Annotated in this window: 43 protein-coding genes, 4 tRNA genes and 1 pseudogene (1 of these 48 running past the window's edge); 16 read left to right on the top strand and 32 right to left on the bottom strand. The window is 61.1% G+C overall.

The genetic code is table 11. The features are described 5' to 3' along the window. Positions 1–8,789 carry the 5' portion of a peroxidase family protein gene (locus KGB29_RS12530; protein WP_223616442.1) on the bottom strand. 1,630 nt of this gene lie to the left of the window's left edge, so only the first 8,789 of its 10,419 coding nucleotides appear in the window; its start codon is at positions 8,787–8,789; the stop codon falls past the left edge of the window. Positions 8,790–9,464: 675 nt separating this feature from the next. On the opposite strand from KGB29_RS12530, the gene KGB29_RS12525 reads away from it, so the two are divergent. From KGB29_RS12525 to KGB29_RS12505, 5 genes are all read left to right on the top strand, one after another. Continuing rightward, positions 9,465–11,201, top strand: a complete 1,737-nt coding sequence (locus KGB29_RS12525; RefSeq protein WP_150812576.1) for a type I secretion system permease/ATPase — start codon at positions 9,465–9,467, stop codon at positions 11,199–11,201. Between the two features lie 6 nt (positions 11,202–11,207). Then, positions 11,208–12,548, top strand: coding sequence for an HlyD family type I secretion periplasmic adaptor subunit (locus KGB29_RS12520; RefSeq protein WP_057714099.1), 1,341 nt, complete (start codon positions 11,208–11,210; stop codon positions 12,546–12,548). Position 12,549: 1 nt separating this feature from the next. After that, positions 12,550–13,878: a TolC family outer membrane protein gene (locus KGB29_RS12515; protein ID WP_057714098.1), complete on the top strand. Its 1,329-nt coding sequence runs from the start codon at positions 12,550–12,552 to the stop codon at positions 13,876–13,878. Between the two features lie 201 nt (positions 13,879–14,079). Next, positions 14,080–15,210 carry a carbon-nitrogen hydrolase family protein gene (locus KGB29_RS12510; RefSeq protein WP_150812575.1) on the top strand — a complete coding sequence of 377 codons (1,131 nt, stop codon included), beginning with the start codon at positions 14,080–14,082 and terminating at the stop codon, positions 15,208–15,210. Between the two features lie 2 nt (positions 15,211–15,212). Further along, the gene (locus KGB29_RS12505; RefSeq protein ID WP_057714096.1) at positions 15,213–16,253 is read left to right on the top strand and encodes an AraC family transcriptional regulator; all 1,041 of its coding nucleotides are present in this window, start codon (positions 15,213–15,215) and stop codon (positions 16,251–16,253) included. A gap of 344 nt (positions 16,254–16,597) precedes the next feature. Here the strand turns inward: KGB29_RS12505 and KGB29_RS12500 are convergent, their stop codons facing one another. The 11 genes from KGB29_RS12500 to KGB29_RS12450 all read right to left on the bottom strand — a co-directional run bounded on the left by KGB29_RS12500 (position 16,598) and on the right by KGB29_RS12450 (position 27,140). After that, positions 16,598–17,461, bottom strand: a complete 864-nt coding sequence (locus KGB29_RS12500; RefSeq protein ID WP_150812574.1) for a DUF2242 domain-containing protein — start codon at positions 17,459–17,461, stop codon at positions 16,598–16,600. A 203-nt stretch (positions 17,462–17,664) separates the two neighbouring features. Continuing rightward, entirely contained in the window at positions 17,665–19,536 is a 1,872-nt protein-coding gene (locus KGB29_RS12495; protein ID WP_150812573.1) for a SurA N-terminal domain-containing protein, read from the bottom strand. 235 nt (positions 19,537–19,771) lie between these two features. Beyond that, on the bottom strand, positions 19,772–20,044 hold the full coding sequence (locus tag KGB29_RS12490) for an HU family DNA-binding protein (RefSeq protein WP_002552737.1): 273 nt from the start codon (positions 20,042–20,044) through the stop codon (positions 19,772–19,774). A gap of 149 nt (positions 20,045–20,193) precedes the next feature. Beyond that, the gene (gene lon, locus KGB29_RS12485; protein ID WP_056722330.1) at positions 20,194–22,590 is read right to left on the bottom strand and encodes an endopeptidase La; all 2,397 of its coding nucleotides are present in this window, start codon (positions 22,588–22,590) and stop codon (positions 20,194–20,196) included. 250 nt (positions 22,591–22,840) lie between these two features. Then, positions 22,841–24,124 carry an ATP-dependent Clp protease ATP-binding subunit ClpX gene (clpX, locus tag KGB29_RS12480; RefSeq protein WP_008048848.1) on the bottom strand — a complete coding sequence of 428 codons (1,284 nt, stop codon included), beginning with the start codon at positions 24,122–24,124 and terminating at the stop codon, positions 22,841–22,843. Positions 24,125–24,236: 112 nt separating this feature from the next. Beyond that, the gene (gene clpP / locus KGB29_RS12475; protein ID WP_090456702.1) at positions 24,237–24,872 is read right to left on the bottom strand and encodes an ATP-dependent Clp endopeptidase proteolytic subunit ClpP; all 636 of its coding nucleotides are present in this window, start codon (positions 24,870–24,872) and stop codon (positions 24,237–24,239) included. A gap of 93 nt (positions 24,873–24,965) precedes the next feature. Then, on the bottom strand, positions 24,966–26,276 hold the full coding sequence (tig, locus tag KGB29_RS12470; protein WP_057714092.1) for a trigger factor: 1,311 nt from the start codon (positions 26,274–26,276) through the stop codon (positions 24,966–24,968). Between the two features lie 385 nt (positions 26,277–26,661). Next, a tRNA-His gene (locus tag KGB29_RS12465) sits at positions 26,662–26,737 on the bottom strand. A gap of 77 nt (positions 26,738–26,814) precedes the next feature. Continuing rightward, positions 26,815–26,899: transfer RNA gene (locus tag KGB29_RS12460), tRNA-Leu, on the bottom strand. A gap of 56 nt (positions 26,900–26,955) precedes the next feature. Further along, positions 26,956–27,031 (bottom strand) — tRNA-His (locus KGB29_RS12455). Positions 27,032–27,063: 32 nt separating this feature from the next. Next, positions 27,064–27,140 (bottom strand) — tRNA-Arg (locus KGB29_RS12450). Positions 27,141–27,414: 274 nt separating this feature from the next. On the opposite strand from KGB29_RS12450, the gene folD reads away from it, so the two are divergent. Both folD and pbpG read left to right on the top strand, forming a co-directional pair. After that, complete coding sequence (gene folD / locus KGB29_RS12445; protein WP_046043051.1) at positions 27,415–28,269, top strand: bifunctional methylenetetrahydrofolate dehydrogenase/methenyltetrahydrofolate cyclohydrolase FolD; 855 nt, start codon at positions 27,415–27,417, stop codon at positions 28,267–28,269. Positions 28,270–28,504: 235 nt separating this feature from the next. Then, positions 28,505–29,443 carry a D-alanyl-D-alanine endopeptidase gene (gene pbpG / locus KGB29_RS12440; RefSeq protein WP_150812572.1) on the top strand — a complete coding sequence of 313 codons (939 nt, stop codon included), beginning with the start codon at positions 28,505–28,507 and terminating at the stop codon, positions 29,441–29,443. A 58-nt stretch (positions 29,444–29,501) separates the two neighbouring features. On the opposite strand, the gene KGB29_RS12435 is transcribed toward pbpG, so the two are convergent. The 3 genes from KGB29_RS12435 to KGB29_RS12425 form a co-directional block, all read right to left on the bottom strand. Continuing rightward, positions 29,502–29,717, bottom strand: a complete 216-nt coding sequence (locus KGB29_RS12435) for a hypothetical protein (protein WP_007977127.1) — start codon at positions 29,715–29,717, stop codon at positions 29,502–29,504. Between the two features lie 17 nt (positions 29,718–29,734). Continuing rightward, positions 29,735–29,941 (bottom strand): DUF6021 family protein, encoded by a 207-nt coding sequence (locus tag KGB29_RS12430; RefSeq protein ID WP_057714089.1) that lies wholly within the window; start codon positions 29,939–29,941, stop codon positions 29,735–29,737. Positions 29,942–30,034: 93 nt separating this feature from the next. Continuing rightward, positions 30,035–30,763 carry a peptidase C39 family protein gene (locus KGB29_RS12425; RefSeq protein ID WP_150812571.1) on the bottom strand — a complete coding sequence of 243 codons (729 nt, stop codon included), beginning with the start codon at positions 30,761–30,763 and terminating at the stop codon, positions 30,035–30,037. Between the two features lie 179 nt (positions 30,764–30,942). Between KGB29_RS12425 and KGB29_RS12420 the strand changes: the two genes are divergently transcribed. After that, the gene (locus KGB29_RS12420; protein ID WP_167362872.1) at positions 30,943–31,110 is read left to right on the top strand and encodes a hypothetical protein; all 168 of its coding nucleotides are present in this window, start codon (positions 30,943–30,945) and stop codon (positions 31,108–31,110) included. 78 nt (positions 31,111–31,188) lie between these two features. Here KGB29_RS12420 and KGB29_RS12415 read toward each other — a convergent pair whose 3' ends face one another. Continuing rightward, entirely contained in the window at positions 31,189–31,938 is a 750-nt protein-coding gene (locus tag KGB29_RS12415) for a TerC family protein (protein WP_150812570.1), read from the bottom strand. Between the two features lie 29 nt (positions 31,939–31,967). Further along, positions 31,968–32,210, bottom strand: a complete 243-nt coding sequence (locus KGB29_RS12410; RefSeq protein WP_150812569.1) for a hypothetical protein — start codon at positions 32,208–32,210, stop codon at positions 31,968–31,970. Between the two features lie 135 nt (positions 32,211–32,345). On the opposite strand from KGB29_RS12410, the gene nhaR reads away from it, so the two are divergent. After that, positions 32,346–33,245, top strand: coding sequence for a transcriptional activator NhaR (gene nhaR / locus KGB29_RS12405; RefSeq protein WP_150812568.1), 900 nt, complete (start codon positions 32,346–32,348; stop codon positions 33,243–33,245). Between the two features lie 5 nt (positions 33,246–33,250). Here the strand turns inward: nhaR and KGB29_RS12400 are convergent, their stop codons facing one another. Next, the gene (locus tag KGB29_RS12400; RefSeq protein ID WP_090456711.1) at positions 33,251–34,405 is read right to left on the bottom strand and encodes an MFS transporter; all 1,155 of its coding nucleotides are present in this window, start codon (positions 34,403–34,405) and stop codon (positions 33,251–33,253) included. 452 nt (positions 34,406–34,857) lie between these two features. On the opposite strand from KGB29_RS12400, the gene sstT reads away from it, so the two are divergent. Then, positions 34,858–36,090 (top strand): serine/threonine transporter SstT, encoded by a 1,233-nt coding sequence (gene sstT, locus KGB29_RS12395; protein ID WP_150812566.1) that lies wholly within the window; start codon positions 34,858–34,860, stop codon positions 36,088–36,090. A gap of 189 nt (positions 36,091–36,279) precedes the next feature. Here the strand turns inward: sstT and KGB29_RS12390 are convergent, their stop codons facing one another. The 13 genes from KGB29_RS12390 to KGB29_RS12330 form a co-directional block, all read right to left on the bottom strand. Continuing rightward, complete coding sequence (locus KGB29_RS12390; protein WP_057714082.1) at positions 36,280–36,789, bottom strand: DUF1993 family protein; 510 nt, start codon at positions 36,787–36,789, stop codon at positions 36,280–36,282. Between the two features lie 204 nt (positions 36,790–36,993). After that, positions 36,994–37,869 carry an SDR family oxidoreductase gene (locus tag KGB29_RS12385; RefSeq protein WP_150812565.1) on the bottom strand — a complete coding sequence of 292 codons (876 nt, stop codon included), beginning with the start codon at positions 37,867–37,869 and terminating at the stop codon, positions 36,994–36,996. Between the two features lie 162 nt (positions 37,870–38,031). Then, on the bottom strand, positions 38,032–39,180 hold the full coding sequence (locus KGB29_RS12380) for an acetyl-CoA C-acetyltransferase (RefSeq protein WP_057714080.1): 1,149 nt from the start codon (positions 39,178–39,180) through the stop codon (positions 38,032–38,034). Between the two features lie 202 nt (positions 39,181–39,382). Next, positions 39,383–40,438: an acyl-CoA dehydrogenase family protein gene (locus KGB29_RS12375; RefSeq protein ID WP_150812563.1), complete on the bottom strand. Its 1,056-nt coding sequence runs from the start codon at positions 40,436–40,438 to the stop codon at positions 39,383–39,385. A 10-nt stretch (positions 40,439–40,448) separates the two neighbouring features. After that, positions 40,449–41,615 (bottom strand): acyl-CoA dehydrogenase family protein, encoded by a 1,167-nt coding sequence (locus KGB29_RS12370; protein ID WP_150812624.1) that lies wholly within the window; start codon positions 41,613–41,615, stop codon positions 40,449–40,451. Between the two features lie 10 nt (positions 41,616–41,625). Beyond that, on the bottom strand, positions 41,626–42,381 hold the full coding sequence (locus tag KGB29_RS12365; RefSeq protein ID WP_090456721.1) for an enoyl-CoA hydratase family protein: 756 nt from the start codon (positions 42,379–42,381) through the stop codon (positions 41,626–41,628). 9 nt (positions 42,382–42,390) lie between these two features. Continuing rightward, positions 42,391–43,458 (bottom strand): NAD(P)H-dependent flavin oxidoreductase, encoded by a 1,068-nt coding sequence (locus KGB29_RS12360; RefSeq protein ID WP_150812562.1) that lies wholly within the window; start codon positions 43,456–43,458, stop codon positions 42,391–42,393. Between the two features lie 2 nt (positions 43,459–43,460). After that, complete coding sequence (locus tag KGB29_RS12355; RefSeq protein ID WP_150812561.1) at positions 43,461–44,333, bottom strand: enoyl-CoA hydratase; 873 nt, start codon at positions 44,331–44,333, stop codon at positions 43,461–43,463. Between the two features lie 23 nt (positions 44,334–44,356). Next, positions 44,357–45,145 carry a CoA-transferase subunit beta gene (locus KGB29_RS12350; protein ID WP_090456726.1) on the bottom strand — a complete coding sequence of 263 codons (789 nt, stop codon included), beginning with the start codon at positions 45,143–45,145 and terminating at the stop codon, positions 44,357–44,359. A gap of 12 nt (positions 45,146–45,157) precedes the next feature. Then, on the bottom strand, positions 45,158–46,039 hold the full coding sequence (locus KGB29_RS12345; RefSeq protein ID WP_150812560.1) for a CoA transferase subunit A: 882 nt from the start codon (positions 46,037–46,039) through the stop codon (positions 45,158–45,160). An 11-nt stretch (positions 46,040–46,050) separates the two neighbouring features. Then, a complete protein-coding gene (locus KGB29_RS12340; RefSeq protein WP_150812559.1) occupies positions 46,051–46,947 on the bottom strand; it encodes a VOC family protein in 897 nt (298 codons plus the stop codon). Positions 46,948–47,418: 471 nt separating this feature from the next. Next, on the bottom strand, positions 47,419–48,540 hold the full coding sequence (locus KGB29_RS12335) for an LLM class flavin-dependent oxidoreductase (protein WP_090456732.1): 1,122 nt from the start codon (positions 48,538–48,540) through the stop codon (positions 47,419–47,421). Positions 48,541–48,678: 138 nt separating this feature from the next. Further along, complete coding sequence (locus tag KGB29_RS12330; protein WP_150812557.1) at positions 48,679–49,863, bottom strand: flavin-dependent monooxygenase; 1,185 nt, start codon at positions 49,861–49,863, stop codon at positions 48,679–48,681. Positions 49,864–50,727: 864 nt separating this feature from the next. On the opposite strand from KGB29_RS12330, the gene KGB29_RS12325 reads away from it, so the two are divergent. From KGB29_RS12325 to KGB29_RS12300, 6 genes are all read left to right on the top strand, one after another. Next, positions 50,728–51,243 (top strand): flavin reductase family protein, encoded by a 516-nt coding sequence (locus KGB29_RS12325; protein ID WP_057714069.1) that lies wholly within the window; start codon positions 50,728–50,730, stop codon positions 51,241–51,243. Between the two features lie 9 nt (positions 51,244–51,252). After that, positions 51,253–52,932, top strand: a complete 1,680-nt coding sequence (locus KGB29_RS12320; protein ID WP_150812556.1) for an FAD-binding protein — start codon at positions 51,253–51,255, stop codon at positions 52,930–52,932. Next, positions 52,920–53,675: a glucose 1-dehydrogenase gene (locus KGB29_RS12315; RefSeq protein WP_150812555.1), complete on the top strand. Its 756-nt coding sequence runs from the start codon at positions 52,920–52,922 to the stop codon at positions 53,673–53,675. The genes KGB29_RS12320 and KGB29_RS12315 overlap by 13 nt, the downstream gene beginning before the upstream one ends. Before the next feature lie 13 nt (positions 53,676–53,688). Further along, the gene (locus KGB29_RS12310) at positions 53,689–54,771 is read left to right on the top strand and encodes a ferredoxin--NADP reductase (RefSeq protein WP_150812554.1); all 1,083 of its coding nucleotides are present in this window, start codon (positions 53,689–53,691) and stop codon (positions 54,769–54,771) included. A 236-nt stretch (positions 54,772–55,007) separates the two neighbouring features. Then, entirely contained in the window at positions 55,008–55,754 is a 747-nt protein-coding gene (locus tag KGB29_RS12305; RefSeq protein WP_090456739.1) for an SDR family NAD(P)-dependent oxidoreductase, read from the top strand. Positions 55,755–55,826: 72 nt separating this feature from the next. Continuing rightward, entirely contained in the window at positions 55,827–57,407 is a 1,581-nt protein-coding gene (locus KGB29_RS12300; protein ID WP_150812553.1) for a FadD3 family acyl-CoA ligase, read from the top strand. Positions 57,408–57,555: 148 nt separating this feature from the next. Here KGB29_RS12300 and KGB29_RS12295 read toward each other — a convergent pair. After that, a pseudogene (locus KGB29_RS12295) lies at positions 57,556–57,671 on the bottom strand (IS110 family transposase); the annotation flags it as partial.

Here is a 57,671-nt window from a genome sequence, read left to right as displayed (position 1 = left end):
GTGAACGCATCCGTAGCGGTCAAGGCCGAGCCTTCCGTCGGGGTCGTATCGCTGATCAGCACCGTGCCAACCGGCAGGACGTTGACGGGGCTGCCGCCGAGCGGTGCAGTTGGCGCGGTCTGCGCCGAGAATATGCTTTCCAGCACGCCGTGGCCGTCCTGATAGATGGCCCTGACGCGCAGCGCCAGCCCCAGCTCAGCCGCGGTCACCGTGAAGGTCGAGCCGGTGGCGGTTCCTAGCCCCCCTCCGAGCGCAATACCAATGTCGTCGAAGATACCGGTGCCTGGGTTCGTTTCAACCTGCCATACGAAGGCGATGGGACCGGGGATCGCACCGCCTACAGTGACATTGTCCGCATCGCTGACGGTGTCGGCCAACACCGTCAACACTTGGCCAACGGCCGGCGTGCCATCGCTGATCCTCAGCAAGCCCACCGGCTCGGCATTCAAGCCCGCCACCAGGACCCGCGACTGATCGGCGAACTGCAGCCGCTCGATTCTGCTGAGCCTGTCAGTACCGTCCCGACCGACGACGCTGTCGGCCACGGTGATCGTGCCGTCGGCGTTCTCGATGACGGTGTAGTCGGCCAGAAGGCCGGTGTACAGGGCCGTGTCGAAGGCGGGGGCATCCGTCAGGATCTCACGGACGGCAACGAGTTGGCCGGGGTTGTAAGTGCCGCTGAGCATGAGCGGCTCCAACTGGAGCATGCTGTCGAACGTTGCGATCTCCGGACCTGTGCCATCAATGTTCTGCCGCACGCTGATACGTACGTTGAGCCACTTGTCACCGTCGACCAGGTCATCGCCACCACCACCTTCGATGATGTCGCTGCCGCCGCCGCCGAGGACGATGTTGCCGGCGCCGAACTGATCGTCTGCCGTGCCCACAATGCCATCCGGGCCGGCTGCTGCGGTGCCGACGAACGAGCGCAGGCCGCTGACCAGGTCGAAGTTGGTGAGCACGCTGCCCTGAGCACCGGCAGCCGCGATCACGGTGGCATCGGCATCATCGCCACGCAGGATGTCGCTGAAGTGCGATCCCGTCAGACCTTCCACCAGTTGGAACCGAGCCACGGTTGCGGCCAACTCCGGCAGTGGCGGCGCGATAGCGATCTCGGCGAGGCTCAGGTCGACGGACACGCCGAACGGGTCGTCCTTGAAGCCGGCCCAGTCGTAACCGGAGCCACCCAGGTAGCGGTCCCCCGCGCCGCCGTTGCCGAACATGATATCGTCGCCACCTTCAGCCATGAATCTGTCGGGCGCGCCGGTGCCGATGAAGATGTCGTTACCGCGTATCAAGTCGAGCCCGTTCGGGTCGAAATTGTCGCCGGGAGCACCATCGGCGGTTCCCCTCTCGATCCAGTCGTCACCTTCGTTACCCATCAGTTGTTCGTCGGCGAGACTGCCCATGATGAAGTCGTCGCCCGCGCCGCCGAAGACCTCCGAGGAGTCCTCGCCGGTGACGATGAAGTCCTTGCCTAAGCCGCCAAGGTTCAGATTCACGCCGCTGCCACTGTGGATGACGTCGTTGCCGTCGCCGCCATGAATGGTGTCGTCGCCGCCCATGTCGGTGATGATGTCATCGCCGTCGCCCCCGACCATGAAGTCGTTGCCGTAGCCACCTTCGAGGCGGTCATTGGCACCGTCGCCATAGAGCGTGTCGTCGCCGTCGCCGGAAACGAGAATGTCATTGACGGCCGAGCCACCGAGCACCACATGGTCTTCGCCGGTGTACTGCAGGTAGTTGGTATCAGGGCCGACCGTCGCAGGGTTGTCCCGAATGACCAGCGGCGTGAGGAGGATGCCGCCGACAGGATCGGTATTACCGGGCAGGTCGTCGATGGTGCCCACGATGCCGTCCGGACCGGCAATCACACTCTCGTTGAACTGCCTGGCCGGGTCGACCTCCAGGGTAAAGGCCGGAGTCAAGAACATGACAGCTGGGAGGTGGGTCGCATCGGTGTTGGCCATCACCAGTCTCGCGAACGAGTTGTTCTCCAACTCGGTGACGAAGTTCAGCCCCGCATTGCGTTCCAGGTAGTAGAAGCGGTCGGCGTTCTGCAGCTTCTCCATCTGGGTCTCGAACACGAAGTTGAAGGTCGAGCCGAGCATGCCGCCAAACGGCATTTTTTCCTCGGCGAGGCCGCCGATCCAGAGGTCGATGTTGTCCAGACCGGTAATGGTGACGCCGGTCGGGCCACTCGCCCAGGCGCCGGTGCTATTGAGGAAGTCCAGCCGGTCCGCCGGCTCGCCGGCGCCGCCCAACACCAGGAGCGAGGCCGCGGCGCGCTTCCCGTCGAGCGTGGTGGCGCTGGTAATGGAGGCGTGCGTGCCATAGGCGGCGATGAAGTTGATCAGCGATTCCGGGTGCTTCAGGTGTTGCACCAAATCGGCCCAGCTGATGTAGGGCTTCAGGTTGCTGTCGCCGGTCGCGGTGTAGAACTCACGACGCGCCTCGTTCAGGGTCGGAATCCCGGTATCACGGCCGCGCGCGATGTTGATGGCGGGCAGGTCGAGCGGCAGGCCCAGCAAGTTGTTGCGCACCGCTTCAGTGACGAACTCATCGATCTCGTTGCCGACCTGGCGCGTCAAGCCGCGGACGATGGCACCGGCCGCCTGCTCCGGGGTCGGGCCGCTGGCCGCAAACGCCAGCGGATTGAGGAAGGCCTGAATCAGGCCGATCTCGCTCGAGGCGAAGTTGGGGTCCAGCCGGTCAATGGTCTCGGTCAGCATCGAGTGGCCGAGGCGGTAGACCGCGTGCGCGAACTCGGCGACGATCGCCGGGTCGATCTCGGTTTGATAATTCTGGTGTTCGCCAAGGAAGGGATCGATGTTCGGCTGAATGGTACGCGCGAACTCTTCGAACACCAGGTGCTGGTACTGCATCTCGGTACCGAATCTCGCCGCCTGGAACAGGCGCTCTCCGTTCCAGTGCAGGGCAGCGATCTCAGCCGCGGTTGTTGGCAACACCAACAATTGGGCATCAGGCATCAGCCACTGGTTCAGGAAGTTGACATCGTTGGAGGCGATGGCCACATCCTTGGTGTGCTGGACCAGACGGTTGTGCTCCGAGTGGAAAATCGCGTGGACGGTGGTCAGGCCGATGTTCTCGTTGACCCGGCCGTCACCGGCGATGTAGTGCGCGTCGAGCAGTTCGTTGTCGTAGAAGCCTGCGGCTACCGGTCCGCCGGCAACGAGGTCGGCATCGGCCGTCAGTGGCGCACCGGTCTGGCTGTCCACCGGAACGGCGCTGTGGGCGATATCGATGAGGAACTGGTGGCCGGTGCGCACGGCATTGACCAGGCTGATCGGCGCAGCAGGATTACCCTCGACGAGAACATCATCGGCGGTATCAGCAATACCATCCGGGCCCCTCATCATGACCATCGGGAAGCCGTTCGGTCCCTTGATGAAATTGCCGTAGGCGTCGGTGGCGAGCAGCGGCACGTTGTCGAAGTCGGCATCGGTAAGATTAATGCCAAGCAGATCGCGCGCCTGCGCCTTCACCACTTTCCAGGTGGCCATCCCACCGATTTCGACGTCGTCCGCAGTGCCGAACAGGCCATCGGCGCCCAGGTCACGATTGGTGATCAGCCTGCCGGTCGCCACCGGATCGCCGGCGGCATTGAACTCGTAGGCGCGCAGGAACACCTGGTGCGAAGGGTGCGAGGTATAGGTCTGGTTCTGGTCGACGAACGGCGTGGTGGTGTTTGAAGCCTCGTGGATGTCGTCGGCGGTGCCGAGGATGCCATCAGGCCCTGGCAGGTTGGTGGCCCGCGTCAGCACCATGAAGTTGGTCGGGCTGCCCGGAACGAACAGCGGATCGTCCGGCTGCAACGGGATGAACACCGTGCCGCTGCCGCCCTTGGTCACCAGGTCGAGGCCGTGGTCGAAGAACTGACCGAAGAAGGTCATCCACGGGTTGAACGGCGCGGACAGACCCACGTCCGGCGACTGGTTAGGCATGAAAAAGGTCTGGAAGGTCGTGCCGTCGGTACGGGTTCCAGTAATGACCTGCGCACCGTCCTTCAAGACATCGTCAACCGTGCCGAGGATGCCATCCAGACCGGGATCGAACGTGGCCGCGACCGCTGCCGGGTTGCTGGCGGTGTTGTCGGCGATCAGATTGCTGATGGTCCGTGGCTGCGAGTCAGTCACCAGGCCGCTGGTCTGAGCGTAAGAGGTTCCCGCTTCCGCCGTATCGAACTGCGCCGGAACCAGTCGCGGGAAGACCGTGTTGGCTGCACCGAACTCGTTCTGACCCGCCACCAGGTTGTTGAACGACCCGTCGACCGTGCGCAGGCCCAAAGGCAACCGTGCATTCGGCAGCATGCTGAGGAGATCCTCACCGGCTGCATTCCTTTCCGAGATCAGAATCTGGTCGAGAATGAACTGCAGATCGGCCCGGATATAGTGCACACCCGTGCTGGCGACCGGAGTCTCGGCCGGCAGCGGGGCTGCCGGTGGCGGAGCAACGCCGGCTACGACCGCTGCGGTTGGAGCAGAGAACGCAGTCTCAAGCACACCATTTTGATCCTTGTAGACGGCCCTGACGCGCAATTCCAGCCCGGCGAGATCCGGGGTCACCCTGAAGGTCGGCCCGGTTACGTGCGCCAATGCTGCGCCCCCGTCCGCAAGACGGGTGATGTCCTGAAAGACGCCCGTACCCGGGACTGCTTCGAACTGCCAGTAGAAGGCGATCGGTCCAGTGATGGCACCGCCGGCGTTGTCGGCATCGGTCACGTCGGCAGCCGATACCCTCAGCAGTTGACCCGTGGTCGGCGTAGCGTCCGGGGTGTTGCTGGCAGCGTCGAGGATGGTCAGCAAGCCCAGCGGGTCGTTGTTAAGCCCGACCCCGCCAGGCAGGGTGAGCGACTGATCGTTGAACTGCAGCCGCTCGATATTGGTCAGGCGGTCGGTGCCGTCGCGACCGACGACGCTGTCGACCACGGTGGTCACGCCGCCCACAGTGGTGACGGTATAGTCGAGCTGGTTGCCAGTGAACAAGGCCGTATCGAAGGCGGGGGCATCCGTCAGGATCTCGCGGACGATGACCAACTGACCGGGGTTGAAGGTGCCATCGAGCATGAACGGGATCATGGGCTCCATGCTGTCGAAGGTGGCAATCTCCGGCCCGGTTCCGTCAAGGTTCTGGCGCACGCTGATGCGCACATTCAGCCACATGTCGCCGTCGACCAGGTCGTCACCGCCGCGGCCTTCGATGATGTCGCTGCCACCACCGCCGAGGAGGATGTTGCCCGCGCCGAACTGATCGTCTGCCGTGCCCACGATACCGTCCGGGCCGGCTGCAGCCGCGCCAAGAAACGCCCGCAGACCGTTGACGAGGTCGATGTTGGTGAGCACGCTGCCTGGGACACCGGCAGCGGCGATCGCGAGCGCGTCGGCATCATCGCCGGTCAGCATGTCGCTGAACGCCGACCCCGACAGTCCTTCCACCTCGGGGAACTTGGTATGCACGCCTGCAACCGAGGGCGACAGGGCCGATTGTTCGAAGGCGATGCGGGTCATGTCCACAGTCACGCCGAAACGATCATCCTTGTAGGTGGCCCAGTCGAAACCGGACATGCCCAACATCTTGTCCGGGCCCTCACTGCCGATGAAGATGTCATCGCCGCCTTCACCGATCATTTCATCGAAGCCGCCGTCACCGCTGAAGACGTCGTTGCCGCCGGTCAACTCTTCCAGCAAAGCCAGTGGCAGGTTACCGGCGAAATTGTCGCCGGGGGAGCCGTCCTGGGTCCCGACCTCGATCCAGTCGTCGCCATCGCCGCCCATCATTTGTCCGTTCAGCCGGCTGCCGAGCATGAAGTCATCGCCGGCGGCGCCGAAGACCTCCGAAAAGTCCTCGCCGGTGACGATGAAATCGTTGCCGGCGCCGCCGAGGATGATATTGATGCCGTTGCCGCCGTGGATGACGTCGTTGCCGGCCCCGCCGTGGATGACGTCGTCGCCGCCCATGTCGGTGATGATGTCATCGCCATCGCCACCCTCGATCTCGTCATTGCCGTAGCCGCCTTCGAGGCGATCATTACCGGCGTCGCCCCAGAGCGTGTCGTCGCCGTCGCCAGAGACGAGAATGTCATTGCCGGCGGTACCGCCGAGCACGACATGGTCTTCGCCGGTGTACTGCAGGTAGTTGGTATCGGGACCGATCGTCGCGGGGTTGTCGCGAATGACAAGCGGTGTGATCTCGACCCCGTTGATCATCATGCCGCCAGTGGGATCGGCACGGCCATCGACGCCGAGCCCCGTGTGCTGCAGGGTCGGATCGACCTCGAGCGTCCAGGTCGGGGTCGAGAAGATTAGGCCCGGGAGATGGGTCGCGTCGGTGTTGAGCATCACCATCTTGGCGAACGAGTTGTTCTCGAGCTCGCTCAGGAAGTTGAGTCCCTGGGTGCGGTGCAGGTAGTAGAGCCGGTCGCCGTTTTGCAGCTTCTCGAGCTGGTCCTCGAAGACGAAGTTGAAAGTCGAGCCGAGCATGCCGCCGAACGGCATTTTTTCCTCGGCCAGGCCGCCGATCCAGAAGTCGATGTCATCAACGCCGGAGATGGTGAAGTCGTCTGCGGTGTTCGGAATACCGTCCGCCCCGGCGTTGTTCGCCCAGACACCGGTGCTGTGGAGGAAGTCCAGGCGATCCACCGGCTCACCGACGCCGCCCAACACCAGGAGCGTGGCCGCTGCGCGTTTCGCGTCGAGCGTGGTGGCGCTGGTAATGGAGGCGTGCGTGCCGTAGGCGGCGATGAAGTTGATCAGCGATTCCGGGTGCTTCAGGTGTTGCACCAAATCGACCCAGCTGGTGTAGGGCTTCAGCTGGCTGTCGCCGGTGCCGGCGTAGAATTCACGGCGCGCCTCGTTCAAGGACGGGATGCCGGTATCGCGGCCGCGCGCGATGTTGAGGGCGGGCAGGTCGAGCGGCAGGCCCAGCAAGTTGTTGCGCACCGCTTCGGTGACGAACTCATCGATCTCGTTGCCGACCTGGCGCGTCAAACCGCGGACGATGGCACCGGCCGCCTGTTCCGGGGTCGGGCCGCTGGCCGCAAACGCCAGCGGATTGAGGAAGGCCTGAATCAGGCCGATCTCGCTCGAGGTGAAGTTGGGGTCCAACCGGTCAATGGTCTCGGTCAGCATCGAGTGGCCGAAGCGAAAGACCGTGTGTGCGAACTCGGCGACGATCGACGGATTGATTGTGTCATCGAAGTCAAGGAAGGCATCGACCTGCGGTTGAATGGTGCGCGCGAACTCTTCGAACACCAGGTGCTGATACTGCATTTCGGTGCCGAATTTCGCCGCCTGGAACAGGCGCTCACCGTTCCAGTTCAAGGTAGACAGATCAGCAGGAACAGCCGTGACGGGCGTCAGCAGCCACTGGTTCAGGAACGTCAGGTCGCCGGCGGCCGCTGAGGCGAGGACCGTGTCCTTGGTCTGCTGGACCAGCCGGTTGTGCTCCGAGTGGAAAATCGCGTGGACGGTGGTCAGGCCGATGTTCTCGTTGACCCGACCGTCGCCGGCGATGTAGTGCGCGTCGAGCAGCTCGTTGTCGTAGGAGCCTGCGGCCACCGGGCCGCCGGCAACGAGGTCAGCATCGGCCGTCAGTGGCGCACCGGTCTGGCTGTCCACCGGGCTGGCATTGTGCGCGATGTCGATGAGGAACTGGTGACCGGTGCGGATCGCCAGCGATGCGTCGATCGGCGCCAGCGGATTGCCCTCAACCAGGCCGGTCGCGGTCACGATCTGCGCAAAGCCGTTCGCCCCCCGAATGAAGTTGCCGTACGCGTCGGTCGCCAACAGCGGCAGGTCGAGGACGTCGAGATCGTCGAGATCAATGCCAAGCATGTCGCGCGCCTGCGCCTTCACCACTTTCCAGGTGGCCATGCCGCCGATTTCGACGTCGTCGGCAGTACCGAACAGGCCATCGGCGCCCAGGTCACGATTGGTGATCAGCTTGCCGGTTGCCACCGGCCTGCCGGCGGCATCGAGTTCATAGGCACGCAGGAACACCTGGTGCGAGGGATGCGAGCTGTAGGTCTGGTTCTGATCGACGAATGGCGTGGTGGTGTTTGAAGCCTCGTGGATGTCGTCGGCGGTGCCCAGGATGCCATCGGGCCCGGGCAGGTTGGTGGCCCGCGTCAACACCATGAAGTTGGTCGGGCTGCCCGGGACGAACAGCGGATCGTCCGGCTGCAGCGGGATGAACACCGTGCCGCTGCCGCCCTTGGTCACCAGATCGAGGCCATGATCGAAGAACTGACCGAAGAAGGTCATCCAGGGATTGAATGGTGCAGACAGACCCACGTCCGGCGACTGGTTAGGAATGAAAAAGGTCTGGAAGATCGTGCCGTCGGTACGGGTCCCAGTAACGACCTGCGCACCGTCCTTCAAGACATCGTCAACCGTGCCGAGGATGCCATCCAGACCGGGATCGAACGCGGCCGCGACCGCCGCCGGGTTGTTGGCGGTATTGTCGACGATCAGGTTGCTGATGGTGCGTGGCTGCGAGTCGATCACCAGGCCGCTGGTCTGGGTGTAAGAGGTGCCCGCCTCAGCCGGGCGGAAGACTGGAGTGGTCATGCGCGGGAAAATGTTGTCGGCTGCGCCGAACTCGCTCTGACCGAATCTCAGGTTGTTAAACGTCCCGTCGACCGTGCGCAGACCAAAAGCAAATTCCGGGTTCGGTATCAGGCTGGCGAGCGACTGGCCGGCAGTATCCGCTTCCGCGATGAAAATCTGCTGGAGAATGAACTCCAGGTCCGACTTGTTGAAATTGGCCATTTTGGATTGCCCTCGATCTGTCTGGGTAAAGGCACGGGACGAGAAAATCCTCCCGCGCCCAGTCAAGTGCTGGCTTGCGCAGCTTGTTAGTCATGTTTTTTTGCGAGAGCTCTGGCGTTACCCCGGACCCGGGATACGCGCCTGGAATTCGCGTAGTGAATTGCTCGCCGGTCGATCAGGCAGAGCGAATACGAGCCATGGGCGGGCCATGGAATCTGGAAGTGAAGGCGAACGTCCTGGACAGCCCCATCCCTCTGAAAAAGCACGAAATGAGCGACATGATTCTGCTCCTCTCGGGAGAACCACCGCGCCTTGCGTTGCCAAAGCGATGGCAAGCTTCAGGCGGGCGCCCCCCCCCGATAACTAAAACTAAAGTTCCATAGCAAATCTTTGTCAATATTACGTCGCTAAAACAGACGACCGGTGTTTTTTCCTCACAACTAGCTGTTTTTAAAAGACATATAGGCAGTTGAGTGCAGGTATAGAGCGAAATGTTATTTCGATTTGTTTCTCCGCCACCTACGCTGCTGCATAAGGGAGCAACGCAGCGATTTCGGAAGACTCGCCATCCATAGAGCGACCAGCCTGCGTGTCCATAAGCTGTTTACGGGACTACATTTACTGTTAGCTGTTGCGCTCCAAGGGCAATCGGCTTTTCGCAGTGGGAGGATCAAAATGCCCAAGCAGTCGAGCATCCGTTCAGAACTGGCCGACGCGCTCTTTCGCCTGCGCCGCAGTTTTTATTCGCTGGCTGCGTTCAGCGGTGTCATAAACGTCATGATGTTGACGCCAGCTATTTATATGCTGCAGGTTTACGATCGAGCCCTGGTCAGTCGCAACGTCACGACGCTGACGATGCTGACTGTCCTGGTAGTAGGTCTGTTCTTGCTGATGTCCACGCTGGAAATGGTCCGCACCCGCGTACTGATCCGGGTCGGCAACTGCCTCGACATGGACCTCAACCGACGCATTTTCACTGCTGCATTCGAGCGCAACCTGAACCGCGCCGGAGGTAACCCGGCCCAGGCCCTGCAGGACCTCGCGCAGGTTCGTCAGTTCGTCACCGGCAACTCCCTGTTCGCTTTCTTCGATGCACCCTGGACGCCTATCTACCTGCTGGTCGCCTATTTGATTCACCCGATACTCGGACTGATCACGCTGATCGGCTCGCTGATTCTGGTGGCCCTGGCCTGGCTCACTGAAAAGGCGACGCAGAAGCCGCTGGCCGAAGCCAATCAGGCCGCCCTCTCCTCCGGCCAGTACGCCAACAACAACCTGCGCAACGCCGAGGTCATCGAGGCCATGGGCATGCTGCCGTCGATCAGCAAGCGCTGGTACCAAAGCCATTTGCGCATTCTGGAAATGCAAACCCTGGCCTCCGATCGTGCCGCCTTGATCAGCAGCACCGGGCGCTTCGTGCGGATCACTTTGCAGTCGCTGATCCTCGGCGCCGGCGCGCTTCTGGCGATCGAAGGCAAGATCACCCCGGGGATGATGATTGCCTGCTCGATCCTCACCGGCCGCGCACTGGGTCCGGTGGAACAGGTCATCGCGTCGTGGAAGCAATTGCTCGGCTGCCGCTCGGCCTGGGGCCGTCTCAACGAGATGCTGCAAGACTTTCCGCGCCGGCCACCGAGCATGTCACTGCAGCGGCCAATGGGCATGCTGGCGGTGGAGAATGTGTATGCCGGTGCCCCAGGGACCACCAACACGATTCTGCGCGGTGTGAGCTTCAGCCTTGTCCCCGGCGAAAGCCTTGGCATTATCGGTCCGTCCGCCTCGGGCAAATCCACCCTCGCCCGCTTGCTGGTTGGCGTCTGGCCGACGCAGGCCGGCAAGGTGCGCCTGGACGGCGCGGACATCTTCAACTGGAACAAGGGCGAACTGGGTCCCTGGCTCGGCTACCTGCCACAGGACGTGGAGCTGTTCGAGGGCACCATCGCCGACAACATTGCGCGCTTTGGCGAAGTGGACAGCGAAGCGGTCATCCGCGCCGCCAAGATCACTGGCGTGCACGAGATGATCCTGCGTTTTCCGCAGGGTTATGACACCCGCCTGGGCACCGATGGCAGCCCGCTATCCGGCGGCCAGAAGCAGCGCATCGCCTTGGCCCGCGCGCTGTATGGCGAGCCCAATCTGATCGTGCTGGACGAGCCGAACGCCAACCTCGACGACGTCGGCGAAAAGGCCTTGGTCGATGCTCTGGCCGAACTCAAGGGCCGTGGCGCCACCGTCATTCTGATTTCTCACCGTCCCAACGTACTCTGTGCCGTCGATAAGGTGCTGATGCTGCGCGACGGCGGCGTGCAGATGCTAGGTACGCGCGATGAAGTATTCGCAGCGCTGCGCAAGGCCAGTGTGATCCCTGCAGGCGCATCAACTCCGCTGGCCTCCGTCAAAGCACGGGAGTGACCGATCATGCAAATGAGCCAACATACCGAGATGATTACTGCCGATCCCAGGAGCGTGGTAGACCTGGACGTCGGCAAACCCGCGCGGTGGGGCGTGTGGCTGGTGCTTGCCGGCTTCGGCGGCTTCCTCCTGTGGTCCTGGCTGGCGCCACTGGATGCCGGCGTGGTAGCGACAGGCACGGTCAAGGTCACCAGCAATCGCAAAGCCGTGCAGCATCTGAGCGGCGGTACCGTGGAGGCCATTCTCGTTCGCGAAGGCGATCTGGTGACAAAAGGCCAGGAGGTGGTCCGCCTCGATTCACTGCGTGCCGCTGCCGAACAGGGGGCGGTCAGCGCCCAGTACATCGTCAGCAAGACGGTGGAAAACCGTCTGGAAGCGGAACGTGACAACCGCGATGTGGTGAACTTCGATCCTGAACTGCTCAAGCGCTTCAAGGATGACCACCGCCTGGAAGCCGCCATGGACCTGCAACAGCGCCTGCTCGACACCCGGCGCGCCGGTCTCGCTGGCGAAATCAGCATCCTGCAGGAGAACCTGGCGGCGTCGGCAGTGCAGCTCAAGGGCCTGCAGCAGGTCTATAGCGCCCGCGCCTCTCAGATCAGTTTCCTCAACCAGGAACTGCAAGGCACCCGCGTGCTGACGGCCGAAGGCTATGTGCCGCGCAACCGCCTGCTTGAGCTGGAGCGCAGCAACGCCGACCTCGCCGCCGGCCAGGCCGAGAACCTCAACAACATCGCCAGGGTGCGTAGCCAGACCACCGAAATCAAGCTGCGCATCCTGCAGCGCCAGCACGATTACCTGAAGGAAGTCGAGTCGCAGCTGACGGAAACCGCCAAGGAAAACACTACCCTGGCCGACCGCTTGCGCGCCCTCGACTACGAAGTGACCCACACGGTGATTCGTTCGCCGATCGACGGCATGGTCCAGGCCCTGAGCATCGCCACCGTCGGCGGGATCATTCAGCCCGGCTTCAAGATCATGGAAATCGTTCCGGTCAACGAACCGTTGCAGGTCGACGCGATGATTCCCGTGCAGGCCATCGACAAGATGTTCCCCGGCCTGCCCGTGGACATTTCCTTCCCGGCTTTCAACCATGCCCAGACGCCAAACATCCCCGGCCGCGTGATGACCATCTCCGCCGACCGTCTGATGGACGAGGAAAGCAAGCAGCCGTTCTATCTGGCCCAAGTGGAAGTCACCCCCGATGGCATGAGCCTGCTTGGCACCAATCACATTCGCCCCGGCATGCCCGCCAGCGTCACCATCAAGACAGGCGAACGCAATATGTTGAGCTATCTTCTTAAACCAATGCTCGAACGTGTGGACAGCTCATTCAAGGAACAATGAAATGGACCGTCATTGCCTGCTCTTCTGCCTGATGGGGTTGGCCTTGCCGGCCGACGCGATGGACCTCAAGCAAGCCTGGGACCTGTTGCAGTTCCAGGGCCCTATCTATCAGGCCGCCGTGCATGAAAAAAAGGCCGGCGGGGAAAACCGCGCTATCGGCAAGGCCGGCCTGCTACCGCAGATCAATGCCTCGGCCTACGACAACAAGGTCAACGGCACACAACGCCAGAGCGGTATCGAAAGAGATCTCGACTACGACTCCAAGGGCGCTAACGTGCGCCTGCGCCAACCACTGTTCAACAAACAGAAAATGGCCGAATACCGCCAGGGTCAGCAGCGTGCCGACTACAGCAACGCAGTATTCGATGCCAAGAGCCAGGACGCCGCGGTGCGCCTGGCCGAAAGCTATTTCGATGTGCTCCTGGCCAGCGAAACCATCACCCTGGCCAAGTCCAAGCTGAACGCCTTCGACGAACAACTCGCCTCGGCGAAACGGCGCCTGGAACTGGGGGCCGGCACCGTCACCGACGTCGACGAGTCGACCGCTCGCCGCGACCTCGCCGAAGCCGAACTGATCGAAGCGCAAGACAACCTGGTCAACGCGCGCCGCAAGCTCGAGGAATACATCGGTGAAACCCCCGAATCGCTGACCACCTTGCGTCCGAGCTTCGATACACCACCGCTGCAGCCGAGCAACCTGCAGGATTGGCTGGTCAAAGCCCAGACCGACAGCCCCCTGCTCCATGCGCGCCGCTATAGCCGCAACCTCGCCGAGGAAGAAGTGAAGCGCGCCAGGGCCGGCCACTGGCCAACCCTGGATTTCGTTGCCGGCTACACCGCGGGTGAGAGCCAATCACTCTCCGAGCTGAATCAACGCAACCGCTACGGTTCGATCGGACTGGAAGTCAATATCCCGCTGTACAGCGGTGGCGGCGTCAGCGCGCTGACACGCCAGGCCAGCGCCAACAGCGACAAGGCCTCGGACGAGCTCGACGCTGCACGACAGGAGGTCATCACTGGAACCACCCGTGAGTATCAAGGCATTCTGAGCGGTGCCAAACGCATTCGCGCGCTGGAGAAGGCCGTAGCGTCCAACGAACGCTCACTGGCATCGTCACGCAAGGGCTTCAAGGAAGGCGGCACCAGCACCAACTCGGACGTCCTCAATGCCGAAGAGCTGCTTTTCGTTGCGCGCCACGATCTGTTCGATGCCAAGTTGCGCTATTTGATGTCGCGCCTGCGCCTGGCCTCCTCGGTGGGCAGCCTGGGCGACGACGATATCGACCAGATCAACAACTACCTCGGCCCGGAACTGCTGGTCACCAACTGACGCTCACCTGCCGGTCGGTCAAGCCGAATGATGGCAGACCGGCGCCCTTCCTCCTATGATCCCCATCCAGCCATTCATGGCCGCGTCGCGGCGCAGAAAGGCAGCCGCCAGCGAAAAAAACAGCCAACGCTTGAAATTTGCCCACTAAGGCCTTGATTCCCTTTATGCTCGAACCAGTTCCAGGCTGTAAACTGTTTCCCCATGCGCAAACTTTTGTACCTGACATTTTCCATGGCGTTGCTCGCCGCCCTCACGACCTACGCGATGTGGGCCGCAGACCGGCCGGTGGGTCATTACCTTTCGGATCTGCGGATCAACCTGGCTGTCGACCAGGGCACGCCTGCGGACCGTGGCAATCTGTTGGGCATTCAGCCCGAACTGTTTCCCACCGATTATCAAAGCCCCGAGCGTTTGCACCGCAAGCTCGCGGCCTATCTGCAAGCAGCCCGGGACCAGAGTCTGTTGAACGACAAGACCGTCGTCGTATTGCCGGAGCACGTCGGTACCTGGCTGATGGTCAGCGGCGAGAAGGATGAGTTGTACCAAGCCAGCACCCTCAAGGAGGCCATGAACTGGCTGGCGGTGAGCAATCCCCTGAAGTTCGCCAAGGCGTTGATCAGCGCCGAGGGCGGCAACCGTCTGGACGATGCCCACTTGCGTATGAAAGCCAAGGCGATGGCCAGAGACTACCAGGCATTGTTCGGAGGGCTGGCCAGGGAATTCCACGTGACGCTGGTGGCGGGTTCCATCGTACTGCCCGAACCGAGCATCATCGACGGCACCTTGAGAATCGGCCGCGGCGCGCTGTACAACAGCAGCGTGGTGTTCAACAGCGAGGGCCTGCCGATCGGCCAGCCCCAGCGCCAGATACACCCGTTCTTCGCAGAACAGAACGGGATCAAGGCGAACGGCGAGCACTCGCTCAATGTCGTTGATACCCCCGCCGGAAGGCTGGGCGTATTGATCGGTCACGACAGCTGGTACCCGGAAAACTACCTCAAGCTCAACGACCAAAGCGTACAACTGGTCGCGGTACCGGCCTTTGTTGCCGGCCGTGGCACCTGGGATCAACCGTGGCGTGGCTACAGGGGCTCGTCAGCGCCGACATCGGTCATCTTGCAGCCTGGAGAAGTCAGTGAAGGCCAGGCCTGGCAGCGCCTGAATCTCACGACCCGGACACCTGCCAGTCAAGCCGTCGCTGGCATGAGTGTGTTCCTGCGGGGTCAGTTCTGGGATCAGGGCAGCGCCGGACACAGCTTCCTCAGCAGTAACGGCCAGCATTTTGCCGACGGCAATGCCCATGGTGCGCGTTTGCTGAACCTCTGGTTGTAGCCATGAAGCCGCAGCCGATGCGCCTGGGCGATCTGTCGGTGGGCTTTGTTCATAGCCTGGCCGATGCCGTGCGCAGTCATGGCGTCGATCCTCAACCACTGCTCGATCAATACGGCCTAGATGCCGGGCGCCTGAGCGAAGCCGGTGCCCGACTGTCGATACCGCGCTACATGCGCCTGGGCCACAGCGCCATTCAACTGACCGGCAACCCGGCCCTTGGTTTGCGCATGGGCCAGCTCAGTCGCCTGAGTCAGGCTGGCCTTGCTGGCGTCACTGCGGCCCAGGCGCCGACGGTACGTGAAGCCGCCCGCTGCCTGATTCGATTCGAAGCCTTGTATGGCTCCAATTATCGGGGCCAATCAAGCTTTCACGAAGACGCCCAGGGCGCCTGGCTGCGCTTCTATTCGATCAGCCCCTATAACGCCTACAACCGCTTTGTGGTGGATTCGATCATCGCCGGCTGGTTGCAGCAATTGTCCAGTGTCAGCCCTGCCCCGCTGCGCGCCGAACGCATCGAGATCGAATTCGAGGAGCCCGGCTACCGCGCGGCCTATGACGTGTTGGGTGACTGTCCGATTCAGTTTGGCGGCGAGCGCAATCAACTGCGCTTGAGCCTGGAAAGTCTCGCCCAGCGCAACCCCGAGCATTGCCCGAGTACCTGGCGGCATTTGCTGCAACTGTGTGAGCGAGAACTGGAACAACTGACACGCACCCGCAGCCTGCGCGAACGCATCATCGCGCTGCTGGGACCCTTGCTCAATGGTGGCCGGGAACCCGACCTGCAAGAGGTGGCGGCACGCCTGAAGCTGCCCACCTGGACCCTGCGCCGCAAGCTCGCCGAAGAAGGCACGCAGTTTCGTGCAATTCTCAACGACACCCGTCGCGACCTGGCCATGACCTACATACGCGACACCGAACTGGCGTTCGGAGAGATCGCCTACCTGCTGGGTTTTGCCTCAGCCGAAGCGTTTCAACGCGCATACAAACGCTGGAACGGACAGACCCCCGGCGAATTTCGCCGCAGTCATCGCCAATCCGCCTGATGCCTACAACTCGGTAGCGTCTTCCGCCGGCTCCAGTGGGTCCAGTTCGAAAGCCTGGTACTCGAGCAGCTCTTCTTGATAATCGTCCATTTTTGAATCCCCCAACCCATGCTGAAAAACGTCTGAATAAATGACCAATTCCCTGAGCATAAAGTGCCCGCGTGAAAGAAAAATGACGCGGACACGACACTCTGTCGCTACTGAATAAAACGTAGCAGCTGGTCAGGAATTTATCATCGGATTTTTTCGCGGGAGGCCACAGAACAGTGGTCCTGGTTGACGAGGGTCAATCTTTTGGCTGGCCACGGGATCGGGTCATCCGACCCGATCCCGTGACCTCTCCATCACTGACCTGAGGCAGGCATCGCCGGGATGGGTTCGCTCGGCGCAGGCAAATCACTCGGGTTCGACGGTGGCGTGACGATTTCCTGGAACGATGCAGGCTCTACACCCTCGGTCGGCGTGATCGGTGCCGCTTCAGGAGGCGGGGCAACCGGCTCGGAGGCCGCTGGAGCCGCTTCAATGGATGCAGGTGCAGGTGCAGGTGCAGGCGCTGGTGCAGCAGGCTCTACAGCGGGAGCCACTGCCGGGGCAGGTGCCAGTGGTGCCGGCGCTGCCTGGGCTTCAGGCATGCCCAGGTCCGTTTTCGGCTTTTCGGGGATGTGCGCAGCCTTTTTCGCTTCCGGCGGCAGGAACAGTTCGACCAGTGCGAAGAAACGCTCGTAGAACTTGGCAGACGATACGGTTTCGCTGGCGACCTTGACCATCGAGTCATCGGAGGAGCCGATCGGCATCGACACCGAGCCCAACACACCCACTCCGAGACTGGCGGAGTTGTTGGTCTTCTTCAGCGCATAACGATCCTGCAGGGCGTTGGCGAATACGGTCGCGTGGTGCCCTTCGCTGCCGTCATCGGTACAGACCACGCTGAAGCTGATCTCCATGTGGTTCTCGCCGGTCTGCTGGAAGCTCTTGTGACCGCTGACCAGCTTCGAATCGTTGCTGGTGATGATGTAACCCTGGCTGAGCAAGGCACGACGAGCGGCTTCACAGCTCTGGATATCGGTGACCGGATAGTTTCGGGAAAAGGTACCGGAGTCGTCGAAATTCTCATGCTCATAGATGGCGGTCTTGTTCGATGAACAACCGGCCGCAGTGGCAAGCACGGCTGCCAGCCCGACAACCCGCATGGGAAGTGATTTAAACATTGAACATCCTGAGGAAAACGGTTCGGGGCATATTGTGCAACAGATCGATGCTTAGCGGAGCATCGATCATGTCTTAAAACGGTTACAGGCTGATTGACCCCGGTTTTGCGCAAAAGTCACCGCGGCAAGTGACGTACGGCCAAACAAAAAGACCCCGGCCTTCCGGCCGGGGTCTTTTGTGCAGCGCTAAACCTGATCAGGCATCAGTAACGCTTGATCTCCGCCTGGCTTTCCAGCTGCTTGCGGTAAGCCGCGAAGTCTTGCTGGCCAATGCGGGAAGCGAGGTAGCGACGATACTGTGCTTTCTCTTCTTCGGTCGGCGCCGCTGCTTCGTTCACGCCATTGAGGCGCACGATCATCAGGCTGCCATCCGCCAGCGTCACGCTGGTGAAGGTCGGCTTGTCCTTGGACGCAGGCTTCGCCATGCGGAACAGCGCTTGCAGCACCGCAGGATCGACCCCTTCCTGAGCGCGAGTCGCCGCTTCCGTGACTTTCCAGGCCTGGCCGTCGACCGCCTGATCCAGCGGAGTCTTGCCATCGCGCAGGCTGGCAATCAGGGCGTCAGCCTTGGTCTTGGCATCGGCGCTGGCGTGTTCCTTGGCCAATTGCACACGGATCGCAGTAGAGACGCTTTCCAGCGGCAATTGCGAAGGTTTCAGGTGCTCCTTGGCACGCAACACGACCACGGTTTCCGGATCGAGCTCGATGGCAGTGCTGTTCGCACCCTCATCCAGGACCTCCGGGCTGAACGCGGCAGTGATCACGGCACGGTTGGCTGCAATACCCTCACCGCCTTCACGGCCGAACGGCTTGGACGTGTGGACGCTCAGTTTCAGGTCTTGTGCCGGTTGCGCCAGGTCCGACGCTTCGAATGAAGCGTCTTCCAGTTGCTTGGTCGCCTCGACAAAACGCTGTTCGACCTGCTGGGTCTTCAACTCGCGGGTCAGCTTGTCTTTCAGGCTGGCGAATGTCGGAACTTCAGGCGCTTCCACGCCCAACAGCTTGATCAGGTGGAACCCGAAATCGGTGCGAACCGGCGCCGAAACCTGGTCCTTGGCCAACGAATACAGGGCTTTCTCGAACGCCGGGTCGTAGACGCCAGGACCGGCATAACCCAGGTCACCGCCGTTGTTCGCCGAACCCGGATCCTGGGAGAATTCCTTGGCCAGAGCCTCGAATTTCTCGCCCTTGGCCAGACGAGCCTGGATCTCTTCGATCTTCGCCTTGGCTTGCGCCTCGGTGGTCTTGTCATTCACTTCAATCAGAATGTGCGCCGCCTGGCGTTGCTCGGACAGGTTCGCGATTTCTTTCTGATAGGCCGCCTGCAGGTCTTCGTCATTAACGCTGACCTGATCGAAGAAGGAAGCTTTCTTCAGCTCGAGGTAATCGATGACCACCTGATCCGGCGTCATGAATTCCTTGGCGTGCTCGTCGTAGTAGGCCTTGACCTCATCGTCGGTCAGCTTCACCGCTGCCGGGTCGGCCTTGATGTTCAGCGAGGCGAAATCGCGGGTCTGTTTTTCCAGACGGGCAAACGCCAGTACCTGTGCATCGGTCACGAAACCGCTACCGGCGAGACCGGCACGCAGCTGACCAATCAGCATTTCCTGAGCCAGCATCTGGCGGAATTGCATACGGGTATAGCCGAGTTGGCGAATCACCTGGTCGAAACGCTCGGCGCTGAACTTGCCATCCACCTGAAACTCAGGCGTTTGCAGGATGACCTGATCCAGAGCTGCTTCGGAAAAGGCGAATTTCGAGTTTTCTGCGCCTTGCAGCAGCAGTTTGCGATCGATCAGACCCTTGAGAGCCGACTCGCGCAGCATTTTTTCATCGAGCAAGGAAGCATCGAAATCCTTGCCCAGCTGTTGCATGAGCTGACGGCGTTGCATATCGACCGCCTGGCTCAGTTCGTTCTGGCTGATTTCTTCGCCATTGACCTTCGCCGCTTCATTCGTGTTCGTCGTGGCCTGAAAAATGGCGTCGAAACCGGTCAAAGCCATCAGTGCAACGATGACCCCGATAATAGTCTTGGCAATCCAGCCTTGTGAATTGTCCCTGATATTCTGCAGCATGCGTCCCCCAGAAACGGTTGAACTTCAAAAATTAGGCAACCGTGGAGCGTGGGTAGAATCCGGATAGAAGAAAGGCGCATCCGAGGATGCGCCTTCTCGTAACTGGCGGAGCGGATCGAGGGGCTCGAACTGGCGACCCTCGGTGTCTTGAACCGGCGACCTGCAGTCAGGACTGCCGCTCCGCTGCCAAGTCAGGCATGACCCCGACCCGGATGGGTAAAAACCTGAATCGAACTTAGTTGACAGCTTCTTTCAGTGCTTTACCGGCTTTGAAACCTGGTTTTTTGGCTGCTGCGATTTCCAGCGTCTTACCGGTCTGTGGGTTACGACCAATGCGAGCCGGACGATCAGTTACGGAGAAGGTACCGAAACCAACCAGAACAACAGAGTCGCCAGCCTTGAGAGCGCCAGTGACGGATTCGATTACAGCGTCCAGCGCACGGCCAGCAGCAGCTTTCGGGATATCAGCGGATGCAGCGATAGCATCAATCAGTTCCGACTTGTTCACTCTAAGTCCCCTTATATCTATTTGAGTATGATTCTAAGTTTTTTTGGTGAAAGCAAAAACGAGTGCTGAATGGCCTACAGACACTTAAGAGCCGCTTTATAACAAGGGCTCTAAAAAGCTGTCAAGAAAGCCCCCCAGGCAAATACGTACTAATGCGTGCTAATTCTTTCCTTAGAATCTGCGTCGCGTTTCTCATCCTTCGCGACTATCTCCGGAGCCACGTCCGGCAAGGGCTCCGGCGCGTATTGCAACGCAATTTGCAGGACCTCGTCAATCCATTTAACCGGTTTAATCTGTAGATCCTGCTTGATATTGTCCGGAATCTCTTTGAGATCGCGCACATTCTCTTCAGGAATGATCACGGTCTTGATTCCGCCACGGTGGGCAGCCAGCAGTTTTTCTTTCAAGCCGCCAATGGCCAAGACCTGGCCACGCAACGTGATCTCGCCGGTCATGGCGACATCCGCGCGTACCGGAATGCCGGTCAATGCCGATACCAGGGCCGTGCACATGCCTACACCGGCGCTAGGGCCATCCTTTGGAGTCGCCCCTTCCGGCATATGGATGTGTGTGTCGCGCTTCTCATGGAAGTCCAGAGGGATCCCCAGGCTCTTCGCCCTGCTGCGGACAACGGTCAAGGCCGCGGTGATCGATTCGACCATCACGTCACCCAGGGAACCGGTCTTGATCAACTGGCCCTTGCCCGGTACGACGGCCGCTTCGATGGTCAGCAGTTCGCCGCCCACCTGGGTCCACGCCAACCCGGTCACCTGGCCAATCTGATCCTGCTGCTCGGCCAGGCCGTAGCGGAATTTACGCACGCCCAGGAAGTGCTCCAGCATGTCTGCGGTGACTTTCACCGAGAAGCGTTTCTCCAGCGCATGTTCCTTGACGGCCTTGCGGCAGACCTTGGCAATCTGGCGCTCCAGCCCACGCACACCGGCTTCACGGGTGTAGTAGCGGATGATGTCGCGGATCGCTTCTGCGTCAAACTCCAGCTCGCCTTTCTTCAGGCCGTTGGCCGTAATCTGCTTAGGCGAAAGGTATTTGACGGCGATGTTGATCTTCTCGTCTTCGGTGTAGCCCGGCAGACGGATCACTTCCATCCGGTCCAGCAACGCCGGCGGGATGTTCATCGAGTTCGAAGTGCACAGGAACATCACATCGGACAGGTCGTAATCGACTTCCAGATAGTGATCGTTGAAGTTGTGGTTCTGCTCGGGATCGAGCACCTCCAGCAACGCCGATGCCGGATCGCCACGCATGTCGCTGCCCATCTTGTCGATTTCATCGAGCAGGAACAGCGGGTTGCGGACACCCACTTTTGTCATCTTTTGAATCAATCTTCCTGGCATCGAACCGATGTAAGTACGGCGATGGCCACGAATTTCCGCCTCGTCACGCACGCCACCGAGGGCCATGCGCACAAATTTGCGGTTGGTGGCGTGAGCAATCGACTCCGCCAGGGACGTTTTACCCACCCCGGGAGGACCGACCAGGCACAGCACCGGACCACGAATTTTCTTCACGCGTTTTTGCACGGCGAGGTATTCGAGGATGCGTTCCTTGACCTCTTCGAGGCCATAGTGGTCGGCATCCAGAATGTCTTCTGCACGCGCCAGGTCCAGGCGCACCTTGCTCTGGGCCTTCCACGGCACTTGAACCAGCCAGTCGATGTACGAACGCACCACGGTCGCTTCAGCGGACATCGGCGACATCTGCTTGAGCTTGTTCAGCTCGGCCGTCGCCTTGGCCAGCGCGTCTTTCGGCAGGCCGGCGGCATCGATACGCTTTTTCAGCTCTTCGACTTCGTTGTGGCCTTCATCACTGTCGCCGAGCTCTTTCTGAATGGCCTTCATCTGCTCATTCAGGTAGTACTCGCGCTGACTGCGCTCCATTTGTTTCTTGACGCGGCCGCGAATGCGTTTTTCGACCTGCAGCAGATCGATCTCGGCATCCAGCAACGCCAGAACGTGCTCGACCCGGGCCGACAAATCGATGATTTCGAGGATTTCCTGCTTCTGTTCGATCTTCAGCGCCATGTGCGCGGCCATGGTGTCCACCAGGCGGCCTGGCTCATCGATGCTGTTGAGCGACGACAGGACTTCAGCCGGGACTTTCTTGCCCAACTGCACATATTGCTCGAACTGGGACAGCAAGCTGCGAACGAACACTTCCGACTCGCGCTCTGGTGCTTCAACTTCGTCGATCAGGGAGACTTCGGCACGGCAGTGACCGTCCACTTCGCTGAAGCGCTCGACAGCGCCCCGCTGCTCGCCTTCGACCAGAACCTTGACCGTTCCGTCAGGGAGCTTGAGCAGCTGCAGAACGGTGGCAATCGTACCAACGCGATACAGGGCATCTTCACCGGGATCGTCGTCAGCCGGGTTTCTCTGGGCCAGCAGAAGGATCTGCTTGTCACCCGTCATCGCAGCCTCGAGGGCTTCGATGGATTTCTCGCGCCCCACGAACAGCGGGATAACCATGTGCGGATAAACCACGACATCACGCAATGGCAGGAGAGGCAATTCGATGGTTGTCTTCATGATTTCGCCTCTACGGCGGCCATAAGGCCGTAAACAGATGGAAGTAAGCTTGAAACCAAGATGGGGGCTGCCCAGGAAAAAAACAAGCGGATAAAAGAACCACTTGAAAGATTGCAGCATACGGATGCTGCTGTGACGGGCCGGATACGCCTTCAAAGACCGCCTTCGCTGGCAAGCCGGCTCCTGCAGGCCAGACCCCGAAATAGCAAAGGGGCCCGAAGGCCCCTTCTTTATTCAAGCTGCGTGACGCTTATGCGTCTGGCGCAGCCTTGGCGGTCGGCTCACTGTTTTCATAGATATACAGTGGCTTGGACTTGCCTTCTATCACGCTTTCATCGATCACTACTTTGCTCACCTCCGATTGCGAGGGGATTTCATACATAGTGTCGAGCAATACACCTTCGAGAATCGAACGCAGGCCACGGGCACCGGTTTTACGCTCCAGGGCACGCTTGGCGACCGATTTCAGAGCGTCGGTCCGGAATTCCAGATCCACGCCTTCCATCTCGAACAGCTTGGCATACTGCTTGGTCAGAGCATTTTTCGGCTCGGTGAGGATCTGCATCAATGCAGCCTCGTCGAGCTCGTCCAGCGTGGCAAGTACCGGCAGACGACCGACGAATTCCGGGATCAGACCGAACTTGACCAGATCGTCAGGCTCGACTTCACGCAGGGACTCACCGACTTTCTTGCCTTCTTCCTTGCTGCGCACTTCTGCGTTGAAACCGATGCCACCCTTGGTGGAACGGTTTTGAATGACCTTCTCAAGACCAGAGAACGCGCCACCGCAGATGAACAGGATGTTACGGGTGTCGACCTGCAGGAATTCCTGCTGCGGATGCTTGCGACCACCTTGAGGCGGAACGGAAGCGACCGTGCCTTCGATCAACTTGAGCAGGGCCTGCTGCACGCCTTCACCGGAAACGTCCCGGGTGATCGACGGGTTGTCAGACTTGCGCGAAATCTTGTCGATTTCATCGATGTAGACAATGCCCATCTGGGCCTTTTCCACGTCGTAATCGCATTTCTGCAGCAGCTTCTGAATGATGTTCTCGACATCTTCACCCACGTAACCCGCCTCGGTGAGGGTGGTTGCGTCGGCGATGGTGAACGGAACGTTCAGCAAGCGGGCCAGTGTTTCGGCAAGCAGGGTCTTACCCGAGCCTGTCGGGCCGATCAGCAGGATGTTGCTCTTGCCGAGTTCGACGTCGTCATTCTTTTTGTCACGCTGATTCAGGCGCTTGTAGTGGTTGTAAACCGCTACGGCCAGAACCTTTTTCGCACGCTCCTGACCAATCACATACTGATCAAGGATGCCGCTGATTTCTTTAGGCGAAGGCAATTTATGCGCGCTGCTTTCGGCCTGTGCTTCCTGCACCTCCTCGCGGATGATGTCGTTGCACAGGTCGACGCACTCGTCGCAGATAAAGACCGAGGGGCCGGCAATCAATTTGCGTACTTCATGCTGGCTTTTGCCACAGAAGGAGCAATAGAGCAGCTTGCCGTTGTCCTCGCCGTTGCGGGTGTCAGTCATTCGTTCGATCCAAATCCGATAGGCTTGCAACACAAGATGAAGGCTATTGCGGGCTTTTTCAAGCCCGCCGGTGATCGGACCCGCCGACCAACCTTATTTTGAGCTGCTTATTTTAAGCGGGGCGCTGGGTGATCACTTCATCGATCAAGCCGTACTCACGCGCGGCGTCTGCACTCATGAAGTTGTCGCGATTGGTATCGCGCTCGATTTCTTCGAGAGTGCGCCCGCTGTGCTTGGCCATCAGCGTGTTGAGACGCTCACGAATGAAGAGGATTTCCTTGGCATGGATTTCGATATCCGACGCCTGGCCCTGGAAACCGCCCAGTGGCTGGTGAATCATCACACGCGAGTTTGGCAGGCAATAACGCTTGCCAGGTGCACCGGCCGTCAGCAGGAACGCGCCCATGCTGCACGCCTGACCGATACAGGTGGTCGACACGTTGGGTTTGATGAACTGCATGGTGTCGTAGATCGACATGCCCGCCGTCACCGAACCGCCCGGGGAGTTGATATAGAGATGGATGTCCTTGTCCGGGTTTTCCGCTTCAAGGAACAGCAGTTGCGCACAGATCAGGTTGGCCATGTAGTCCTCTACGGGGCCCACCAGAAAGATCACCCGCTCCTTGAGGAGACGCGAGTAGATGTCGTAGGCGCGCTCGCCACGAGCGGACTGCTCGACAACCATCGGGACCAGGCCGCCAGCGGCCTGGATATCAGAGTTCTGCTGAATATACGAATTACGGAACATGCTCTGCAGTCACTCCCAAATAGTTATGTCTTGAATACGCATAAGCCAGCTCGAAGGCTGGCTTATGGTGTTTGCTTCTTACCGCAAAAGTGATCAGTCGGCTTGTGGTGCTTCTACCGGCTTGACTGCTTCTTCGTAAGAGACCGATTTGTCGGTCACGCTAGCTTTCTGCAGAACAGTATCCACAACTTGCTCTTCCAGCACAACCGAGCGAACTTCGTTCAGTTGCTGGTCGTTCTTGTAGTACCAGGACACAACTTGCTCAGGCTCCTGGTAGGCCGAAGCCATTTCCTGAATCATCTCGCGAACGCGGGTTTCGTCAGGCTTGAGGTCGAATTGCTTGACCACTTCAGCCACGATCAGACCCAGTACTACGCGGCGCTTGGCTTGCTCTTCGAACAGCTCGGCCGGCAATTGGTCAGGCTTGATGTTGCCGCCGAACTGCTGAACAGCCTGCACGCGCAGACGGTCAACTTCGTTGGACAGCAGAGCCTTTGGCACTTCGATCGGGTTGGTGGCCAGCAGACCGTCCATTACCTGATTCTTGACCTTGGATTTGATCGCCTGACGCAGTTCACGCTCCATGTTCTTGCGAACTTCGGCGCGGAAGCCTTCCAGACCGGTTTCCTTGATGCCGAATTGAGCGAAGAATTCTTCGGTCAGCTCTGGCAGCTTTGGCTCGGAAACGGTGTTGACGGTCACGGTGAACTCGGCGGTTTTGCCAGCCAGGTCCAGGTTCTGATAGTCCTCTGGGAAAGTCAGGTTCAGAACGCGTTCTTCACCGGCTTTGGCGCCAACCAGGCCATCTTCGAAACCAGGGATCATGCGGCCGGAACCCAGAACCAGCTGGGTACCCTTGGCGGAACCGCCAGCGAACACTTCACCGTCGACCTTGCCGACGAAATCGATGTTCAGCTGGTCTTCGTTTTGAGCAGCGCGATCGGCCACTTCGAAACGGGTGTTCTGCTTGCGCAGGATGTCCAGCATCTTGTCCAGATCGGCATCAGACACGTCAGCGCTCAGGCGCTCTACGGTGATACCTTCGAAACCGGCAACGGTGAACTCAGGGAACACTTCGAATACGGCTACGTATTCCAGGTCCTTGCCCGCTTCCAGGGATTTTGGCTCGATCGAAGGCTGACCAGCCGGGTTCAGCTTCTGCTCAACCACAGCTTCGTAGAAGGAAGACTGGATCACGTCGCCTACAGCTTCCTGGCGAGCGTCAGCACCGAAACGGCGCTTGATTTCGCTCATTGGCACTTTGCCTGGACGGAAGCCAGCAATCTTGGCCTTTTGGGCGGTCTGCTGCAGACGCTTGTTGACCTGGCTCTCGATGCGCTCAGCCGGCACGGTGACGCTCATGCGGCGCTCAAGAGCAGTAGTATTTTCAACAGAAACTTGCATGGATATTCCTCGTTGCACAGACGTTAGCCGGCCGTTTCCGACCCCAGAATCAAGGGCATGCATTCTAGTGGGTCAAACTCAAGAAGTCACCCTACTGAAAACGGGTAAAAACGCAGCAGGCAATTTATAGGTGCGAATGCACGAATGCACCTCGCCCCGATGGCAAATACAACCAATCACGCCAGGGCTCTGCGCCAACCTTTCCCTATATAGAGAAGGTCGCCAATCATCTCCCTGACAGCCGATCTCGCAAGCAAGGCCGGCGGGCAGGACAGCATCATCGAGAAACATAAATACGACGAAACGCCCGCCCCTGCGACCCGGAACCTGCGGCCGCCGAAACAAAAAAGGCGCCAGACTTTTCAATCTGGCGCCTTTCGAAATATGGGGTGGACGATGGGGATCGAACCCACGACAACGGGAGTCACAATCCCGTGCTCTACCAACTGAGCTACGCCCACCATATTGCCTGTTAAAGAAGCCAAACAACTTCTTTATCAAGCTCCAGCCAGGCCAAGTGCCTGAATGAAGCTTTATTTGGTGCGGATGAAGAGACTCGAACTCTTACGCCTCGCGGCGCTGGAACCTAAATCCAGTGTGTCTACCAATTCCACCACATCCGCGGATGAAGCCTTTAAAGCAAAGGCGCCAGACTGTTAATCTGGCGCCTTTCGAAATATGGGGTGGACGATGGGGATCGAACCCACGACAACGGGAGTCACAATCCCGTGCTCTACCAACTGAGCTACGCCCACCATATCGCGCTACTTGTGCCAAAGCTGCCTAATGGCGCACCCGGCAGGACTCGAACCTGCGACCATCCGCTTAGAAGGCGGATGCTCTATCCAGCTGAGCTACGGGCGCCTTGTTAGCTGTAACCTTGGAGGACTACAAACTAAGTGCTTTCCAGTCTTGCAGAATCGTAATCCTGCTCAACCTTCCTAACCAGTGCTAGGCTGTGCCCGACAAGTGCGACGAATAGTATAGAGCCCCCCGAAGGTCGTCAAATCCTTTTTAAAAAAAATTCATTTAATTAAAGGAGTTAGGGGAATTTGCAGACCAAGCGCCTTTGCCCTCACCGCATGACATGCGAGAATGCGTTCTCTTTTTTTCCCCTCTCGATGGTTAATCACGCGCAATGACTGCACAACTTATCGACGGCAAATCGATCGCCGCCAGCCTGCGCCAGCAGATCGCCCAACGTGTCACCGAGCGTCGCCAGCAAGGCCTGCGCACGCCCGGCCTTGCGGTGATCCTGGTCGGCAGCGATCCTGCCTCTCAGGTTTATGTCTCGCACAAGCGTAAAGACTGTGAAGAGGTCGGCTTTCTATCCCAAGCCTATGACCTGCCTTCCGAAACCACTCAGGAAGCGCTGACCGAGCTGATCGATCGCCTGAACGACGACCCTGCAATCGACGGCGTTCTGCTTCAACTTCCGCTTCCCGAACACCTGGACGCCTCCAGGCTGCTGGAGCGCATTCGTCCGGATAAAGACGTCGACGGTTTCCATCCTTATAACGTCGGTCGCCTGGCCCAGCGCATTCCACTGCTGCGCCCATGCACCCCCAAAGGCATCATGACCCTGCTGGAAAGCACCGGTGTCGACCTTTACGGGATGGATGCCGTGGTCGTCGGCGCGTCCAATATCGTTGGCCGCCCGATGGCGATGGAATTGCTGCTGGCCGGCTGCACCGTGACGGTCACCCACCGCTTTACCAAGGACCTGGCCGGCCATGTCGGCCGTGCGGATCTGGTCGTCGTCGCCGCCGGCAAGCCGGGCCTGGTCAAGGGCGAATGGATCAAGGAAGGCGCGATCGTGATCGATGTCGGCATCAACCGCCAGGACGACGGCAAGCTGGTCGGTGACGTGATCTACGAAACCGCCCTGCCCCGCGCCGGCTGGATCACCCCGGTACCGGGCGGCGTAGGCCCGATGACCCGTGCCTGCCTGCTGGAAAACACCCTGTACGCCGCCGAAACCCTGCACAGCTGAGTTTCAACGCGCACGCTGTCAGCGTGACAAGGAACCCCGCCCTGGCGGGGTTTTTTTTGCCTGCGAGAAACACCGACCGCCCGCCGGAAAATGACTTTTTTTTCATGTTTCTCAGGACTTTCACCTGTTACTTGAACAACCATCGACAGTTATTCAGCCATACTCCAGAATGACGCGCTTTTCAGGAAACAGTCCGTTACAGAACGGCTTATCAACACTTTATGAGTCTGCCAGCGTGAATATCCGTCTTTCCATCCTGAGCCTATTTTTTGCAGTTGCAGGGACTTTCATCACGCCCTTCGCCAGCGCTGGCGAAACCACCGCAGCACCACGAGATACGAAGACACTCAAGCTCGCTTCCGGCAGCTCCTTGCTGCTGGACATGCAGACCAACAAAGTCATCTACGCCAGCAATCCTGACGTGGTAGTGCCGATCGCTTCCGTCAGCAAGTTGATGACTGGCCTGGTCGTGGTCGAGTCTCGGCAGAACATGGACGAATACATCAACATCAACATCAGCGACACACCGGAAATGAAAGGTGTGTACTCCCGGGTCAAGCTCAAGAGCGAACTGCCGCGCCGGGAAATGCTGCTGATTGCCCTGATGTCATCTGAAAACCGAGCCGCCGCAAGCCTGGCCCACCACTATCCGGGTGGCTATGCCGCGTTCATTGCTGCAATGAACGCCAAGGCCCGGGCCTTGGGCATGACCAATACCCATTTCGTCGAGCCGACCGGTCTCTCGCCGCGCAACGTTTCGACCGCTCGCGATTTAAGCAAACTGTTGATCGCCGCGCACAAGTACCCGCTGCTGACCGAGCTGAGTACAACCAAGGAAAAGACCGTTTCGTTTCGCAAACCGAACTACAGCCTGGGTTTCCGCAACACCGACCATTTGGTCCGCAAGCCGGATTGGGACATCCAGCTGACAAAAACCGGCTTCACCAACGAGGCCGGCCACTGCCTGGTGCTGGTGACCCGGATGGCTAACCGCCCGGTGGCCTTGGTGATCCTTGATGCCTACGGCAAGTACACCCACTTTGCCGATGCCACGCGCATGCGTAATTGGGTAGAGAGCGGAAAGAGCGCGGACGTGCCTTCCGTAGCCTTGCAGTACAAGGCAGACAAGAACCTCAAGCAGCGGCAGAGCGGCGTGGTAGAAGCGTCGAAGTAACCTTGCTGCAAACGCATGAAAAAGCCCCGGACATCCGGGGCTTTTTTTCGTCGCAAAGTCAGTCGTTAGGCAGCGGCATCTGGTCGTCATCCGGGATGCCGTCGCCGGTACTTGGATCTCTCCAACCCTTCGGCTTTTCAGTGGGCACCACCGTTGGCCGTGCCAGGGGATCCCTCAACGGGCTGTCGGGATCCATCACCGGATCGGTGCTTTGCTCGGGGGTTGTGGGGACAGTTTCCGGACGTTTGTCGTCGAAACTGGAATCGGTAGACATACACACCTCCATTGGACCTAAGGCTTCAGATCACCCAGTGGATCGTAGGGCTTGGCCGGAGCCTTGGGGTTGTCACCCGGTTTCACGTCCCTCGGTGCCTTGGCGGGCCCGATCGGGTCGACCTGAGGATCGGCAAGGTCCGGGGAGTCGGGATCGAAACCCAGCTCATTGCCAGACGAATGCTCGGATGAGTGTGGACCGACCGGCGTAGTTGAATGAGCCATGGGCGCCTCCTGTATCAAGGCCCGGAAAGATCCGGGCCTTTGCAGGTTAGAGGCTGGCATCGGGCGCTGGTGCCCGGAGGGTGACGAACGGACTTAGTGTGCGGCCAAGGCTTTTTTAGCTTTTGCTGCCGCCGGCTCCTGGCCCGCCTGAGCCAGATCATTGGCTGCCTTGAGCCAGCGTTGCTGATCGACCTGGGCGGGAATCTGCGTCGGACTCTGGATCAACACTGCCCAACCGCCGGCATCCTTGAACGCCGATTCAAAAGAACCGAAGCTCATCAACGTCCGCTGACTCATGCCTGCGCGCAGCAGCACGGTCTGCTTCTGACGGTTGTACCCGGTGAGAATCGCATAACGCGGTTCGGCCCACATCGCCGAGCCTTCGGTGAAGCGCACCATCACCGGATAACCGGCCGCGACCTGGGTCAACAAGGCTGGCAAGGTCGCGTCAAGGGGATAGACCACCATCCCGTACTCACGCGCGAGGTTCACCATGTTCTGTTGCAGCTGGGCTTCGGCGCCCGGCAAATGCAGCGGTTTGTCGAGCAAGCCCGGCGTAATCACGATGTTCTGCTGGGACAGCATGCTGGCCAGCACCTGCGGTCCGCTTTGATTGGCCACGCCCTTGTAGAAGCGGCCACTGAGTTCGACCCGCTCCGGCAGACGCTTGATCTCAGGTGCAACACTCCCGGCGCAACCCGCCAGCGCCACCACACATCCCGCCATCAGCGCCGCCGACAGCATTCGAGAAAATACCCGCACCATCATCACTCTCTTGTTCAGGCGCCAGGCAACAATATTCCCGGCAAGGCCGTTGATCATAGGACGCCGCGCGACAGCGGTATAGCCTTAACCGGCAGTTGTTTGCATTCGATAGAGCGAACTGGTTGGTGACTGCCGACTTTCGGTCAATAGCCTGAAATACAGCAACGGCTAGACTGTTCCTTGAAGAGACGACAGCGAAGCGTGAGTGCCCATTGAAGGGCAAAGAGGAGGCACCGATGAGCCTGACCATGATCATTGTAATGTTGGTTTGCGGCTGGCTGGCGGTAGCCGCCGCCATGCTGTGGGGCGTGCTGCGCATTACTCGCCGCCACCATCACCCTGTCCAGCCGGCGCCTGCGCAAGAAGCGGACAAGGCACCGAGCCAGCACGCCAACGCTCACTGACACCACCTTTATCCGAGACCAACAAAAACGGCCGCCTGCACTCCTTCGAGTTCAGGCGGCCGTTTCCGTTAGCGTGGGTCAGGCCTCAGTGGCTGCACGCTTCTGCCTGGAGCGACGGGACATCATGTTCAACACCTCGATCGCAGCCGAGAATGCCATGGCCGCATAGACGTAGCCTTTCGGTACATGGGCGCCAAAGCCTTCGGCAATCAGCGTCATGCCGATCATGATCAGGAAGCCCAGGGCCAGCATCACCACTGTCGGGTTGTCGTTGATGAACTTGGCCAGCGGATCAGCCGCCAGCAACATCACCAGTACCGACACCACCACCGCGATGACCATGATCGGCAAATGCTCGGTCATGCCGACAGCGGTAATGATGCTGTCGATGGAGAACACCATATCCAGCATCAGGATCTGACCGATCGCGGCCGCGAAGCCCAGGGTCACGGTCGAGGTCGCCGACTTCGGATCTTCCGGTGCCGGGTCCATGCTGTGATGGATCTCGGTGGTCGCCTTCCACAACAGGAACAGGCCACCGGCAATCAGGATCATGTCTTTCCAGGAAAACGCGTGGCCGAGGATCTCGATCACCGGATTGGTCAACTGGACGATGAACGCGATGGTGCTCAGCAAGCCCAGACGCAGGATCAACGCCATGCCGATACCGATGCGCCGTGCCCGCTGTCGATTGTGCAAGGGCAGCTTGTTGGTCAGGATCGAGATGAAGATCAGGTTATCGATGCCGAGCACGATCTCCATCACGATCAGGGTGGCAAGGGCGACCCAGGCGGTGGGGCTGGCGGCAAGTTGTAAAAGGTAGTCCATGGGTCAGTCCTGACTCGTTGTAATACGGTTTAGATTTCCTGGGAGGAAGATTCGGTTTTTTCCGAGTCTTTTTCCGATGATTCTTTTTTGCTGATCAATCCGCTGGTGGCGTCATTGAGTGCTTGCTCGGCGGCCTTGTGGGTATCGTCAATCGCCTGTTTGGCGCTTTCGGCAGCCTTGCCCATCAATTGTTGCGCGCTTTTCTCGGCCTGGTCGCAACCGGCCAGTACCAGTAAAGACGTGATCAGCAATGCCGTGGCTTTAAGCTTCATGATGCTTTCCTCGATAGAACGAACGGGACCTAAACGATGGCCCGTTGATAGCGATGCATTCTAGGGAAGTGAATACTTCAGGAAAATTCGTATTTTCAGCGGCTATACTTCGGTTTTTACGAACTGTAGATCGCCATGCTCAACTATCGGCAATTGCATTACTTCTGGGTGGTGGCCAAGACCGGCAGCATCGTGCGCGCCTGTGAGCAGCTCAATCTCACGCCGCAAACCATCAGTGGGCAGATTTCATTACTGGAACAGACCTTTGGCATCGAATTGTTTCGGCGTGTCGGACGGCAACTCGAACTCACTGAGGCCGGCCGGCAGGCACTGCCCTACGCCGAACAAATGTTCCAGCTGAGTGGCGAACTGGAACTGATGCTGCGGGCACAACCCAATGAGCAGCAGATCCTGTTTCGCGTCGGCGTGGCCGACGTGGTGCCCAAGTCCATCGTCTATCGCCTGATTGCACCGACCATGGAGCTGAGCGAACCGCTGCGCATCACGTGCCGCGAAGACAAGCTTGAACGTTTGTTGGCCGACCTGGCGATCCAGCGCCTGGACCTGGTGATATCCGACAGCCCCATGCCATCGCACCTGGACATCAAGGGCTACAGCCAGAAACTCGGTGAGTGCGGGATCAGCTTCTTCGCCACCCCAGAGCTGGCGGCCCGTTACGGTCACGACTTTCCGCGCAACCTGCACGGTGCGCCGCTACTGATTCCCGGGCCGGAAACCGTGGTGCGCAGCCGTTTGCAACGGTGGTTTGCCGAGCAACAGATCCAGCCGCAAATTGTCGGCGAGTTCGACGACAGCGCCCTGATGCAGGCCTTCGGCCAATCCGGCAGCGGGATCTTCATCGGCCCGAGCGTGATTGCCGATGAGGTGCGACGCCAATATGGCGTGCAAGTGATCGGCCAGACCGACGCGGTGAGCGAGTCGTTCTATGCCATCTCAGTGGAACGCAAGGTCAAGCACCCCGGCATTGTCGCCATTACCGAAGGTGCCCGACGCGAGCTGTTTACCGAGTTTTAGGACACTCAGGCGCAGACTTCCCGGGGCTTGAAGGTCATCAGCGCAATGGCCAGCAGGATCGAGGCGAGAATGAACGCCGCAGCAGCGAAGCCAAGGCCTTGCAGGCCGACGCTGTCGATTACCCGGCCACCGATCATCGCGCCCAGACCGATACCGAGGTTGGCCCCGGCGATGTTCAGCGACGCAGCGAAGGCCGGCGCTTCGGGCGCCGCTTTCATCAGGCGCACATGGCTGACCAGGAACAACGCCGCCTGGGTCACGCCCCAGATGCCCATCGCCGCCGCCAGACCGAGGGGAGAATGAATGTTCGGCACCAGCGCCACCAGGCCGGCAATCATGAACGCACAGAACATCATCGACGCCATCAGCGGATGACGATCCACCGCACGGCCACCCAGGGAGTTACCGATCAGCCCGACCGCACCAAAGCCCATCAGGCACCAGCCGACCACGGTGCCGTTGAAGCCGGCCAGTCGCTCAAGGATGTCCGCCAGATAGGTGTACGCGGTGAACATGCCGCTGAACACAATCACAGACAGCAGCACGTGACCGAGCATCAGCGGGCTGCGCAGGATCTTGAACTGCGAGCGAAAGCTCACCTGATGCTGGTGCAGGTTGGTCCTGGGCAGATAGATAAACAGCAGCAACGCCTTGGCAAAGGCGATGACCGCCAGAATCGCGAAAGCACTGCGCCAGCCGAACGCATCGGAAATCAGCGTGCCCACGGGAATACCGAACACCGTGGCGCAAACGATGCCGAAGCCGATCTTGGCGATGGCGCGACCGGCGTAATCCGGCCCGACGATGTCCACCGCCGTTTCGCTGGCCAAGGCCCAGAACACTGGCAACCCCAGCGCCGGGATCAAGCGGGCAAACGCCATCACCCAGATGTTCGGCGCCAGCGCCGCGACCGTGTTGGCCAGGCCAAACATGATCAGCACCGAGATGAACAACTTGCGACGCTCGAAGCGGGCGAAATACGCCGTCAGGAACGGCCCGAACGCGGCCACGGTGAAGGCGAACAGGGTCACCAGCAAACCGGCCTGCGGGATGCTGACCTCCAGGTCCCTGGCGATAGCCGGCAACAGGCCAACAATGATGAATTCCGTGGTCAGCACCGTGAAGCCGGCGGCGGACAACAGAAGAATGGGCAGCAGCATGCAAAACTCCAGAAAACGAAAACACCAGCGATAGCCCGAAGGCCCACTGGCAGACATGAAAATGAGGATGGCGAATCTTAACAGAGTGTTTTCGGATGCGGTTGCACGAACCTGCAATTCGCGTTGAAGACCAGGGTGGCAGTTCGTCACAGGTCTGAAAGATCGTTCCTGCGCTGTGATAAAGTCCGCGCCCTGAAAAACGTACACCCTGTGATCAATGCCGATCATTTAAGGGGCAAAACCTGTGGGAGCGAGCTTGCTCGCGATGGCGGGCCGTCAGACAACGCAAGTGTCGACTGTGCCAGCGTCATCGCGAGCAAGCTCGCTCCCACAAGGAATGCGGTGTTCTACACCCTGTATTCCCCTCCCGGTTTCCGGTCTGCGGCCTGCCCTGCTTGTTGCTGCAACTGCGACGAAACCATGCACTTATAAAAATTCAGAGATGCCGTTTTATGACAGCTTCATCCCCTTCTCTATTGCAACGCCTTAAACGCCTGAGCCTGGTCACACAGATCGTGATCGGCCTGATCGCCGGTATTGCCCTGGCGCTGTTTGCCCCCGACATGGCGAAGTCCACGGCGTTCATCGGCAAAGTGTTTGTCTCGGCACTGAAAGCCGTCGCGCCGATTCTGGTGTTCGTGCTGGTCATGGCGTCGATTGCCAACCACAAGCACGGCCAGGAAACCCACATCCGTCCGATTCTGTTCCTGTACCTGCTGGGCACTTTCGCCGCGGCCGTGGTCGCGGTGGTTGCCAGCATGACGTTCCCGTCGAGCCTGGTGCTGTCGACCCAGGACGTCGCGGTCACAGCGCCTGGCGGGATTGGCGAAGTGTTGCAAAGCCTGTTGCTGAGCGTGGTCGATAATCCGGTCAGCGCCCTGATGAATGCCAATTTCATCGGCATCCTGGCGTGGGCCATCGGTATGGGTATTGCCATCCGCCACGCCGGCGACACCACCCGTGAAGTGCTGGGCGACCTGTCCAACGGCGTGACGGTGATCGTGCGCCTGGTGATCAGCTTCGCCCCGCTGGGCATCTTCGGCCTAGTGGCCTCGACCCTGGCCACTTCCGGCTTCGGTGCCTTGATCGGCTACGCGCACCTGCTGGCCGTGCTGCTGGGCTGCATGCTGTTCGTGGCGCTGGTGATGAACCCGCTCATCGTGTTCTGGAAACTGCGCCGCAACCCGTACCCGCTGGTGCTGACCTGCCTGCGCGAGAGCGGCATCACGGCATTCTTCACCCGCAGCTCGGCGGCGAACATTCCGGTCAACCTGGAGTTGAGCAAGCGTCTGGGCCTGCACGAAGACACCTACTCGGTATCGATCCCGCTGGGTGCGACCATCAACATGGCGGGTGCTGCGATCACCATCACCGTACTGACCCTGGCGGCCGTGCACACCCTCGGCATCACCGTGGACGTTCCGACGGCGATCCTGCTGAGCGTCGTCGCGGCAATCTGCGCCTGCGGTGCTTCCGGTGTAGCCGGTGGTTCGCTGTTGCTGATTCCACTGGCGTGCAGCCTGTTCGGCATTCCGAGCGAAATCGCCATGCAGGTGGTGGCGGTCGGTTTCATCATCGGCGTGTTGCAGGACTCGGCGGAAACCGCGCTCAACTCGTCCACCGATGTGCTGTTCACCGCGGCGGCTTGCCTGGGCGAAGAGCAAAAAGCCGAGCGTTTGGCGTAACGCCGCCACCCCATGTGGGAGCGGGCTTGCTCGCGAAGGGGCCGTCAGCTTCAACATTAGCGTTGGCTGACACACCGCTTTCGCGAGCAAGCCCGCTCCCACAGGATTTGTGGTGTAGCTGAAGACTGGGTACCCATGAAAAAGCCCCCGCAGCCAAAGGCTCCGGGGGCTTTTTTGTACCCGGACGGTTTAGAACGCGCCCATGTAGTCGCGCTTGCCCACTTCCACGCCGTTATGGCGCAGCAGTGCGTAAGTGGTGGTGATGTGGAAGAAGAACTGCGGCAGGCCGTAGGTCAGCAGGTAGGACTGGCCGCTGAAGCGCTTCTCTTTAGGCGTGCCCGGACGGGTCACGATCTCGATGCCTTCCTTGCCGTTGATCTGCTCCGGCTTGATCGAGCCGATGAAGGCCAGTGCCTTGGCAATCAACGCTTGCAGTTCGGCGAAGGTGGTTTCGCTGTCGTCGTACTTCGGCAGCTCGACTTCAGCCAGACGACCGGTAACACCCTTGCTGAAATCAACGGCGATCTGCACCTGACGCACCAGAGGGAACATGTCCGGGAACAGGCGCGCTTGCAGGAACGCGTTAGGGTCGATGTTTTTTTCGGTGGCGTGAGCTTCGGCCTTTTTCAGTACATCGCTCAGGGCGTTGAGCATTTGCTGGAAAACAGGCACGGAAGCGTCGTACAGGGAAATGGTCATGGCAGGTCTCGTATGGTGACTGGAGGGATCGCAGGTAACCTGTGGGAGCGAGCTTGCTCGCGATGGACGTGAACGATAACGCGTTCTGTCTGAATAAACGCGTAGCGCTGGAGTCCATCGCGAGCGAGCTCGCTCCTACAGGTGATCAGCGTTGGAACGTGGGCCGATTATAGCCATGCACACGCCTCCCGAGACCGGTCTTTTTCAGCTGCCGTAAACTTTGGCCGCAGGAACCGCCTGCGTCATCAGTTGAGCGACGGCATCGCCCATCTCGCCGACCGCCCAGCGGCCCTGGCGATCCAGTTGCGGACCACGGCGCCAGCCGTCGGCGATCGACAACTTGCCGCCCTCGACTTCGAACATCTGCCCGGTCACCTCGGCGGAAGCCTCGGAGCCGAGCCACACCACCAGCGGCGCGACGTTTTCCGGGGCGAAGTAGTCAAAGCCCTCTTCAGGCTTTTTCATGGTGTCGGCGAACACTTGCTCGGTCATCCCGGTGCGCGCGGCCGGCGCCAGGGCGTTGGCGGTGATCCCGTAGCGGCGCAGCTCAGCCGCCTGCACCAGCGTCAGCGAAGCAATACCGCCCTTGGCTGCCGCGTAGTTGGACTGACCGATGGAGCCCTGCAAACCGGCGCCGGAGCTGGTGTTGATGATCCGCGCATCGACCCTGGCGCCGCCCTTGGCCTGCTCACGCCAGTACTTCACGGCGTGGCTGGAAATGCAGAAGTGACCCTTCAGGTGCACCGCTACCACGGCGTCCCAGTCGGCTTCGCTGAGGCTGGCGAACATGCGATCGCGGCAGATGCCGGCGTTGTTGACCACCACGTTCAGGTCGCCGAACGTTTCGATGGCCTGGCGCACGATCAAGCCCGCCGAGTCATAGCGGGTAATGTCGTCGCTGTTGGCCACGGCGCTGCCGCCCTGGCCGAGGATTTCGCCGACCACGGCCAACGCCGCGTCACGATTGATGTCGTTGACCACCACTTTTGCGCCTTCGGCGGCGAAGGCCAACGCGTAGGCACGGCCCAGACCACCGCCTGCACCGGTGATGATCACGACGCGGTTTTCACAGATCTTCATGTTGCTCATCCTTCAAATTCATCACGGGTCGACACAATTCCCTGTAGGAGCGAGCCCGCTCGCGATGGTCGTTAACGAATACGCGGGGTATCTGAATGCCCGCGTCGTTCTTGAGTCCATCGCGAGCAGGCTCGCTCCTACAGGATCGGTGTACATCCTGGTTTACAAGCGTTCGATGATCGTCACGTTGGCCTGACCGCCGCCTTCGCACATGGTCTGCATGCCGAAGCGTCCGCCGCTGCGCTCCAGTTCATGCAGCAAGGTGCACATCAAGCGGGTGCCGGTGGCGCCCAATGGATGTCCGAGGGCAATCGCGCCGCCATTGACGTTGGTCTGTTCGTGGGGGTAGCCGGTCTCTTTCAACCAGGCCATGGCCACCGAGGCGAAGGCTTCGTTGATCTCCACACGGTCAATGTCTTCGAGCTTCATGCCGGCGCGCTTGAGTGCGTAAGCGGTGGCCGGGATCGGCGCGGTGAGCATCCAGATCGGGTCTTCGGCGCGCACGCTCAGGTGATGGATGCGTGCCCGTGGCGTCAGGCCGTAACGCTTGAGCGCCGCCTCCGAGACGATCAGCATCGCGCTGGCCGCGTCGCAGGTCTGGCTCGACACCGCGGCGGTGACCCGGTCACAGCCAAACAGGAATTCCAGCTCGGCCATTTTTTCCAGGCTGGTCTGGCGCGGGGTTTCGTCATGCAGCACACCGGCCAGCGGCACGATCTCGCGGTTGAAGCGGCCTTGCTCGATGGCCTGCAAGGCACGTCGATGGGACTCAAGCGAATAGGCTTCAAGTTGTGCCCGGGACAGGTCCCACTTTTCGGCGATCATCTGCGCCGAACGGAACTGCGTCGGTGGTTGCGCGCCATAGCGCCGCACCCAGCCTTCGGAACCGCTGAACGGATCAGTGAAACCCAAGGGCTCGGCGGCGATCATCGCCGAGGAAATCGGGATCTGGGTCATGGTCTGCACGCCACCGGCGATGACCACGTCCTGAGTCCCGCTCATCACCGCCTGGGCGGCGAAGTGCACCGCTTGCTGGGACGAGCCGCACTGGCGATCGATGGTGGTGCCCGGCACCGATTGCGACAGGCCGGCCGCCAGCCAACTGGTGCGGGCGATGTCACCGGCCAGCGGGCCGATGGTGTCGACACAGCCGAAGATCACGTCGTCGTAATCCTCGTCGGGAATGGCATTGCGCTCGACCAGCGCGCGCAATACGTGGGCGCCCAGGTCGGCGGCGTGGATCTGGCTCAGACCACCCTTGCGCCGCCCGGTGGGCGTACGCAGGGCGTCGACTATGTAGGCTTCAGGCATGGTTTACCTCGGAATCAGTTGAAGTCAGGCACATTCGCCAATACCCGTCAGTAGGAGCGCCGCACTACCTGTGGGAGCGGGCTTGCTCGCGAAGGCGGCATGGCAGGCAACATCAATTTTGAATGTGCCGGCCTCTTCGCGAGCAAGCCCGCTCCCACAGGTTTCACGGCACCTTACTGACCGGTATCAGCCACAGTTGCCGTCAGAAAGTACTGCCAGCACCCAGCGCGGTTTCGCCGCCAAACAAAGCCGCACGAATCCGCCCCTTGTGCAGACCGCGATCGCCCCAAACCTTGTCCAGCGCCCAGGCGCGCTTCATGAACAGATGCAAGTCGACTTCCCAGGTGTACCCCATGGCGCCGTGGGCCTGGATGGTGTTCTTCGCCGCAAGCATGGCCGCTTCCGCCGTTGCCAGTTTGGCGTGGGAGACGAATACGTCCTGATCTGCCTGCTGCTCTGCGACCGCATAGGCGGCGCGATACAGTGGGCCTTTAGCGAACTCGATCTGTACCGCGACGTTAGCCATCAGATGCTTGACCGCCTGGAACGACCCCACCGGTTTGCCGAACTGTTTGCGCTCGAAGGTGTAGTCCACCGCCAGGTCGACCATGCGCTTGGCCAGCCCGAGCAATTGCGCGGCACTGGCGAGGGCGCCACGGTTGAAGGCAGCGGCCCACAAACGCCGGCCTTGCTTGCCACTGGCGACGCAGGTAGCGGGCGTTGGCGTCCACTCGACCTGGTACAACTGGCGGCTCGGGTCGACCGACTCGTTGCGGGTCAGGCGCACGGCATCACGCTCCAGCGCATGCACTTCATCGCCATGGGCCAGCAACAGCAGATCGGCGACATGGGCATCGCTGACCAGCGGGTTGCCCGGCTCGGAAACCGCGAGACGTGCACGGCCCTCGGCCACTCGCGACAGCCATTTTTGTTTGAGCGGGGCGTGTTGCTCATCCAGGGCGGCGAGCAACGGCACGCCGACCAGCATGGTGTCCACCAGCGGCTCAGGCAGACCGGCGTAACCGCATTCCTGGGCAATCAGCACGAAGTCCAGCTCATTCATGCCCATGCCGTCCTGTGCCTCGGGCACGGTCAGGGCGGTCAGGCCCAGTTCCACCAATTGCGCCCAGAGTTGCTCACTGCGCCCGCTGTCGCTCTGCCACAGTTCGCGAATGCGTTCCGGGGTGACTTCGTTGATCAGAAAGCTGCGGACGTTGTCCTGAAACAGCAGTTGGTCGCGGCTGAAACTAAAGTCCATGTTCTATTCCTCAGGCACGCGGCATGCCGAGCATGCGTTCGGCAATGATGTTGCGCTGGATCTCGTTGGTGCCGGCGTAGATCGGCCCGGCCTGGGCAAACAGGAAACCTTCCAGCCAATGGCCGACGTCACCGGCGGCAGGGGCATGCGGCAGCAGTTCGCCACGCAAACCGAGAATGCTCATGGCGGTGTCGTGCATGCGCTGGTCGAGTTCGGACCAGAAGATCTTGTTGGTCGACGATTCCGGCCCGATCTTGCCGCCCTGCACCAGCTGCGAGGCGGTCATGTAGGTGCCCAGGGTGTAGGCCTCGGCATCGAGCCAGGCGCGCATCACGGCCTCGCCGATGGCTGGGTCGCGGTCGGCCTGCTCGCGGTTGGCCAGGTACAACTGCACCAGGCGCTTGGCGGTTTCCTGGAAACGCGCCGGTGAGCGCAGCAACAAACCGCGCTCGAAACCTGCGGTGGACATCGCCACGTGCCAGCCCATGCCTTCGCCTCCGAGGGCGTTCTCCACCGGCACCTTGACGTCGTCGAAGAAAATTTCGGCAAAACCCGGCAAACCGTTGAGCTGCGGAATCGGCCGCACGGTTATCCCCGGCGTGTTCAGCGGCAGCAGGATGAACGTCAGGCCGTGATGGCGCTGAGACTGCGGGTCGGTGCGGAAAATACCGAACGCCCAGTCAGCCCACACCGCACGGGTCGACCAGGTTTTCTGGCCGTTGATCACGTAGTGGTCGCCCACCCGCTCAGCCTTGGTGCGGATCGCCGCCATGTCGGAACCGGCGCCCGGCTCGGACCAGGCCTGGGCCCAGATGTCTTCGCCGGTGGCCATGCGCGGCAGGAATCGCGCTTTCTGCTCTTCGCTGCCGTACTCCATCAGGGTCGGGCCGAGCAGGAAGATGCCGTTCTGGTTGACCCGTGCCGGCGCCCCGGAACGGTAGTATTCCTCTTCGAAAATCAGCCACTCGATCAGGTCGCAACCACGGCCGCCGAGTTCGGTCGGCCAGGTGACCATGCCCCAACGGCCTTCATTGAGCTTGGCTTCCCAAGCGCGGTGCTCGGCAAAACCTTGCTCGGTGTCGAACGATTGCAGCGGTTCACTCGGTACATTGGCCGCCAGCCAGGTCCGCGCATCAAAGCGAAAGGCCTGCTGGGCCGGGGTATAGGTCAGGTCCATGGATATGCCTTCAGCCGTTGAATCGGGCATCGCGTTTCTCGACGAACGAGTCGCGTGCTTCCTGAGAGTCCAGTGAGCGGTAGGCTTCGAGGGTGAAGCCCTGCTCCCAGCGGTATTTGTCTTCCAGATTGCCGTCTTCGATGCCGCTCAGCGCTTCCTTGGCCAGGCTGATCATGCCCGGGCTCTTGGCGGCGATGGTGCGGGCGATCTGCAACGCGGCTTCGCGCAAGTCTTCGCGCTTGACCACCCGCTCCACCGCGCCCAGGCGGTAAGCTTCGGCGGCGTCGATAGCCTCGCCGGTGAAGTACATGTGGCGGACTTTCTGCACCGGGAACAACCGCTGCAAATGCGCACCGCCGCCCATGGCCCCGCGATCCACTTCCGGCACGCCGAAGGTGGCGCACTCGGACGCGACAATGATGTCGGCGGCGCCGCAGATGCCGATGCCGCCGCCCAGCACGAAGCCGTGCACGGCGACGATCACCGGTTTCGGATTGCGGTGGATCGCCTTGAAACTGTCGTAGTTGCCCTTGTTCACCGCGACGATCAGGTTGCCGTCGGCGGCCAGTTCCTTGATATCGACCCCGGCGCAGAAGCCGCGACCTTCGGCCCGGATCAGGATCACCCGCACCTCGGCATTGCGCCCCAGGCTTTCGATTTCGCTGGCGATATCGGCCCAGCCCTGGCAGTTGAAGGCGTTGACCGGTGGCCGGTCGAACACCAGTTCCGCGATGCCGTTATCGATACTCACGCTAAATGGTTTCATGCTTTCCCCTTACGACACACGGCGGCACAGCTCGCCCAGGCGCACTTCGGCGTCGCGGACGATCTGTTCAATCAATTGGGCGCAGCTGGGCAAGCTGTCGATGGAGGCGGCGATCTGCCCGGCGGGCAAGACGCCCGCGGCCGGTTGCCCGTCGACCATGGCTTTCTGGATCACCATCGGCGCGTTGGCGGCCATGATGCTTTGCGCGGCGGTCAGCTCCCCGCTGCCGCGCATCTTCAGTGCGCTGGTCAGCAGTTGCATCAGGCTCATGCCGGTGTGGCGGCGGTAGGCCAGGCCACTCTGCAATGCCAGCAACAGGCGCTTGAGGCCGCCGCTGTTTTCCAGTTGGTTGAGCAATTCGTTGCGGATCATCCGTTGCGGCATGCCGTCGATGGCGCGGCTGATGATGATCGCCGCCGGGTCCTTGACCGCCAGGTAACGCGCCAGGGTCGCTTGCGGCACCGGGCTGTCGGCGCACATCAGGAAACGCGTGCCCATGGCGATGCCCTCGGCGCCGTAGGCCAGGGCAGAAACCAGGCCCCTGCCGTCCTTGAAACCGCCGGCCGCCACCACGGGCACCGACACCGCATTGACCACTTGATCCAGCAGCATCGAAGTCGGCACGGAGCCGGTATGCCCACCGCCCTCGCCGCCTTGCACGGTCACCGCATCCGCGCCCATTTCCACGGCTTTCTGTGCATGTTTGAGCGCGCCCACCGTGGGAATGCACACCACACCGGCGTCCTTCAGGCGACTGATCATCTGCTTGCCCGGCGAACGGCTGTAGCTCACCGCCCGGACTTTATGGCGCAACACCAGTTCGACGATCTCGCCGGCATTGGCCTGGTACATGTGGAAGTTCACCCCGAACGGCTGATCGGTCAGGCGCCGGGTTTCGATGATCGCCGCTTCCATCTGCTGCGGTTCGATGGTCGCCCCGGCCAGGAAACCGAAACCACCGGCATTGCCCGTGGCCGCCACCAGTTTCGGGTCGGCGACCCAGCCCATGGCGGTCTGGATGATCGGATAACGGCAACCGAGCAGTTCGGTCAATCGGGTATTCAACGAGATCGCCATGCTCACGCCTCGCCCGTTTTGCGTTGGGAACTGGCCATGGCCTTGGCGTCGTAGCCACCGAGGCGGTCACCGGACACCAGTTCGTTGTGGGCATGGGCGAAGTGATGCAGGCCGAACACCATGTCCATGGTCGCGCGCTTGCCCATCAGGTCTTCGGCGTTGTTCACCGCCTGCTTGCTCAGTTGCAGACCCAGGCGCGGCATCTGTGCGATGCGCCCGGCGATGTCGAGGGTCTGCTGTTCCAACTCGTCGCGAGGGACCACCCGATTGAGCATGCCCATCTGATAGGCACGCGGTGCCGGCATGCGCTCGCCGAGGAACAAAAATTCCTTGGCGATGCGTGAATTCAATTCGTGCACGTGGGCGAAATACTCGACCCCGGGAATGCCCATGCGCACCACCGGATCGGCGAAGTAAGCATCCTCGCTGGCCACGATCAGGTCGCAGACCCAGGCCAGCATCAACCCACCGGCAATGCACGCGCCCTGGACCATGGCGATGGTCGGCTTGGGCATCTCGCGCCAACGGCGGCACATGCCCAGATAGACTTCCTGCTCACGGGCATACAAAAACTCGCCGCCCGGTTTGTTCACATGGTCGTACCACAGGCTGGCGCGGTCGAACGTCTTGTCGACGTCGCGGCCCGGGGTGCCGATGTCATGCCCGGCGGAGAAATGCTTGCCGGCGCCACGCAACACAATGACCTTCACTTCATCGTCATCGCAGGCCCGGCGAAACGCCGCGTCCAGCGCATAGGTCATCTGCGAGTTCTGCGCGTTGTGGAACTCGGGGCGGTTCATGGTGACCAGGGCCACCGCGCCACGCACCTCGTACAGCACCACCTCGGCCTGATTGTTATCGTTATGTTCAGCCATCACTTTTCTCCGCAACGCGTTGCTCAGCGTTGGCCTGGCGGGTTGTCTTTGAGTTGCAGGGCGCGCAGGTTGTGCGGGTCCAGACGCTGGATCAGCTGCAACTGCTCGGCCGTCGGCGCGGCAGTGGTCAGGCAATCGTCCGGCACATGCAACTCGAAGCCGGTGTTGTCCTGGACTTGCGCCGCCGTCACGCCGGGGTGCAGCGAACGGATGCGCATCTGCCGTTGCGGGCCCTGGAAATCCAGCACGCAGAGGTCGGTGATGATCAGGCGGATGTCGATGTCGTTCATCGACCAGCCCCGTGCCAGTCGGGCCGGGTTGTAGCCGACCGAGGCGACCATATCGACCTCGCCTTCGACGAATACCCGGCGGTTGTGGCTCGGCACGCAAAACGAGTTGGCGTGGCTGATCGAGTTGCCGGGGAAACCGCGTACACCGAGCATCTGAGCCTTGGGTTTGGCGTAGTCGCCGATGCAGGAAATGTTGGCCTGACCGTAACGGTCGATCTGGGTCGGGCCGACCAGCGCATGGCGCTTGCCGCCCCAGACGTTGTCGAAAATCCGCGAGAAACCCATCCAGCTGTCGCGCTTGGGTTCATAGCCTTTGCGCGCGCCCAACGGCACCGGCTCGGCAACCATGTAGGCTTCGGAGTCGGTCATCAGCAGTTGCGGGTTGCTGGTCAGCATGGCCAGCGAAGCGGCCAGACGCGGAATCACGCCGATGCCGGAGGCCAATACTTCGCCGTCTTCGCGCCAGGCTTCGGAGGCCGCGCAGATCATCAACTCGGCGAGGCTGTAATCAGTAGTGCTCATCGGAAGGTTCCCTTAGAAAATCGGCAACGGCAGTTCACGGATCGCAGCCAGGCCGCCGACCTTTTCCAGATACTGTTCGTGGGTGCAGTCGACGTAGTCGCGGACATAGCCCTGCCAGCCATCGGCCGCCTGGACCGTGGCGTTGTAGGCCTTGAAGTGCGCGACGTCGAAACCGTACAGCGGCGCGCACGAAGACGGATGCGCCCCGCCCGGCACATGGGCCACGGCGGTGGTCAGGTTGCGTTCCCAGAACACTTGATGGGCGTGGGCGCTGTCCCGATGGAAATACTCGCTGTCGACCAGTTCATCGCAGGTCACGTAGCTGTGGGTCGCGGCCCGCACAAACAGGTCGTCCATGTAGTGATCCGGACCGCTGATCTGACACACCCCGCGTTTATCGGCACGGTCGACGTGCACCAGCGCCGCGTCGAGCTTGAGCGCCGGCATCGCCACCCAGTCCTTGCCATCGGCATAGGGCGAGGCGATCAACTTGATCTGGCGGTTGTGGCGCAGCACATCGGTGCCCAGGCCCACCGCCGTCGGAATGAACGGCACATTCATCGCCGCCGCGCGCAGACCGAGCAGCAGCATGCCTTCGTCGATCTCCATCACTTCCAGCGCCGCTTCCTGGCGCGCCTTGCGGAAGTACGGTTCCAGCGGAATAAAGTCCAGGGAAACGAAGGCGAACACCAGTTTCCTGATCTTGCCGGCCGCGCAGAGCATGCCGACATCGGCACCGCCGTAGGCAACCACGGTCAGGTCCTTGAGGTCCGAGCGCAGAATCTCGCGCACCAGCGCCATCGGCTTGCGCCGCGGGCCCCAGCCACCGATACCGATGGTCATGCCGTCACGCAGTTGGCCGACGATCTCGGCGGTGGTCATTTGCTTGTCCATCGTCATGTTCCTCATTGGCGACCGACACTGAAGTCGTGGCCCCAGTGGCTGACCACGGTGCTTTCGAACGGCGTGTGGCGGTCCCAGTCGACCACCAGGCCATCGCAGCCGTATTCCAGGTCAAACCCGGACGGGGTCTTGATATAGAAAGAAATCATCTGGTCGTTGGTGTGCTGACCGAGGGTGGCCGACAGCTTCACGCCATTGGCGTGGACGCGGTCCAGGGCGCGGCCGACTTCGTCCAGCGCGTTGACCTCGACCATCATGTGCACGCAGCCGTGGGGCATCGGGCACTCGAAAATCGCCAGCGAGTGGTGGCGGCCGTTGTTGCAGTGCAGGAAGTGAATACGTTTTTGCGGCTCGGCCGGGTCCGGGGTGAAGCGGACTTTCATCAGGTCCGACAGGCCAAAACCCAGCACCTGCTCGTAGAAGTCGCGGCAGCGCTCGAAGGCAGGTGCCGGCAGCACTACGTGACCCATGCCCAGTTCGTTGGTAACGAACCCTTTGACGCCCACCGGCGAGACGAAACGGGCGAAGTCCTGCAACGGGCCCCAGAAGATTTCGTGACGGTTGCCATCCGGGTCGCTGAAGTGCACCAGCTCCTGGACCTTGCGCAGCTCGGCCTCGGCCGCGGTGCCACGGGTCACTTGCACGTCGGCTTGTTGCAGTTCCAAGACCGCCTGTTCCAGCGCCGCCTTGCCGGCCACTTCCCAGCCGCAGGCGCCGAAGCCGTTGTCCGCGCTTTTCTGCACCAGGAGGCGGTAGTGGCGCTCGTCCATCTTCAGGTACAGGTGCGCGTCGTCATCAGATCCGATGACCATCATGCCCAGCACCTGGCTTGCGTAGTGGCGCCATTGCGCCAGATCGCTGGATAACAGGGTGACGTAACCCAGACCACGGATATCCATGGATGCACTCCTCGTTTTTCTCAGGCGATGCCGCCCTTCGGCGACTGCCGGGGGAGACTTTATGTAGGGCCTATTCAAACGGGTTCGGGGAGGGGCAACATCGTCCAATGGGACTAGCGGAAATGATGAGGTACGCACATCAAAACTGTGGGAGCGGGCTTGCTCGCGAAGGCGGTGTGTCAAGCAACATGAATGTTGAATGTGCCGGCCTCTTCGCGAGCAAGCCCGCTCCCACAAGGGATTGGTGCAGGCATAAAAAAACGGGCCTTGGGGACCCGTTGGAAAGTTGGCCGGACGTCCATGTCAGGCCTGAAAAAATGAAGCACTTGGGCATGACACTGAACCTGTGGGAGCGGGCTTGCTCGCGAAGGCGGTGTGTCTGGCAACATAAATGTTGAATGTGCCGACCTCTTCGCGAGCAAGCCCGCTCCCACAGGGGTTGTGCGGTGTTCATGCCTTATGTGGCAGGACTCAGCCCTTGCGGAAATGCGGAATCACCTTCTCGCCAATGTTCTTCAAGGTCTCCAGCTGCGCCCACTGCGGCACGGTGCCCATCTGGCAGATGAACAGGATTTCGTCGGCGCCGGCATCGATCAGGCGCTGCACGTAGCCGATGCAATCCTCGACGGTGCCGTAGGCGTGGTTCGGGTTCATCATGGCCATGGTCGGGTCGGAGAAGTCGACACTGACTTCTTCAGAAGCGAAGCGCGACTTGATCACGCTCTGGCCATTGCCATCGACGAAGGTGTCGTCCTTCCACTTCTCCGGATCCGGACGCTCGCCACCGCCGTACCAGTAGCCCAACGACTCCATGAAGTAACGCTGGCCACGGATACCGATGCGGCGCGCCTCTGCGTTGTCGTCCAGCACGATGGCCGGGCACAGCGCGGCAATGTGACGGTTTGGGCGGAAGCCCACTTGCTTCTTTTCATCGCGGTTGTCGTAGGCCGTGTGATACACCTCAACCTTCTTGGCGATCTCTTCCGGGCCACCGAAACCCAGCACCAGCGCGCCCATGCCACGACCGCCGGCATTTTTCAGCGACTCGGTGTTGGTGCACGCCAGGTACATCGGCGGGTGCGGGTCCTGATACGGCTTTGGATGGATCGGACGCTTGGGGATCTGCACGAAGTCGCCGTTGTGCTCGATCTCGTCTTGCACGAACATTTTCGGGATCAGGTACATCATCTCGTCGATCTGCGGCTGCAAGGTCGCCAGGTCGTAGCCGAAGGTGCCGGCTTCCTGCTGGGTACCGCCCTTGCCCACGCCAAAGTGCACACGCCCCTTGGACAGCAGGTCGAGGGTGGCGATGCGCTCGGCGACCTTGACCGGGTGGTTCATCGCCGGAGGCAGGCAGACCACGCCGTGGCCGATACCGATGCGCTCGGTTTTACCGGCCACGAAAGCCAGCATGGTTTCCGGCGCGGACATGTGCGAGTAGTTGCTCAGCGCCGTGTGTTCCACGCACCAGAAAGTGTCAAAACCCAGCTTGTCGGCCAGCACGGCCTGCTCGACGGTGTCTTCGAAAATCTTGCGGTCGCCTTCGCGGCTGGAGTCCACCGTCTGGGCTTCGTAAATCAGGGAAAATTTCATGGTTGATCCTTGTGCTTATTTGGATGCGCAGTCGGCGCCGTAGACCTTCGCCTTACCGCCAATGCTCGGGCATCGGCGGGGCGCTCGAATCACGCAAACGGACTAGCCCGATTCATAGAAAAGAGCTGTACGCCAGCGTCAGAGGAAAAAGTCGCTGCTGTCCTGCCCCATGCTGACCCCGCCGAGGTTCCAGGCGTACTTGGCCGGGCTGTTGGCGACGTGGGCGCGACCGGTGTGAATATCACGAAACGCTCGGTTGATCGGGTGGCTGCGGAAGATCGTCGAAGCACCGCTGTTGAACATCAGGTCACCAGCGGCCTTGGCGCACTTGTCGGCCACCAGCGCCGAGTCGTAACGCATCTTCACCCGCTCGGGCATGCTCAACGGCTCACCCTTCTGCGCGCGCTCCAGCATCAGGGCGAAGTTGCGATGCAGCACGGTCTTGCACTCATCGACGCAGACCATGGCGTTGGCCAGCGCCGATTGCGCGGCCGGATCCTGGACCATCTTGCGACCGTCATTGACCCCGACCCGGGCGCGGTTGTGCTCGACAAACTGATCCACCGCGCCTTGCAGGGCACCGATGGCCGAGGAGGAAACCGCACGCACGAAAATCTGACCGAATGGCAGGCGGAACAACGGCGCGGTGTTGACCGCATTGCCCGGACTGTTCTGCATGAAACCGTCGAGGGCGCGATGGGTGCGGTACTCGGGAACGAAGGCGTTCTCCACCAGAATGTCGTGGGAGCCGGTAGCTTCCAGGCCCATGACGTTCCAGTTGTCGAGAATCTGGTAATCGCTGCGCGGCACCAGGAACGTCCGGTAATCCGGCGCCCCGCCCGCCTCTGCCGGCGGCACCAGCGCACCGAGGAACGCCCACTCGCAATGCTTGCTGCCGGAGGAAAAGCCCCAGCGACCGCTCAATTTGAAACCACCCTCGACCCGCTCGACCTTGCCCACCGGCATATAGGAAGAGGAGATCAGCACGCTGGAATCCCTGCCCCAGACATCCTGCGCAGCGCGGTCGTCGAACAGCGCCAGTTGCCAGTTGTGGATCGCCACCACCCCCAGTACCCAGGCCGAGGACATGCAGCCTTCGGCAAGGGTCATCTGTACGTCGAAGAAATCCTTGGGCTCCAGCTCATAGCCTTCCCAACGGGACGGTTGCAGGATGCGAAAGAACCCGGCGTCCTGGAAATCCTTCAGGGTTTCTTCCGGCAACTGGCCTGCTTGCGCGGCATTCAGGGCACGTTCACGCAGGATCGGCACCAACTCGCGGGCACGTTGGCTCAGACGCTGGCGAATCAGGTCTTGGTTGAGCATTTTTATTGTTCTCCTTTGTTCACCCCATCCGCCGGGGCGCGCGTGCAACGGGGCGGATGTAGCGCCCCTACACTGGCATTCAAACAATGCGCAACGCAGGGGACATCCCTCAAACGGACCATGTGGGATTGGGGAACAGTTTTTTGGAGGTGAATCTGAAAGAGGTGTGTTGCCTGACACAAAGCCATCGCGAGCAAGCTCGCTCCCACATTGAGTCTCCGGTTTTACTCAGGACTTTTGGCCGCTGAAGATCCCTGTGGGAGCGAGCTTGCTCGCGAAAAACGCCAGGACAACGCGGGCATTCAGGCAGCACGCGTTATCGTTGACGTCCATCGCGAGCAAGCTCGCTCCCACAGAAGAGCAGAGCAAAAGCTGGGCCGCGTCGCCCCACGCTCTTCACCACTCATCAGGCCGAGCGTTAGCTCGCCTGCAGCTTTTGATCTTGATCCACCCGCCCCCTCGGCAGGCTGAGCGGAGGTGTTCATCCGGGGATTGGCGCGCAGCGCCGTTCGACGCAGTCGAACACATCGCATGTAGGTGCCAGCGAAGCCAACCGGAGGGCGATGCCCCCGGATGAATACCGCAGCGAAGGAACCCCGAGCCTCAGCGAGGGGCCGTACGTTCGGGGCGAGACTTTTTGGTTCCTTTTGGCTGGGCCGGCACTCCGGGCGTTTGACAAAAGGGACTCGCCGTAAGGGCGAAACCGCCAGCCGCCATTACCGCAGAAACGGATATGTATTCAATCAACCAAGAGCCTGGTCGGCCCAGAGGCCGCCAAGGCCTAGTCCCCTCGGACGATGCTCCAGACAAGAGCCAGAGCAAGAATCCATCGCACTCCCCACCCAACAAAAAAGGCCCAGTGCGATGAACGACGTCAATCTCAAAGCCGACATGCTCCAGGCCATGCGCCGCCTGGCCAAGTCAGTCACCATTATCAGCACCAGCAACGGCACCGAACGCTTCGCCATGGCCGCCACGGCCGTCGACTCGCTAAGCACCGAGCCACCCTCGCTGCTGATCTGCGTCAACAAGACCGCCTCGCCCCACGCCGCACTGGCGACCGGCGCCGACTTCTGCGTCAACATCCTCGGTGTCGAACAACAGGACCTGGCCAACCTGTGCAGCGGCGCGATCAAGGGCGAGGCGCGCTTCGACCGTGGCAACTGGCTGACCAGCCCCGGCGGCATTCCTTACCTGGGTGACGCACAGTCGGCGATCCTCTGCCGTCAGGACGGCCACTTCAGTTACGGCACCCACACCGTGTTCATCGGACGCATCCTGCAGATCCACACCACCGCCGAAATCACCCCGCTGGTCTACCTCGACGGCAGCTACACCACCACCGCCAAACCCGCACCCTCTCTCGCTGCTGCTGGCTGAGGCCCGAACATGGACAGCCTGAACGGGTTGACGGCGTTGCGAGTGAACAGCGCCGACCAGTTGCCATGGGATGACCGTTGCGACTTGCTGATCGTCGGGTTTGGGGGTGCCGGCGCCTGTGCCGCCATCGAAGCCAGCACTCGCGGCCTGTCAGTGCTCGCACTGGATCGCTTCGAAGGCGGCGGCGCCACGGCGCTCAGTGGTGGCGTGGTGTACGCCGGTGGTGGCACGCCGTATCAGCGTCAGGCTGGCTATGAAGACACCAGCGAAGCCATGTTCAATTACCTGCGTCAGGAAGTCGGCGAAGCCGTCAGCCACGCGACATTGCGCAATTTCTGCGACGGCAGCCGCGAACAACTGGCCTGGCTGGAGCGACAGGGCGCGGCGTTCGAAGCCAGCGTGCCGCCGCATAAAACCTCGTACCCTAGTGACCAGTACTACCTCTATTACTCTGGCAACGAAGCCGTGCCGGCCTATGCCGCCAGCGCCAAACCGGCACCTCGTGGCCACCGCACCAAAGGTCCGGGCATGTCCGGCGCCAGCCTGTTCGCCCCGCTCAAGGCCAGCGCCTTGCGTCACGGTGCGCGCCTGCGCAGCCAGTGCGAAGTGCGGCGACTGGTGCTCGACCTCGACGACAAGGTCATCGGCGTCGAAGCCTGGCAGTTGCCTTCCGGCAGTCGCGCAGCCCGACAACATGCGCGTCTGTCGCGCTGGGCCGCCGCCATTCATATGTACGCCCCCGCATTGGCTGACCGCTTGCGCGCCCGTCAGCGTCGCATCGAGCAGACCAGCGCCATTCGGCAATTGATTCGCGCCGAACAGGCGGTGCTATTGAGCAGCGGCGGTTTTATCTTCAATCGCGACCTGGTGCGCCAACACGCGCCGCAGTACCTGGCCGGGTTGCCCCTGGGCGCCACCGGGTGCAATGGCAGCGGCATCGCCCTGGGCCAGAGCGCCGGGGGCAGCGTGGCGCGGATGGACAAGATCAGCGCTTGGCGTTTCATCAATCCGCCACTGGCCTGGGCCCGCGGGCTGATCGTCAATGCCCGCGGACAGCGTTACGCCAACGAAGAAATCTACGGCGCGACCCTCGGCCACGCCATGGTCGAAGAACAAGACGGTCGCGCCATCCTGGTGCTCAACCGTGAGCTGATGCGCGAAGCGTTGCGTCAGGTGGGCCCGGGCAAGGTGTGGAATTTCCAGCGCCTGCCGGTGCTGCTCAATCTGCTGTTCAACGCCAAGCGCAGCAACACCCTCGCCGGATTGGCCAAGCGCTGCAACCTGCCGCCCGAACTGCTGCGCCAGAGTGTCGAACGCTATTCCCGGGCGGCACGGGGTGAGGTCGCCGACGAGTTCGGCAAATCCGCCGCGATGCTTGCCAACCTCGACCAAGGCCCTTGGTACGCCCTCGACCTGTCCTTCGACAGCAAACTCTTCCCCTGCCCGGTCATCACCCTGGGCGGGCTGAAGGTCTGCGAGGACAGCGGTCGGGTGCTGGACCACGCCGGCCAGCCAATAAACGGTCTCTACAGCGCCGGCCGCAATGCGGTCGGGGTCGCTTCCAATCTGTATGTCTCCGGCCTGTCCCTGGCCGATTGCATTTATTCCGGTCGCCGGGCTGCCGCCCACGTGGCCGACCAATTCGCACTTCAAACCGCACGATCAGGAGAACAACAATGCAACGTGTAGAAGGCAAAGTCTGCATCATCACCGGCGCCGCCAGCGGCATCGGTCGCGAAGACGCCCTGCTGCTGGCCCGCGAAGGCGCCAAAGTAGTACTGACCGACCTCAACGAAGAGGCCGGTCGCCAGGTGGCTGCAGAAATCGGCGCCAACGCGCTGTTCATCCGCCACGACATCGCCAGCGAAAGCGATTGGCAACAGGTGATCAAGACCACCGTCGAACACTTCGGCCGTCTCGACGTACTGGTCAACAACGCCGCGATCCTGGCCCTGGGCAGCATCGAAGACACCACGCTGGAGCTGTGGCAGAAGGTGCAGAAGATCAACGGCGAAGGCTACTTCCTCGGCTGCAAGTACGCGATCCAGGCGATGAAGGAAACCGGCGGCGGGTCGATCATCAACATGTCGTCGGTGGCCGCGTTGGGCGCAATGCCGATGTTCTGCGCTTATTCGGCGTCCAAAGGCGCGGTGGCGGCGATGACCCGTTCGATTGCCCTGCACTGCAAGCAGCAGGGTTACCGCATCCGCTGCAACAGCGTGCACCCCGATGGCGTGAACACACCGATGACCCAGGCCCTGGCCGGTGGTCAGCCAATCCCGCAGGAAGCGCTGGACCAGGACCCGATGAACCGTATGGCAGCGCCACGGGACATTGCCAACGTGGTGCTGTTCCTGGCCACCGACGAGTCGCGATTCGTCAACGGTGCCGAGATCCGCGTCGACAACGCCCAACTGATCAGCGGGCTCTGAGGTCGAGGTGAACATGGGCACGCAACAACAGAACCTGACCCCGGCCGAACACACGACGGCAAGCGTTTCATTGCAAGTGTGCGCGGTGATCGACGAGACCCTGGATGCGCGCTCGCTGGTGCTGGACGTACCGCCAACCCTGCGTGAGCGCTTTCGCTACAAACCGGGCCAGTTCCTGAGTTTTCGCGTGCCCTTGGCCGGCAAACTGTTGACCCGCTGCTACTCCATGGCCAGCTCGCCCCTCGCGGACGCGCTGCCCAAGGTCACGGTGAAACGGGTCGACGGTGGCCGGGTGTCGAACTGGATGAACGAAGTGCAGGTCGGCGACTGGCTGGAAGTGCTGCCACCGGCCGGGCATTTCTGTCTGGACCCGCAGGCGGACACCGAAAAGCCTCTGGTCTTGTTCGGGGGCGGCTCGGGCATCACCCCGGTGTTTTCCATTCTCAAATCGGTGCTGCACAGCAGTCGGCGACCGATCAAGTTGATCTACGCCAACCGCGATGAGGCGTCGGTGATTTTCAAGGACGAGCTGTGCCAGTTGATCAAGGCGCATCCTGATCAACTGCACGTGGTGCACGTCCTCGATTCGGTGCAGGGTTTTTTGACGGACCATCAGGTCCGTCATCTGCTGCGCGGATCGGCCGGCGGCGACTACTTCATCTGTGGGCCTGGACCGTTCATGGACACCGTGGAGCGCACGCTGCTGGCAGTGGGCGAAGCGGCCGAGCGGATCCATGTCGAACGCTTCGTCTCGCCGCCGGACCCCGATGAACTGCTGGCCGAAGAGGCCGTGGCACGGGCTGCGGCCATGGATTCGCAATGCGAAGCGCTGATCGTCGAGCTCGATGGTCAGCAACACGAAATTGCCTGCAAACCCGGCGACACCCTGCTGCAAAGTTGCAAGGCCGCCGGCCTGGATGTGCCGTCGTCCTGTGAAGAAGGTTTTTGCGGGGCCTGCATGTGCGTGGTCCAGGAAGGCCAGACCCAACTGGCCCGCAACGACGTGCTGACCCCCAAGGAGCTCGCCGACGGCTGGACGCTGGCCTGCCAGAGCCGACCGACCGGTGCCCGCGTGCGCCTTAAATTCCCGGATTGAGGTTACGCTCCTACGGGGGAATGCGATCAATTGTGGGAGCGGGCTTGCTCGCGAAGGCGGTGTGTCAGACAACGATGATGTCAAGTTTGCCGCCCCCTTCGCGAGCAAGCCCGCTCCCACAGTTGAATTGTGCACGCCGGGGATCTGTTGCTTAGTCTCAACGGACGATCACTCGGGCCCGGTCTGCGGTTAGACTCGACCACAGCATTAGCCCACAACAATAAAGAGGTGCAGTTATGGCTCGTTTGCAGAATAAGGTCGCGGTGGTCACCGGCGGCGCTTCGGGTATCGGTCTGGCCTGCGTGCGCCGTTTCTCGGCCGAAGGCGCGCAAGTGATTGGGCTGGACATCGGCAGCGCACCGGCAGACTTTCCCGGCCTGTTCATGACCCTGGACGTGCGCGACGAAGCGCAGGTACAGCAGGTCATGCAAGAAGTCATCAGCCGCTTCGGGCGCATCGACGTACTGGTCAACGCCGCCGGCGTCGCCGACCAGGGCAGCGTGACCCAGACCACCACTGCCAACTGGCAACGGGTGATGGACATCAACCTGACCGGCAGCATGCTTACCAGCAAGTACGCGCTGGCGTCGATGGTTGAACAACGCAATGGCTCGATCATCAACGTCGGTTCGATCTTCGGCCTGCAAGGCTGCGACGGCAACGTGGCCTATAACGTGTCCAAGGGCGGCATCAACCAGCTGACCCGCTCGATGGCCATCGACTACGGCTACGCCAACATTCGCGTCAACGGTCTGTGCCCCGGCCTGATCGAAACGCCGATGACCAGCATGGTCCGTGACAATGACGCCTTCCACGCCTTCTTCGCCTCGCAGCACATGCTCAGCCGCTCCGGGCAACCGGAAGAAGTGGCCAACGTCGCGCTGTTCCTGGCGTCCGACGAAGCATCCTTTGTCAGCGGCCAGATGATCGCCGTGGACGGTGGTTTCTCCGCCGGTCGCCGTTTCGCCCCGCCCGCCCAGTAATTCGCAATCCGGCCGGGCGCCCTGCCCGGCCTACTCCCTTTTTCGTACTTGTCTTCTAACCGGGGAGGCCCCATGCCGCCTGTCGCCACCGCACTGACCATCGCTCAACTGTTCGCCAACGCGGCCCAGGCCTACGGCGACCGCCCGGCCATCGAGGACGCGGGCCACATCATCAGCTACCGACAACTGGACCAACTGCGCCGCCAGGCTGCCCGCGCACTGCTGGCCCTCGACGTACAGATCGGGGACCGCGTGGCGATCTGGGCGCCGAACGTGTGGGAATGGATCGTTGCGGCTGGCGCCCTGCAGAGTGTCGGTGCAGCCCTGGTGCCGCTCAATACCCGGATGAAGGGCAGCGAGGCCGGCTACATCCTGCGCGAAAGCGGCGCCTGCGTACTGTTTGCCATCGGCGAATTCCTCGGCGCGGACTACCCCGGCATGCTGACGTCGGAAGACCTGCCAGCCCTGCGCCACATCGTCAGCGTGCGTGGTGCCAATTCGGGCACCCTGGCCTGGGAGCGGTTTATGGATCTGGCGGCCGATGTGCCGCAACTGGCCCTGCGCACCCGCGAACAGAGCGTTGGTCCGCAGGCCTTGTCCGACGTGTTGTTCACCTCGGGCACCACTGGTAAACCCAAAGGCGTGATGACCAGCCACGGCCAGAACCTGCGAATCGTGCGCGACTGGAGCGATATCGTCGGTTTGCGCGAGAGCGATCGCTACCTGATCGTCAATCCGTTCTTCCACTCCTTCGGCTACAAGGCCGGCTGGCTGGCAGCGCTGATGCGTGGCTGCACCCTCCTGCCGCAGCAGGTGTTCGACGTGCAGGCCGTGCTCGAATGCGTGCAGCGCGAACGCATCACCGTGTTGCCCGGACCACCGACGCTGTATCAGTCGTTGCTTGCCCATCCGCAACGCAACGAATTCGACCTGAGCTCCTTGCGCGTTGCGGTGACCGGGGCGGCAGCGATTCCGGTGGAGATGATCCACCGCATGCGCGACGAACTGGGCTTTGCCACCATCGTCACCGCGTATGGCCTGACGGAAGTCTGCGGGTTCGCCACGATCTGCCGGTCCGGCGACTCGGCGGAACTGGTCGCCAACACCAGTGGCCGGGCGATGCCGGGGGTGCAAGTGCGCTGTGTCGGCAACACCGGTCGCAGCCAGCCGGCCAACATTCCCGGTGAAGTGCAAATTCGCGGCTACAACCTGATGCAGGGCTATCTCAACAACCCCGAAGCCAGCCAGGAAATTCTCGACGCCGACGGCTGGCTGCACACCGGCGACATCGGCATGCTCGACGAACAGGGTTACCTGCGCATCACCGACCGCCTCAAGGACATGTTCATCACCGGTGGCTTCAATGTGTATCCGGCGGAGATCGAACAGTGTTTGCTGACCTATCCGGGCGTGGCCCAGGCAGCGGTGATCGGGATTCCCGACGAACGCTTGGGTGAAGTGGCGATGGCGTTTCTGCTGCCTGCTCCAGGTATGGAAATCGAGCAGACCCGATTCCTCGCCTGGTGCCGTGAGCAGATGGCCAACTACAAGGTTCCGCGTCGGGTGCAGGTGCTGGAGAAGATGCCGATCAATGCGGCGGGGAAAGTGACCAAGAATGTGTTGCGCGAGTGGGCGCTGCAGCCAGTCGACTAAACACAATCCCTGTATGAGCGAGTCTGCTCGCGATGGTGTGTCAGTCGACATCAATGCAACTGATAGACCATCGCGAGCAGGCTCGCTCCTACAGTGTTCGGGGGGGTACACAAATTTCGCGTCCGACACAGATCAACTGTGGGAGATTCTATGTTGCAGGGGAACCCTGCAACTTCAAATTCGGCTGGTATTCGCTCTGGTTTTTCATGAGGGCGAATGCCACTCGGCAAAGCTTGCGGGCAAGAATGACCAAGGCCTGAGTTC

The organism is Pseudomonas sp. BF-B-30 (genome assembly GCF_019956305.1).
In the GTDB taxonomy this organism is placed as follows: domain Bacteria; phylum Pseudomonadota; class Gammaproteobacteria; order Pseudomonadales; family Pseudomonadaceae; genus Aquipseudomonas; species Aquipseudomonas jessenii.
The sequence above is the reverse complement of the archived record's forward strand: the minus strand, read 5'-3'. Positions and strand labels throughout refer to the sequence as shown.

What these genes read in the sequence shown, in the direction of transcription:
- KGB29_RS12525 (WP_150812576.1), top strand. Translation starts at nt 9,465, where the DNA reads ATGCCCAAGCAGTCGAGCATCCGTTCAGAACTGGCCGACGCGCTCTTT.
- KGB29_RS12520 (WP_057714099.1), top strand. Translation starts at nt 11,208, where the DNA reads ATGCAAATGAGCCAACATACCGAGATGATTACTGCCGATCCCAGGAGC.
- KGB29_RS12515 (WP_057714098.1), top strand. Translation starts at nt 12,550, where the DNA reads ATGGACCGTCATTGCCTGCTCTTCTGCCTGATGGGGTTGGCCTTGCCG.
- KGB29_RS12510 (WP_150812575.1), top strand. Translation starts at nt 14,080, where the DNA reads ATGCGCAAACTTTTGTACCTGACATTTTCCATGGCGTTGCTCGCCGCC.
- KGB29_RS12505 (WP_057714096.1), top strand. Translation starts at nt 15,213, where the DNA reads ATGAAGCCGCAGCCGATGCGCCTGGGCGATCTGTCGGTGGGCTTTGTT.
- KGB29_RS12500 (WP_150812574.1), bottom strand. Translation starts at nt 17,461, where the DNA reads ATGTTTAAATCACTTCCCATGCGGGTTGTCGGGCTGGCAGCCGTGCTT.
- KGB29_RS12495 (WP_150812573.1), bottom strand. Translation starts at nt 19,536, where the DNA reads ATGCTGCAGAATATCAGGGACAATTCACAAGGCTGGATTGCCAAGACT.
- lon (WP_056722330.1), bottom strand. Translation starts at nt 22,590, where the DNA reads ATGAAGACAACCATCGAATTGCCTCTCCTGCCATTGCGTGATGTCGTG.
- clpX (WP_008048848.1), bottom strand. Translation starts at nt 24,124, where the DNA reads ATGACTGACACCCGCAACGGCGAGGACAACGGCAAGCTGCTCTATTGC.
- clpP (WP_090456702.1), bottom strand. Translation starts at nt 24,872, where the DNA reads ATGTTCCGTAATTCGTATATTCAGCAGAACTCTGATATCCAGGCCGCT.
- tig (WP_057714092.1), bottom strand. Translation starts at nt 26,276, where the DNA reads ATGCAAGTTTCTGTTGAAAATACTACTGCTCTTGAGCGCCGCATGAGC.
- folD (WP_046043051.1), top strand. Translation starts at nt 27,415, where the DNA reads ATGACTGCACAACTTATCGACGGCAAATCGATCGCCGCCAGCCTGCGC.
- KGB29_RS12435 (WP_007977127.1), bottom strand. Translation starts at nt 29,717, where the DNA reads ATGTCTACCGATTCCAGTTTCGACGACAAACGTCCGGAAACTGTCCCC.
- KGB29_RS12430 (WP_057714089.1), bottom strand. Translation starts at nt 29,941, where the DNA reads ATGGCTCATTCAACTACGCCGGTCGGTCCACACTCATCCGAGCATTCG.
- KGB29_RS12425 (WP_150812571.1), bottom strand. Translation starts at nt 30,763, where the DNA reads ATGATCAACGGCCTTGCCGGGAATATTGTTGCCTGGCGCCTGAACAAG.
- KGB29_RS12420 (WP_167362872.1), top strand. Translation starts at nt 30,943, where the DNA reads ATGAGCCTGACCATGATCATTGTAATGTTGGTTTGCGGCTGGCTGGCG.
- KGB29_RS12415 (WP_150812570.1), bottom strand. Translation starts at nt 31,938, where the DNA reads ATGGACTACCTTTTACAACTTGCCGCCAGCCCCACCGCCTGGGTCGCC.
- KGB29_RS12410 (WP_150812569.1), bottom strand. Translation starts at nt 32,210, where the DNA reads ATGAAGCTTAAAGCCACGGCATTGCTGATCACGTCTTTACTGGTACTG.
- nhaR (WP_150812568.1), top strand. Translation starts at nt 32,346, where the DNA reads ATGCTCAACTATCGGCAATTGCATTACTTCTGGGTGGTGGCCAAGACC.
- KGB29_RS12400 (WP_090456711.1), bottom strand. Translation starts at nt 34,405, where the DNA reads ATGCTGCTGCCCATTCTTCTGTTGTCCGCCGCCGGCTTCACGGTGCTG.
- sstT (WP_150812566.1), top strand. Translation starts at nt 34,858, where the DNA reads ATGACAGCTTCATCCCCTTCTCTATTGCAACGCCTTAAACGCCTGAGC.
- KGB29_RS12390 (WP_057714082.1), bottom strand. Translation starts at nt 36,789, where the DNA reads ATGACCATTTCCCTGTACGACGCTTCCGTGCCTGTTTTCCAGCAAATG.
- KGB29_RS12385 (WP_150812565.1), bottom strand. Translation starts at nt 37,869, where the DNA reads ATGAAGATCTGTGAAAACCGCGTCGTGATCATCACCGGTGCAGGCGGT.
- KGB29_RS12380 (WP_057714080.1), bottom strand. Translation starts at nt 39,180, where the DNA reads ATGCCTGAAGCCTACATAGTCGACGCCCTGCGTACGCCCACCGGGCGG.
- KGB29_RS12375 (WP_150812563.1), bottom strand. Translation starts at nt 40,438, where the DNA reads ATGGACTTTAGTTTCAGCCGCGACCAACTGCTGTTTCAGGACAACGTC.
- KGB29_RS12370 (WP_150812624.1), bottom strand. Translation starts at nt 41,615, where the DNA reads ATGGACCTGACCTATACCCCGGCCCAGCAGGCCTTTCGCTTTGATGCG.
- KGB29_RS12365 (WP_090456721.1), bottom strand. Translation starts at nt 42,381, where the DNA reads ATGAAACCATTTAGCGTGAGTATCGATAACGGCATCGCGGAACTGGTG.
- KGB29_RS12360 (WP_150812562.1), bottom strand. Translation starts at nt 43,458, where the DNA reads ATGGCGATCTCGTTGAATACCCGATTGACCGAACTGCTCGGTTGCCGT.
- KGB29_RS12355 (WP_150812561.1), bottom strand. Translation starts at nt 44,333, where the DNA reads ATGGCTGAACATAACGATAACAATCAGGCCGAGGTGGTGCTGTACGAG.
- KGB29_RS12350 (WP_090456726.1), bottom strand. Translation starts at nt 45,145, where the DNA reads ATGAGCACTACTGATTACAGCCTCGCCGAGTTGATGATCTGCGCGGCC.
- KGB29_RS12345 (WP_150812560.1), bottom strand. Translation starts at nt 46,039, where the DNA reads ATGGACAAGCAAATGACCACCGCCGAGATCGTCGGCCAACTGCGTGAC.
- KGB29_RS12340 (WP_150812559.1), bottom strand. Translation starts at nt 46,947, where the DNA reads ATGGATATCCGTGGTCTGGGTTACGTCACCCTGTTATCCAGCGATCTG.
- KGB29_RS12335 (WP_090456732.1), bottom strand. Translation starts at nt 48,540, where the DNA reads ATGAAATTTTCCCTGATTTACGAAGCCCAGACGGTGGACTCCAGCCGC.
- KGB29_RS12330 (WP_150812557.1), bottom strand. Translation starts at nt 49,863, where the DNA reads ATGCTCAACCAAGACCTGATTCGCCAGCGTCTGAGCCAACGTGCCCGC.
- KGB29_RS12325 (WP_057714069.1), top strand. Translation starts at nt 50,728, where the DNA reads ATGAACGACGTCAATCTCAAAGCCGACATGCTCCAGGCCATGCGCCGC.
- KGB29_RS12320 (WP_150812556.1), top strand. Translation starts at nt 51,253, where the DNA reads ATGGACAGCCTGAACGGGTTGACGGCGTTGCGAGTGAACAGCGCCGAC.
- KGB29_RS12315 (WP_150812555.1), top strand. Translation starts at nt 52,920, where the DNA reads ATGCAACGTGTAGAAGGCAAAGTCTGCATCATCACCGGCGCCGCCAGC.
- KGB29_RS12310 (WP_150812554.1), top strand. Translation starts at nt 53,689, where the DNA reads ATGGGCACGCAACAACAGAACCTGACCCCGGCCGAACACACGACGGCA.
- KGB29_RS12305 (WP_090456739.1), top strand. Translation starts at nt 55,008, where the DNA reads ATGGCTCGTTTGCAGAATAAGGTCGCGGTGGTCACCGGCGGCGCTTCG.
- KGB29_RS12300 (WP_150812553.1), top strand. Translation starts at nt 55,827, where the DNA reads ATGCCGCCTGTCGCCACCGCACTGACCATCGCTCAACTGTTCGCCAAC.